This window comes from Paenibacillus sp. JMULE4 (assembly GCF_013337105.1).
GTDB classification, from domain to species: domain Bacteria; phylum Bacillota; class Bacilli; order Paenibacillales; family NBRC-103111; genus Paenibacillus_G; species Paenibacillus_G naphthalenovorans.
This window is the reverse complement of the sequence record NZ_SGWF01000001.1, coordinates 57,672-115,342: the sequence shown is the minus strand read 5'-3', so window position 1 is coordinate 115,342 and position 57,671 is coordinate 57,672. Positions and strand designations below refer to the sequence as shown.

Genomic DNA, 57,671 nt, shown 5'->3' with positions numbered 1-57,671 from the left:
GATAGTGTCAGCTCTTTAAACGCCTGAATCGGGATCGGCGGAATCTCCCGCCAATCCCTAACCGTTAACGGGGATTTACGCCGGGCCTGGCAATATTTCTTGTACGCTGCATTGTGTTGAAACTGATAGCGAAACAGCTTTAAAGCCGCTTCCTGAAACGAAGCCTCCGATTCAGCCTCCGTCACATCGCCTGCCGAAAAGCGTCCGATATACCCCAGAATATGTTGTACGATTTCTCTCGATTCCGCCTTCAATTTGGATTCCCCCTCCCTATAACACCACTCCCATTATTGTAAAGCCCGATACCGCTCACACCTGCGGCGATTACTTCTTCGGAACCAGGTCATTGGTCACGATGTCGCTGAGCTTCAAGTCATTTTGGATCAAACCCAGCTTCTTATATACGTCGGCGCCTTCCTGCAGAATAGACGCATCCAGCCATCCAAGTCCGTTTTTGTCCGTATCTTCGGATACCGTCGATTCATTGCGCAGCTTGATGATTTCTCCGTTGCGCTGCTTATCTTTTCCGTCGATCGCTTTCGTCAAAGCCAGTTCAGCCGCCGCGTCAGGATTCTGAATCATCCATTCGGCGCTTTTCTTATAGACCTCAAGAAAGCTCCTCAGCATTTCTTTCTTCTGCTGGAAGGTCTCTTCGGTCACAACGAACACGTCGCTCGGTACATTCAGGTAGTCCTTCACGTTGATGACATTCACATCTCCGAGTCCTTTCAGCATCGCATCGGCCAGACCGGTATCGGTGGCTGCCGTTGCGTCTACCTGCCCTTGGATCAGAGGAGCGAAATTGGATACTCCGGTTTCCACGATCGTGACATCCTTCTCCGTCAGGCCCGCCTGATGGAGAACAACCAGCAGGTTATGGCGGGTGCCGCTGGATAAACTGTATACGCCGATTTTTTTCCCTTTGAGATCCTTAGGTTCCCGGATGTTCTTATCCTTTAAAGAAACGATATTAAATACATTTTGAGGATAAATGTTATAAATGACGCGCAGCTTCTCGCCTTTATCCAAAGCAAAGTACAAGGAACCCGGGTCTGTAAACGCAATGTCGGCCTGCTTGGACAGGATGTTCTTAATCGCATCTCCGCCTCCGGCGCCCGGAACAAACGTAAAGTCAATGCCCTTTTCCTTAAACCAGCCTTGCTCCTCCGCATAATAAAGATTCGTTTGTTCGGTGATCGGCTTGCTCCAGCTGGCCATGATCACCTTTTGCGTCTGCGCCGGCGTCCCGGCGGCCGGTTGAGCCGAACCGGTTTCATTCGACGATGGGGTCCCGCATGCCGATAACAGCAGGCTCCCCGCCAACATCAGGATCGCTGCGATAGTATATTTTTTCATTTGTCTTTCTCCCTTTTATACGGTTTTAACTTGACCCTCTCCAGAACAATAATGATCTGATATAAAATCATTCCGAGCACGGTGAGCAGCAGCAGTACAGCGAACATCAGAGGCGTGTCCATCATCCCCTGGGAGGCTATGATCAAAGCCCCGAGGCCCTGGTTTCCCCCGATAAATTCGCCGACCACCGCCCCGACTACAGCCAGCACCACAGCGACGCGAAGCCCTGAGAACATACCGGGCAATCCCGCCGGCAGCTTGAGCCGGATCAACGTCTGCCACCGGGAGGCTCCCAGCACCCGGAACAAGTCCCGCTTCAACGGATCTACGTAGTGAATAGCGGTAACGGTGCTTTCCAGCAGAGGAAAAAAGGAAATTAGCGCCGTGATGACGACTTTGGGGGTGGTCCCGAATCCGAACCAGATCATAAACAGCGGCGCCAGCGCCAGCTTGGGCACCGCTTGACTGGCCACGATATAAGGGGATAAAAGCCGTCTTAGCCACGCCCATTCACCCATCGCGATCCCGCAAAGAACCCCGAACAAGCCGCCCAGCAGCAAGCCGAGCACAATTTCCAGCAGCGTTTGGCCGATATGCTTCGTAAAATATCCCGTGACCAGGCCCGTCCACAAGGTATCGGCTATGACAGACGGGGCAGGCAGTACCAACTCCGAGACCCCGCTGGAGCGGACAAATCCCTCCCACGCGGCGATCATCAGCACCAAAAGCCCGACCGGCAGGACAGCATTCCGAATCACTTCCGCTCCCCTCCTTCCATCGCCTGTCTCACCGCCAGACACACCCGGTTAAATTCGCCGTCATAGCGCATCTCATAATGGCGTAAATCGGGTAATGGCACGGAGTACTCCCCGGCAATGCCTCCTCCATGAAGAACAATGACGCGATCCGATAAATACACGGCTTCCGTAATGTCATGGGTGATAAAAAGGACCGTCATCTTCCTGCTCCTGCACAGCTGGAGAAGGTCCTCCTGCAAAGACTCCCTTGTCAAAGCGTCCAATGCGGCGAAAGGCTCGTCCATCAGCAGCAAGGACGGGTTTCGCATCAAAGCCCGGGCAATGCCCACACGGCTTTGCTGACCGCCGGACAGCTCGGCGGGATACTTATCGGCATGCTGAGCCAGGCCCATGCGTTCCAAAAAGGCGTCCGCGGCCTCCCGGTCGGCTCGGGTCGGCTTGCGGACCAAAGACACCGGCAGCAGGACATTATCCCTTACCGTCTGCCACTCCAGTAAAGTAGGCGCTTGAAAGACAACGCCAACTTGGGTTTGCGGCTCCGTGACCGGCTTGTCCGCGATCCGGACCGTCCCTTCGTCAGGCGCGAGCAGGCCCGCCGCCATCTTTAACAAGGTCGTCTTGCCGCAGCCGCTTCTGCCGACCAGGGAAACGAACTCCCCTTCCTGCACCTGCAGATGCAGGCCATGAATGACCTGCTGCTCTCCGTTATAGTTGTGACTAACGCCTTGAAACTCCAGGTAGACCACCTTGATCCCCCCTGCTTTCTACTAACAAAAACACACCTTGCCCATAGCAAAGTGTGTCTCTCACCTCTCCCTACGCTGGCATGACCCAACAGGTTCAAATGGTTAACGGCGGACTAGCCGTACTCTCAGCCCGATTCCTCGGACCCCCACGCTTTATCCAATTATATTCATGATACGCTATATGTGAACCGGCGGTCAAGAAAGAGCCTGCTTTCCTATCAAGGATCACAGGCTCTTTCCTATTCTTATTGCAGATCTTTAGGTGCCAGCTCAATGGCATCCCGTATGGCGGCCAGCATGCTCCGCTCGTCGGCAATATTTTTACCGGCGATATCAAAGGCGGTTCCATGATCTACAGAGGTGCGAATGATCCCGCCCTTTAATCCGACCGTGATATTGACTCCCTCTTCCAATCCCAATACCTTGATCGGACCATGGCCTTGGTCATGGTAGCAGGCGACCACGATATCGAAATCCCCGCGGACCGCACGGAAAAATAACGTATCCGCCGGGTACGGCCCCGTGACGTTGATGCCCTCTGCCTTGGCTTTCTCAATGCCCGGAATCAGCTTCTCTTCTTCTTCCCCGTTTCCGAACAATCCATTCTCGCCGGCATGAGGATTAATCCCGCATACCGCAATGCTCGGCCGGATCTTCCCCGCACGGGTAAGCGTCTCATGAGCCAGCTTGATGACCGTATACGTTCTTTCCGGATTAATCATCTCGATCGCTTTAATCAATCCCACATGGGTGGTGAGATGAATGACTTTCAAATTCGGAGAGGACAGCAGCATGGAGTAGTCCTCCGTGCCGGTTAATTCAGCCAGAATTTCGGTATGTCCCGGATACAGATGTCCTCCCTTATGAAGGGCTTCTTTATTCAGCGGCGCGGTACAGATGGCATGAATTTCCTTTGCTTGCGCGAGTTCCACGGCCTTTTTAATGAATTGGAAGGCTGCGTTGCCCGCCTCGCTCGATACTTGCCCGAACGGCAGGTCTTCAAGCAACAGATCCAGATCGACGCAGTCTATCGTGCCATGCTGAAACAGGGCCTCGCTAAGCTGACTGATTTTATGAATCTTCACATCGGCCTGCACGATATTTCTGGCGCGTTCCAGAATTTTATAATCGCCTATGACAACCGGCTTGCACTGCTCGTATACCTGAGCCGATTGCAGCGCTTTCACGATAATTTCCGGACCGATACCGGACGCATCACCCATCGTTATGCCAATTACTGGTTTCATACGATTTATTCCCCCTTGAGCTTTTGTATGGAGTTAAGCAGCGATAAATCCGTTCCGAACGCCCCCGCTTTGGTGATGGCATACATGGGCCTGGACCCGATCGTTCGGCCGAGCGGAATACCGGTTTCCACTTCGGCTATGAGATGAAATCCGGTCACACCAAGCTGCATACAAACTTGCTTTGCCGTATCCCCTCCGGTTAACACCAAGCCTTTTACTTCGCAGGCTTCGGTGAGACGGGAAGTGACCGTTCCCAGCGCGGCGGATATCGAATTGCTCACTGCACTTTCGTCCATTCCGTTCTTTTTTCCCAGCCGCTGGGCCTCTTCAATATCTTCAGGCCTTCCGGAGGAAAATAAAGCAATATCCACCTGATCCTCGAGCGCCCGCTTGGCTTGCTCATATACTCTTTGCATTTCCGCCTCACGGGACGCCTCATCAGCGACAAGTAAAGAGGAACGCATTTCAATACCTTTAATATGAGGCTGCTCAAGGACAATATCCAGCTGTTTCCGGGTCGTTGAACTTACACTGCCGGCCACAAGCAGCACCGGCTTTGGATCCCGCGGGATATCCAGCTCAATCCGCTTCGGCTGCAGCCCGTAGACCTCCGGCAAATAATTAGCCAGCCCTGCAGAGCCTACCCAGCAAACGGAGTGGCCGCTTCGGGACATCAGTTGAACAATAAGCCGCAAATCTTCTTCCCGTTCGGCGTCAAATACGATATACCGGATCTGATCCTCCCGACATTGCTTTAGCTTGGCCTGCACCTGTTCAAAGCCGGATCGCAGCTCCTCATAAGTGACCAGAGCCACCGGCCGCTCCGATTGACCCTGCACAATGCTCGGGATATAGGAATCACGGACAGGGGTTTTCGGGTCCCTTGCGATTTCCGTCTCGCCCAAGGGCCTTCCATAAAGGTAGTGAATACCTTTGACGGTCGTTCTGCCATTCCTCGGATACGCCGGTGCAATGACGACAAAATCCGGATGAAAAACGTCGTATAAAGCATCGATCTCCGTGCCCAGATTTCCTCTCAGGGTAGAATCCACTTTTTGTAAATTACATCAAAGCTGCCCGATTTAAGCACCTGCGACGCTTTTTTTACTTTGTCATACGCCTGGCTTTGAGGCAGCCATCGGCTATCCGTATCAATGACAACCGCGTCCTGATCGAAGGCCGTTTCATCCAGCTCGAACAATACCGACGTATTCAAACCGTATCTGGCCAACTGCACTCCGCTATCATTGGCTCCTGTCAGATCATCGGCAATCATCGCTAATTTCAACACATTCACCTCTTTTAAACACGGACTGTTTAAAATTTATACACATTCCTGTAAAATCGCTTTTATTTTCTAACTCTTACTATTCTAAATCATAATAGTTAATGCATAGTAAATCAATATAAACTTTTGATTTTATAAAAAAACGGGCAAAAGTGTTTAAAATTAAAACACTCTTACCCGTTTTTTGTCTCCTTCAGCTTTCTCCATAAGGTAGCTCTCGTGATGCCTAACCGTTTGGCCGCTCTGGATTGGTTCATCTTTTCCTCCGCAAGCACGCGTTGAATAATCTCCTGCTCGATTTCCTCCAGCGTTTGATGAATATCGATTTCCACCGTGCCGCTGCGGGACGCGCTTTTTCCGGTATCTGATGGAATCAGGGACAGCACATCATTTTCAATATAATGCCCTTTCGAAATTCTCACGAAGGAATCGACCATTTGTTCAAGCTCTTCGAGGTTTCCTTTCCAAGCATATTCAGACATCCTTTCCAGCACATCGTTGCGGATGCCGACGATTTGTTTTCCGTACTTTTCATTGCATTTTCCAATAAAATAACGGATATACTCATCCAGATCTTCCATCCTTTCGCGCAGGGACGGAATATAAACAGGGTGTTTTGAAATCAGCTCATACAGCTCTTGGCCTACGGCCCCTTTGTCCAACATGACCTCGGGTGATTCCTTAAAGGACATGATAACCTTGTTGGGCTGCCGCTCCAGCCATCGGCTAATGGCGGCTTGACTGAGCTCATCGAACTTTTCCAACCCTTTGAGATAAACCGTTCCGTTTTCAATCCCGGACAGCGCATCTGTTAATCTGGAAAGCGCACCGGGGGTGCCCTCCTTGACAGTCAATTCAATAAACCAATCGTTCTTGGGTTCCAGTGATCCGTGAATGGCCCCGGCTATATATTTTTTGCCCGTCCCCTCTTCTCCGTACAACGTAATCAGATGCTCGGCGGCGGCTTTCTTCGCTTGCTCGATGGCCTTCTTGCCTTCCCTGGCCGACCCTAGAATCTGGGTAAACGAATGGACGGGAGGCTGCGCATACTTGATTTCCAGTTCGTCCTCTGCATCCCGGAGTGATTTTATTCTTACATAATAAAGACGCCGATGCCTGTCCTCTTCAAAAATCCCCAAGGTCCACTGCAGCTGCCGTCCTCCAATGTTTACGTAGGAGATCGCTTTTTTATTTTCATTGACGGTCTGCACCATGGACATCCAATCCGGAAACAATTCTACTAAAGAGGGATTGGCCGTTTCCCCGGGTTCTCCGAACAGCTGCATGAAACGGCGAAAGCCGGGATTGGAAAAGCTGATCCTCCCCTGCTCGTCTGCCATCGCAATCCCTTCTTCCAGCTCATGGAGCAGCGCTTCGTAAGCCCGGTATTTCTTATTCGCCTGTAGCAGCACCTGATATACTTGTTTGGCATGATGAAAGGCCTCGATGACAGACTCTCTTCCCGATGTAATCAAGACGCCCTGCAATCCGTGCTTCTTCGCCAGCCGTATGGTGACGGTATCTCCTACGATCACTTGAACGCCCTTTTTTTTGGCTTGCCGGATAATCCCCTCCACCTGCAATTCTTCATGGATCACTGTATAAGGAATATCAATCCCCATCAAGTGGGAGACGGCAATCACGTCATCGCAAATATTCGGAAAAGCCACCATTTCGAGCTTCCCCTTATAGTCTTTGACCAAGGTTAGCGTACGAAGGAGATCGAAGCCCGACAAGGGAATTTCAACCACGGGCTGGGGCACATGGTCCCGAAGAAGATTCGCCGTTCCTCCCCGGCTGATAATGATGTCGAATTTCTCGTTTTCCAGATGCTTATATATGGCCAAGGCTTCTTCAAGGTCGCCTTCTTTTACCGTAATATCCAAATCCGTCTGTTCCGACGCAAGGCTTAAAGCTAATTCTTTCAATCCTCGATAGGGGGCCAGCAGTAAAATCTTGATCTTCATAGCAAACCAGATCCTCCAACCCGCTTGATTTTCATACCATAACGCCATGCCTTAAACCAGTAAAGCACTGTAAGCCCCTCCCTTTGTTCGGGTACCTAAAGTGCTTCAGCCGTTTAAAGTGTATCATTTTCCGCAGGAAAATTCACCATTGTATTTTTTTTGCGCAGCTCCGGTTTTTGGGCATGAACAAGCCATACCCCGGCAAGAATACAGACGATTCCGCCCAGGGTTGCAGGGTTGAGACTTTCGTTCAGCACAAGATAGCCTGATAAAACTCCGATAACCGGAACCATCAGCAGCAAGATCGACGCTTTGCTCGCTTCCAGTGTAGACAAAATACGAAACCAAAGTATAAACGCAAGCGCCGACGCGATCACTCCCGCAAAAACAATATAAATGACAGGCATGATCCCCCAGCGGCTTTCGCCATGCTCAAAGCACAAGGAATACAGGTAAAGCCCGACGGCCCCCACAGCCATCTGCCATGTCGTAAACTGCATATTATCGCAATGAACCAGCTTCCGCTTCATAATGACCGTGGATACCGCCCATGCCATCCCCGACGACAAGGCCAGAAGAAAAGCGCCAAATCCCCCTCCCCAATGCACATCGAGGGCCAAAAACAATCCGGCTATGCCCAGGAGCACTCCCGCCATTTTGGAGAGGGTCAACCGTTCTCCCGGGATCCAAAAATGAGCCATCACCGTTAGCCAAAGCGGCATGCTGTACGTCAGAACGGAGGTTAATCCCGCGCTCATCTCATTCAAAGAAAGTTGTATCGCTATATTGAAGTAAGTCGTATGGAGGAGACCGCAAGCGATAATCCATTTCCAATCCTTTTTATCCGGCAGCGGAACCCTTTTATAAACATAAAAGGCCAGGAGCACTGCCGCGCCCAGCCCAAACCTGTAGCCTGCAAACAACACCGGGGGAAAAACCGAATTCGCCTGCTTCATAATAACCCAGTTAAATCCCCATATTAAACATAAGATGACAATCGTAAAATTCATTCCGGCACCTCTTGATGTAAACAGATATCCAGTTCAAATCGCCTTTTTATCCACCGCACCGGAAGATTTCATAACGGCGAACTTCCGGTGGTGCAGGCCATAATAAATGGCCCCCGTACAAGCAACGATAAGGCCTGCGATGAAATACATCGTATGATAGCTTGTACTGGCTGCTATGATGCCCAGCAGATAAGCGCCCAGGCCGTAACCGGTATCAAACAGCACAAAGTAGGTCCCCGTGGCCACGCCTCGCCGATGGTCCGGCGATGATTGAACCGCTATGGTTTGGAAGCTCGGGATAAGCGCGCCGAATCCGAGCCCGATGATGCCGCCTGTAACCAAAAACACAAACGGTGTTTGAGCCAGGCTTAACCCGATCATGCCTAGCGTAAACAGCAGTAACCCCGGGTAAACCAGCACGTGCGCGCCTAATCGATCGAATATTTTTCCTGTAAACGGACGGGATAAAACAATTATCGCAGCAAAAATGATAAAGAAATAGCTTGCCAAAGGCCCCATTCCCAGATCCTTGGCATAAACGGAGATAAAAGTGGTAATCGCTCCGTAGGAAAAAGCCAACGTACTTCCGGCCAAAGAAATGGGCAGCGCCCTCGGTTCGAACCATTTCCTCCAGCCTGTGGCTCGCTCTGCCGTCTTCCGCCCCTCCTGTTCCGGGACCCGGACAACGAACCCGAAGATACACGACAATAAGGCGAGAATGACACAAAAAACAAATAAAATAAACGCATTGTAGCGCTCTATAATCGTTAGCCCCAGGAAGGGCCCGATGACCATCGCCAGGCTCATAAACAAGCTAAAATAGCCGATCCCCTCCCCTTTACGGCGGTCGGGAACCAATCCAACGGCAATCGCCCCCGTCGCCGTCGCAGCGATTCCGAATCCAATGCCGTGTATAAACCGCAAGGCAAGCAGCGCATAGTAATTATCGATGATCGTATATACAGCCGTACAACCCATAAAAAGCAGAAGCGACAGCATGACGATTTTGCGCTTATTCAACTCGTCGGTCCATTTGCCCGCCAAAGGCCGGAAAATCACCGCCGCAATGACAAAAACCGTCATCACAAGCCCGATTTGCTCCTGTCCCCCCTTTAATGAATCCGTGACAAAGATCGGAAGCGTAACCGCCAAAATGTAAAAAGTCATAAATAAAAAAAGCTGCTGAGGCATACAGCAACAAAATCACGATTCCATAAGTCTCTTTCCCTGTTCAAAGCGTTTCCTCCAACTCGTTAATGGTTCTGTTCGCATTCTTGGTAATTTGGATCAACGCCGCCCTAAGCCGTTCAACATCTTCCTCCGACAGTCCGTCCAGAACGGAGCTGACTACCCGACTTTCAATAGGCAGCAGCACTTGATTTAACGATCTCCCCTTGTCTGTAATGAACGTTAAAAAGGATCTCCGGTCGACGGCGTTCGGCCTTCTTTCGACGAGGCCCTTGCGCTCCAGCTGGTCCAGTATTCGCGTGATGTTGGTCTGGTCCTTTTCCGCTCTATGGGCCAAGTCCTTTTGAGTGATTCCATCCCGCTCCGACAACCGGTTTAATACCGTCCACTGCTCCGTGGTGATGTCGTACGGCTGATAATGAAGCGAAAGCAGCTGACTTAATCTGCGGCCGGCATGATTGATGATAAAGCCTAACGAATGATCAATATTATTCAAGGACAGACCCCCATTTATTTGCTATAGCAATTATAGTTCCGACATGTAATTCTGTCAATGACACCTGTGCACAACTGAACCCCGCCTCCTTTTATGAACATTGACATATCGAGAACTCGCGATATAATAGGTGTCATGAACCCAATAATAGTGTTTAAAGCTTTATCGAACGAAACGCGCCTGCAAATACTCCATTGGCTAAAGGAACCGGAGAAGCACTTTCCCTCGCAAGAAGGCGGTGATAGTAAAAAAATCGGGGTTTGTGTCGGTCATATTCAAGAAAAGGCCGGATTATCGCAATCGACGGTTTCCCAATATCTGCTGATGCTTCAGAGAGCCGGTCTGTTGGAAGCGACACGTCACGGCCAATGGACATATTACAGAAGAAACGAACGGGCTTTTCAAGCGTTGGCCGGTTATATTCAGGAACAATTATAGATAAAATACCTATTATACATGGCTGGGTTTCTTACAGAAATTCTCCATGTATATATTCGGTTTCCATATCTAAAAATATAAATATATGAATAACTATCTATTGATGTGAGGAAATATACTGTAAGAATTTACTATACATCTGGAATTCATCGTTACGATGCTACATTTCCGGACGGAAGGGGAACCCGCCATGGTTAAAGGCAGTTCTACAGCTAAACAAATTCATGAAATTCCTGTTTCCATTTTGGATCTTGCCCCTATCGTCGTTGGCGGCACAGCGGCAGAATCCTTTAAAAATACACTCGACCTTGCGCGTCATGCCGAAAAGTGGGGTTACCACCGGTACTGGCTTGCGGAACATCACAACATGACAGGGATCGCCAGCTCGGCTACATCGGTCGTTATCGGGCATGTAGCTGCAGGTACGGAGAAAATCCGCGTGGGCTCCGGAGGAATCATGTTGTCTAATCACGCCCCGTTAGTCATTGCCGAACAGTTCGGGACGCTGGAATCCTTATACCCGGGACGCATTGATCTTGGATTGGGGAGAGCCCCTGGTTCAGATCAGCTTGCAGCGCGTGCACTGCGGCGGGGACTGGGAAGCGACGGTCACGATTTTCCCGAGCAGCTGAGCGAGCTTCGCAGTTACCTGAACCCCTCGCTGGGCAATCGCCCGATGGGTGTGCGAGCCGTTCCCGGCGAAGGACTGAATATCCCGATCTGGCTGCTCGGCTCCAGCGGTTTCAGCGCACAGTTAGCTGGACAGCTTGGTCTGCCTTTCGCCTTTGCCAGCCATTTTGCGCCGGATTACATCCTGCAGGCCCTGGAACTCTACCGCAGCCATTTCCGTCCTTCGGAAGCGTTGGAAGAGCCTTACGCCATGATCGGCGTTAACGTCTTCGCCGCTGATTCGGTGGAAGAGGCCCAGAGACTGGCGACCTCCCAGCAGCAGCAATTTCTCAATCTCATCCGCGGCCGCCCGGGCCAATTAAATCCGCCGGTGGAAAGCATGGAGCCGTTGTGGACCGCTCAAGAAAAAGCGATCGTTCAAAGTCAGCTGAGCTATACCGTTGCCGGGAATAAAGATACGGTGCGGGAGCAGTTGAACCGTTATCTTAAACTCACACAGGCCGATGAATTGATTGTGACGGGCCAGATTTATGATCACCAGGCCCGTTTGCGGTCCTATGAAATCCTCGCCGAGGTCATGAACGGAAACTAACAAACACATCATGGCTGTGAATATGGGACGTCAGCCAAAAAGAGAGGCAGCGCCGAGCTCCTCTCTTTTTGGTATGGAAATTATTCCTTTGTCTGAAGTTCAACTGCTCCAAGCGCCCCAGCAGGAACGTCTCCGTCCCTTTCATCCGATTCAACATAATGCTTCAAGGCCATGAGTTTATTTTCCCAGAACCGTTCATAGTAAGCCAGCCAACGCTTCAACTCGAGCAGGGGATCCGGATCAAGCCGGTATCGGGTCTCCCGTCCGACCTTCCTCTCTTTGACGAGTCCCACATCGGCCAGAACGCGCAGATGCTTGGACACCGCCGTCCGGCTCATCGGAAAGTATCCGCTGATGACTGTCACAGGCATCTCCCGATCGACAAGCAGTTGGAGCAGCTTACGCCGGGTCGGATCGGCGATCGCCTGAAAAACGTCATGCTTCGGTGCCGGTGCCGTCATCTTAACCCTCGACGTACTGGCCGAGCTTTTGAAGAAGGCCGATCCAGCCATGACCCATCCGTTCGCGAACCATCGCATGAGCTTGTCCGAATTCGGTAACCTTGTCCGCATCCCAGCCGGAATGAATCAGTGTAACTTCGGTTTGACCGTCTTTTTCGATTAATTCGAACGTAAGAAGCCAATCTTTGCCCCATTCAAAAGACAGACGGTGAGGCGGATCGATTTCGGTCACTTTACAAGGGGATTTTCCGAACGGCCCCGCTTCCAAATGAAACTCATGTCCGACTACAGGTTGAAAATCATTAGGCATAAACCAGGCGGCAAGGCCCTCCGATGTGGCGACGGCATCCCACACTTTTTGAATCGGAGCATTCAACAGCTGCGTCTGCCGGATGTCCGGCAGTGTATTCGGGCTTTTATTTTCCATCATCTTACCTCCAGGATCGATCGCCGATTTTCCATTCGGCCGTTTTCTAAAGAATACGAAACCTTTCGGTTTCATATGTTATATTTTATTACACATTTGGCTTCACGGCAATGCTTAGGTATTTGTCACATCCTTGCCCCCGTCGCCATATTATTTTGTATATTGGATTTTCACCCAAACATAAGGATATGGAGGGATATACTTGAGCAATCTTATAGTAATGGGAATTGATCATGGAAACGGGTATTTTAAGGGATACAGCAAGGATGTGAACGGGCTGGTTCTTCCGAGCGGCTTTCTGACGAAAGAGAGCGTGAGAAGAGAGGATTCCACAGGCGTAGGCGATATCCAATATAACGAGTTTGAGTCAAGCTTGTATGAAGGTGAGCAATATATGTGGGGGCAGGAGGTGAACGCAACCAAAGGTAAATTCCTGTCCACCTATACCAGCGAAGACCGGTATGCCCAAAAATATTACAAGTTGCTGAGTCAATTCGGCTTAGCCAGCTTGATCAATGAAGAAGGGTCATTCGACGTCTTTCTGGTTACCGGATGTCCTTCAAGAGAAAAAGGCACGAGGCGGGAACAGGAGATTGCCCGTGTATTCAAGGGCAAACACAATATCCTGATGAACGGCCAACAGAAGATCATTCATGTGAAGGAATGCAAGATTCTGCCTCAGCCGCTTGGAAGTATACTGGACTTATACATTGACGAAGAAGGACTGATTGACAGAAAAGAAATCGCAACCTCTTATATCGGCATTGTAGACATCGGTTCCGGTACGACGGATATTGACGGAATCGATTCCTTAAGGGCGATCCCCGAAGACCGGCATACCATCCCCGTAGGCGTTCATGAAATTTATCAACGTCTCGCCGATTACATCAATGCCCAAAGCCCTGATGCCTTCGCCACGCCAAAAAGTGTTGAGATGCAGTTCGACCGCTCCATCTACCAGGCTTCCAAACGCCTGACGATTCCTATTCAGGACATGAAAGAAAAAATTGTCCGTGAAACCGCTGAATACATCATCAATGAGCTTCAAATCCGTTGGAGAAACCGAAGCAAATTTGACATGGTGATTTTAACAGGCGGTGGTGTAAAGGTACTGCATCCTTGGTTTAAAGATTTTATTAAAGACATCACCGTAATTGAGGATTATCAATTATCCAATGCCCGGGGGTTCTGGAAATTCGGATTATTGCTTTCCAAAACTAATGAAGACGCGGTGGAAAGCCAGAATCGGCAGGCCGTCCTAATCAGGAGCTGATCAACGTGGCCAAGGCTGGATCTATTGTTTTTCATTTGAATTCCAGTGACCTTGAAAGCAAGGGCAAAGCTGATCGTTTAATGACCTTTTATAGACAACTGCTGAAAAACCGTCGTCTGACGCGATTTTGCAAAGAGGCTTTTATTGAAAAGGCCGAGCGCCAACTGAACGGGCAGGAGGAGCAATATACCTTGCTCAATTACTATATCAAGTCAAAAGGGATAGACTACATCCTGGATGCGGTGCAGGAAAAGGAAAAACGGCCATCGCCTGCTGCGGATGAGACGGAGATGAATAAAGCCGTCAATCACATCATTCAAGCCGTCCTAAAGGGGATTCAAACCGAGCTGCGCCGCCCAGCGCCTCCTATACCCGTAAATGCCCAAAACCCGGACCCCCTCTCTAAACCCAAGCCCGATTTGTTCAAGTTAAAGGCTTTACTGTAAAATAAAAAACTTGCCGCTGCCGACAGTACGATTCTGGTTACTGTTTGCCAGCGGCAAGTTTTATTTTCAGTGTTGAAACCTTGTAGGAGTTGGGCTACAATGAGTGTACTAAAATGCAACACATCGATCCGGAGGTCCTCCTATGAACAAAATCTTAGTAATAGCACCTTATCAAGGATTAAAGGAATTGTTTCTGGAAGTCAATGAGGACCTGCATAAAAATATTCACGTTGAAATGGGCGATTTATACAAAGGCCTGGCCATCGCCAAGGAGTACGAGAATAAGGGATTTGACGTGATTATCAGCAGAGGGGCTACAGCCCTGCTGCTCCAGGAGCATTGTCAGCTTCCCGTAGTAGATGTGAAAATTTCAGGCTATGATATTTTGCGGACGCTCACGCTGATCAAGGGGTATCCCGAAAAAATCGGGGTCATGAGCTATCACAATACGATTCAAGGTGCGGACGAGGTTGGAAAGCTGCTCGAAATGGATCTTACCTTCTTTCCGATCAGTACGGAAACGGAAATTGAAGACCAGATCCGATCGGCCATAGAGCAAAACATCCAAGTCATTATAGGGGACCAGATATCTACTTATACCGCATCCCAATTCGGTCTGAAGGCCATCTTGATCACCTCCGGAAGAGAATCGGTGGAAGAGGCGCTCAAAGAAGCGGAGAAGGTCGCTTACTATACGGCCAAAGAGAGGACTCTCCGCCAATTATACGAATCGATTATACGGGACTATCCTGACGGAATTCTGGTGACAGATAAACGAGGCAAGGTTCAGGTGCTGAACGATAAAGCGGAAAAGCTGCTTGATCTTACGAAAGAGCAAGCGACGGCACAAAAGCTGAAGTCGATTCATCCTGCACTAGGCGCCCCCTGTGATGCGACAAACGGACCCGGTACCAAGGAAATTATCGAGGTGAACGGGGAAACCGTCATTTTGAACAAAGGGCCTTTAGCCGTTCAGGGGAACCCGCCAAGCGAGCTGACGATTCTGCAGACGGTAAGCGATATCCAGGAAACGGAGAGCCTGGTTCGTCAAAAGCAATCGCTCAAAAGCTCGCGGGCTACCAAGCATTTCAATCACCTCGTTGCCAGTTCCCCGGCTATGAAAGAGGTGATCCGCACGGCCAAGCGATTTTGCAAATCAGACACACCTCTTTTGATTTACGGTGAACCGGGAACAGGCAAGCACAGTCTGGCTCAAGCAATTCATAATGAAAGCGGTCGCAAAAACCAGCCGTTTTTATTTATCAATTGCGAAGCCTTCAATGAAAAAAACATGGAGCTTGAACTCCTGGGCGATCACGAAGAGCAGACGCCGGGGATTTTTGAGCTTGCGCATGGCGGAACGGTATTTATGGATGCCATCGGAAAATTATCGCTCCCACTGCAGGCCAAGCTGATTAACGTTTTGCTGGAAAAGAAGGTGGCCCGTCAAAACGGCGGCAAAACGATCCCTATTGATGTCCGTATCATTGCCGCCCACTCCGAGTCCCTGCATGAGCTGGTGGAAGTACGCCGTTTCCGTGAGGATTTATACCATCTTTTGAATGGAGGAACGATTGTTATCCCTCCTTTAAGGGAACGGAGAGAAGATATCCGGGAATTGGTGCGCTGGTTTATCGTATCGGCCAATCCGAAATTCGGAAAACAAATTGTAGGTTGCCGGGAAGAGGTTTTGGACAGATTAACCCATGCTTCATGGCCGGGCAACGTGTTGGAATTAAAGCATATGGTGGAAAGAATGTGTGTATTTACATCCGGCCCTTTCATCGAACTGAAAGAAGTGCTGCCTTTTTTAGAGGAAATGGATATGAACGCAAACCACCATCCACATGTTCAAGGGATTGATATTGCGGGCAAAACATTAGATCAATTGGAGAAGGAAATCATTTCCAGGGTTCTGAAGGAGGAGGATTATAACCAAACGGCGGTAGCCAAACGGCTCGGTATTAATCGTTCGACATTGTGGCGTAAAATCAAGGAAATTGAAAAAGCCGATGGATAAGGGACAAGCATTGATAGCATATTAAGCAAAGTTTTACCATGTCACTTGAAACCGTCAGGTGAAATATCACCTTAAACGGAAGGGTGACTTTTTTGTTTTTGGATCATGTTGCTTTATTGCACAAATGGGTAATGAATCCTGTATTTGGTTTAATAACGGCTGGATGGATTCAAATAATATTGGATAATAATTCCTTGAAATTGTTTTATTTTGAAAAAATAATGATGCAAAATATAAAATCGTTTTATTTTACATCACTTTTTTTGAAATTTAGGTATTGTAATATTCAACAATTTCGTGTATTTTATTATTGAAAACGATTTCTTCATAACATTGTATCAGGGGGTATATCATGAAAAAACTAATATCTGTTTTGACACTTGCTTCTGTCCTCACCTTAACGGCATGCGGCGGAGGCGGACAATCGCAAGGCTCCACAGAAGGAGGAGCGAAAAAGGTTTCTCTGAAAATCGGACATACGCTGGCGGATACGTCCCATTATCAAAAAGGGATGGAAAAGTTTAAAGAGCTGGTTGAGCAAAAATCCAACGGCGAGCTTACGCTTCAGATCTTCCCTAACGGATCGCTTGGCGGCGAGCGCGATATGATCGAAGGCTTGAATGTGGGCAGCCTCGATATGGTATTGACTTCGACGGCTCCGATGAACGGTTTCGTTCCGGAAATTAGCGTTGTAGATTTGCCGTTCTTGTTCCGCGACGCCGATCATGCACATAAAGTATTCGACGGGGAAATTGGACAAGATCTGCGTAAGAAAGTGGAAGAGAAACTGCCGAGCGTAACGACACTGGCCTGGTGGGAAAACGGATTCCGTAATGTAACAAATAAAAACGCTGCCATTAACAAGCCTGAAGATCTGAAAGGCATCAAAATCCGGATCCAGGAAAATCCGATCCACAGCGATACCTTTAAGGCCTTTGGCGCCCAACCGACTCCAATGTCCTTTACCGAGCTGTTTACCGCGCTTCAGCAAGGTGTAATCGATGCGCAGGAAAATCCGGTACCGGTTATTTACACCTCCCGTTTCAATGAAGTTCAAAAGCACCTGACCATGACGCGCCATTTCTACTCTCCGTCGCTTTTGATGGTTTCCAAAAACACATTTAACAGCCTGACTCCAGAGCAGCAGAAAGCGCTTAGCGAAGCCGCTGTGGAAGCAGGAAACTACGAGCGTCAAGTAGTACAAGACATGGAGAAGCAATACCTCACAGAGTTGGCTCAAAAAGGTATGACGATTAACGAAAAGCCGGACATTCAGCCTTTTGTAGATGCCGTGAAGCCGGTATATGACAAGTATCAGCCGCAGTTCGGTGATTTAATCAAAAAAATTCAGGATGTAAAATAAGCTATCAAGAGAGCCACCGCGGCGGATGAGATTCTCATCCGCCATTCACCATCCCACAGATAAGGACAGGATGTGAACGTATGACTACGATCATTAAATATATAGACGGATTGAATAAGCTGTTGCGCTACCTGTGCGCGCTGCTGTTGGCCGTGATGTCGGTTGCTGTCGTATTCCAGGTCGTCATTCGCTTTGCAGGTAAATATATTGATGTTGAAATGCCCGACTGGTCGGAGGAGCTGGCGCGTTACTGCATGATCTGGCTTGTGTTTTTGGGTACGGCCTTGGCGGTTCGTTACAGCGCATTAATCGGCGTGGAGGCCATTGTTGAACGCTTGAATCCGACCTTGAAGCGGATTGTCCGCGTTCTGGTTACAGTGATTACCATGATTTTCTTTTTTATTCTCGTCTATTACGGATTCGAGATGCTGGGTCATGTTTCGGCGCAAGAATCCCCAAGCCTGCGTATCCCGATGTCGATTCCTTATGCGGCACTTCCCGTTAGCGGTATATTCATGCTCTTAAACGCAATCGCTGTATTGTTGGAAACCATTGTGGGAAAAGACGGACAACAAAAAGAAGTATTTTCGGGGAGTGAATAACGTATGGCGCTGACTATGCTTGTTTCTTTATTGATTTTACTGCTGCTCAGCGTGCCTGTAGCACTGTCATTAGGACTTGCTTCTACGATCGCTGTTCTTAGCGACGGCAACATGCCTTTGCTTGTTCTGGTTCAGCGGATGTTTGCGGCATTGGACGTTTTTCCGCTAATGGCTATCCCTTTCTTTATTTTAGCCGGCTCTCTTATGGAAACCGGCGGAATCTCACGTCGATTGGTCAACCTGGCTAACTCCCTCGTTGGGGGCATGACGGGCGGTCTGGCGGTTGTAACCGTCGTAACGGCCATGTTCTTCTCCGCCATTTCCGGTTCCAGTGCGGCTACGACTGCAGCCATCGGGTCGATTCTGATTCCGGCCATGGTGCAGCGCGGCTATGATATCCGGTTTGCTTCCGCTACTCAAGCGGTATCCGGTGAATTAGGGGTTATCATTCCTCCTTCTATTCCAATGATTCTGTTTGGTATTTCCGCAGGTGTATCCATTGGCGATTTGTTCTTGGCCGGTTTTATACCCGGGATTATGATTTCGTTCTCCCTGATCCTCACCTGCTGGTTTATTGCCAAGCGTAAAGGCTATAAAGGAAAATCGGGAATCACCATGGCGATGAAAGTCCAAGCCTTCAAAGAAGCTTTGCTCGCACTTCTTATGCCTGTCATCATTCTCGGGGGAATTTACGGCGGATTGTTTACACCGACGGAAGCGTCCGTTGTCGCCGTTGCCTATGCGTTTATCGTAGGAGTATTTATTTATAAGGAAGTTAAATGGAAGGATCTTGTGAATATCTTCGCCAAGTCGTCCATTACGACTGCGATCATCATGGTCATCATTGCCAATGCCGGTATGTTCGGATGGATCTTGACCCGTGAACAAATTCCACAGCAAATCGGAGAGTTCTTCACTTCCATCTCCAGCAGCCCGATCGTTTTCTTGTTCTTGATCAACTTATTGCTCTGGTTTGTGGGTATGTTCTTTGAAACTTCCGCAGCGATCATTATTCTGGCTCCGCTGTTAACGCCTGTAGCGGTTGCGCTCGGCATCGATCCTGTTCACTTCGGTATGATCATGATCGTCAACCTGGCTATGGGTATGGTTACACCACCTGTCGGCGTGAATCTGTTTGTCGCTTGTCAAATTGCAGGTATACGATTGGAACAAATTATGAGACCGTTGGTTCCTTTCTTGTTCGTGCTTGTCGTGGATATATTAATCATTACTTATGTTCCAAAAATTTCACTACTCTTGCCTCAACTATTTAAATAAGCGCAAAGTCTGGTTATTTTGGGTAGAGAGATAGAATACACTATTCGGATTAGAAAGGTGCTGTCTAAACCATGCTGTTTCCAAAATGGGTGAAGATTAAGCAGCGATTTACCGGACCTGTTGTAACCGACATTGATGCGACCATCGCGCAGGAATTCGCAAAGGTCGGCCTGGCTGAAAAAATCAAGCCGGACCAACGCATTGCGATTACCGTGGGAAGTCGGGGAATTGCCAATATCTCGACCATCGTGAAAGCGGCGGTTCAAGAGCTGAAGAAGATCGGTGCAATCCCCTTCATTATTCCAACGATGGGAAGTCACGGCGGCGCAACAGCGGAAGGCCAAGTCGAAGTGCTGGAGAGCTTAGGAGTCACCGAGGACTTCTGCGGCGCGCCTATTCTGTCTTCCATGGAAGTGGTCCAGGTAGGTGAAACTCCCCAAGGGATGCCGGTCTTTGTAGATAAATATGCTGTAGAAGCTGACGGCGTCCTGCTCATGGGAAGAATCAAGGTGCATACCGATTTCAAATCACCGATCGGCATTGAGAGCGGTCTGATGAAAATGGCTGCGATTGGTATGGGCAAGCACAAGCAAGCGCTGCTGATTCACAGCTATGGCGTGCATGGCATTCGCGACATCATGCCAGAAGTCGCCAAGGTGATGCTCCAAAAAGTGAATATTGTGTGCGGCGTGGGCATTGTAGAAAATGCCTTTGAACAAACCGCTATCATTGAAGCGATCCCGACGCCGCTTATCCCGCAGCGTGAATCAGAGCTGCTTCGGCAATCCGCCGCTTTAATGCCTAAGCTTCCTGTTGAGGATATCGATGTTCTTATTGTTGATGAAATTGGAAAAAACTACAGCGGAACCGGAATGGATACGAACATTATCGGACGTATCCGGATTTTGGGCGTTCCTGAGCCCAGCAGTCCGCGTATCAAATATATTATCGCGAGCGATGTCAGCGAGGAGTCGCATGGCAATGCGCTGGGCATCGGGCTTGCGGATGTAACGACCAAACGATTGTTTGATCAAATTGATTTTCAAAAGATGAACGAGAATGTCATCACCAGCACATTTTTGACCCGGGCGGCCGTGCCGATTGTGCTCGACAACGACCGTGAGGCATTGAAGACTGCACTCCGCTCCAATTGGGGCGTAGAACCGGAGCGGGCCAGAATTGTCCGCATTCCAAATACGCTTCATTTGGAATATCTATACGTTTCGGAACCGCTTTTGCCGGAAATTCTCAATCAGCCTCACATTGAGGTGCTCGGGGAACCGGAAGAGATGAGCTTCGATTCGACAGGTTATTTTCCAAAAACAGATTTTACTCATGCCTGAGGAGGAGAGAGAACATGGAAACTTACGGTCATTACATTAACGGAACATGGATCCATGATGAGAACAACTTTACGGTTTACGACAAGTACACGGGAGAAGCGATAGCCACCGTAGGGAATGCATCGAAAGAAACCGTAAATAAAGCTGTTGAATCTGCACTCGAAACGTTCCGTTCCCGTAAACTGAGCCCTACCCAACGTTACGATATCTTGATGAAAGCCGCCGGCATCATTCAAGACCGCAAGGAAGAATTGGCGCTTGTGATGGTGCGCGAGGTAGGAAAAGTGCTGAAAGACGCGCTTGCCGAAATCGACAGAGGCACCCAAACGCTCATCGCATCGGCGGAAGAAGCCAAGCGCATTGCCGGTACAGGCATTCCTTTGGGACAGCCCGGCAATGACCAAAAAATGGCTTTCAGCATTCGGGTTCCGGTAGGCGTGGTCTGTGCGATTACTCCTTTTAATTTTCCGTTCAATTTGACTGTCCATAAAGTAGGGCCGGCCATTGCAGCCGGAAATACCATTGTATTAAAGCCGGCGGAGATGACGCCCATCATCGCTTGCAAATTGGCTGAAATTTTGACGGAAGCCGGACTTCCCGCAGGTTTCTTAAATGTGGTCAACGGCCTAGGCTCGGAAATGGGCCAATATTTGTTGGAAGATGAGCGCATCGCAATGTACACCTTTACGGGCAGCCCGGGTGTCGGACGTCATATCAAGAGCGCGACAGGCATCCGCAAAGTGACGTTGGAGCTTGGCAACAATTCTCCCAACATCGTGCATCGGGACGCCCCTGATCTGCAAAGAGCGGCGGAGCTCTGCGTCACACGCGGCTATTCCAATGCCGGTCAGGCATGTATTTCGGTTCAGCGCGTCTATGTTCACCAAGACGTATTTAACGAGTTTGTAGACAAAGCCATCCAAGTTGCCCAAAAGCTGAAGGTCGGCGATCCGAAAGACCCTTCAACCGATATCGGCCCGATGATTGCCGAGAGAGAAGCGATTCGTGCTGAATCCTGGATTAAAGAAGCGGTGGCGCAAGGCGCCAAGATCGCTTTCGGAGGTACACGGGAGGGAGCTGTTTTACAGCCTACCATCTTAACGAACACCACCCCTGACATGAAAGTGATGTGCCAAGAGGTATTCGCGCCTGTCATCAGTATTGTGCCTTACGAGGACATTGACGATGCATTCCGTCAGGTCAATGATTCCCGCTTCGGACTTCAGGCCGGGTTCTTCACCAATGATCTTCAATTGGCCATGCGTGCCGCTCATGAACTGGAGTTCGGCGGCGTAATCATCAATGACGTTTCCACTTATCGTGCGGATGTTATGCCTTATGGCGGTGTCAAGGACAGCGGAACCGGAAAAGAAGGCCCTCATCATGCGGTTCAAGAAATGACGGATGAGAAGATTGTCGTTATTCATATGCAATAAGCAGCCGGAATGATTATTATATCTTAATAGATAATGGGGTATGAACATGAGAAACGTCTGGGAGTATTTCTCAACGGGACAAATCGTATTTGGTAATGGTGCCATCCGTGAATTGGACAGAGTGTTGAAGCGTCTTAAAGCAAACCGCGTTCTGCTGGTTACCGACCCGGGAATCAAGCAAGCGGGCATTGCCGATAAAGTCATTTCTATTTTGCAAGACGCCGGTTATACGATCGTCGTGTATGACAAAGCTGTACCAGAACCTCCGGTAAGCTCGGTATTAGAGTGTTTCGCATTCGCCAAGGATCAATTGAATCCCGATGCCGTTATCGCTCTTGGCGGAGGCAGCAGCATTGATCTGGCGAAAGTGGTGGCCTTATTGATGGCTCACGGCGGACATCCGCTGGATTACGTTGGAGAGAATCTGGTTCCGGGGCCGATTGCTCCTTTAGTTGCCATACCAACGACAGCAGGAACGGGCTCCGAGGTCACATCCGTTGCGGTACTTACCGATACGGACAACAATCTTAAGGTAGGCGTTTCCGACAATTACCTTCGCCCGGCTGTCGCCTTGCTGGATCCCGAATTAACGCTTGGGCTTCCCCCATACGTAACGGCATGTGCCGGAATCGATGCCTTATCGCATGCCATTGAGGCTTATACAGCCAAAAACCATAAGTATATTCAAGCGGAAGGCAGCATCTTGTTCCAAGGCTCCATTCCGATCAGTGATGCGCTGGCCATGGAAGCCATTCGCCTCATTGCCGGCAATTTAACCGTCGCCGTACAGCAGGGCAGCAACGTAGAAGCCAGATCGAATATGCTTCTTGGCAGCCTGCTCGCAGGCTTGGCTTTCTCGAATGCCGGGACAGCTGCAGCCCATGCGCTGGCTTATCCGATCGGCGGTCTGGTCAAATCGCCTCACGGCGAAGTGACGGGGCTCCTTCTGCCATATGTCATGGATTTCAACGGCGATGTTGAACCTGAAAAAATGGCCAATATCGCAAGAGCGTTTCATGTGAATGTGGACGGATTAACGGACCGGGAGATCGCGGAAAAAGCATCCTCTGCGGTATTGGACACCTTGCGCGCAATCGGTCTGCCTACAAAGCTGTCCCAGATCGGTATCCGCGAGGAAGACATTCCGCATATTGCTCAAACCGCTTTAACCATCGCGCGTCTTGTCCGAAACAATCCAAGGGTTCCTACACAAAAAGGATTTGAGGAGCTTCTTCGCAAAGCTTTATAATTAAGCCTGGAATGAAAATAGGCTTTACTTAAATGATTGGGGAACAGTATACCTGTTCCCCTTTTCTTGTTCATATATAGTTATTTTAAGGAAATCAGCCCTACCGAATACAGGAAAATGAGCACAATCAGGATCGGAGACACTACACGCAGCAAGAACATCCATAGCTTATACCAGATACCCGACAGTCCCGCTTCCTCACCTGCACGTTTCCATGCATACCCGGTAAACAATGTAATGATAAGACCGCCCAGCGGCATTAATATATATGAGGTAGTAAAATCGACCAAATTGAAAATCGTTTTGCCTCCAATTTGGAATGGGGCGAGGATTCCCGCAACGGAAAGGGTTGACGGAATACCCACTAAAAAACAGATGATTGATGTATACACCGAAGCTTTTTTACGGCTCAGCTGCCATTTGCGCATAACGTATGCTACGGGCACTTCTAATATAGAGACCGCAGAGGTTAGTGCAGCAATAGCCAGCAGCAGGAAAAATAAGCCCCCAAAGAAAAATCCAAACGGCATTTGCGAAAAAGCCACAGGCAGTGCCATAAAGACCAATCCTACACCTTCGCCGGGCTGAAGCCCATAGGAGAAAACGGTAGGAAAAATAACCAGGCCAGCAATCAACGCGTAAAACAAATCGCCAAATCCAACAGCTAGCGTAGCGGCACCCAAGGATTGCTCTTTCTTGACATAAGACCCGTAAGTGAGCATACAGCCGAATCCGAGTGATAAGGAGAAGAATGCATGCCCCAGTGCCACTAGCGCCGATTCCGCATTAAGTTTTGTAAAATCGGGCTTTAAGAAAAAGCTTACCCCCTCTTCTGCCCCCGGAAGCGTAAGGGATCGAACCATAAGAATAAGCAAAATCAGCAAAAAGCCTGGAATCAAAATCTTATTAAACTTTTCAATTCCACCGGAAATGCCTTTGGCTATAATCCACCCCGTGAGCAGCATAACTACGGCTTGCCAAAACAACGGCATATATCCGCCGGCAAAGGATTCGAATTTCTCTTTATAGTCGACGCCCGATTGAAACAGCAAGCCCGTGAACGATTCTACTGTATAATGCAATGTCCATCCGACTACAACGGCATAATAAGACATGACCAGAAAAGCCGTTATGACAGGGAACAGTCCGAGGATGCCCCAATATTTTTTGCCTGACAGGTTAAACAAGGAAGTGGATGCATTGCCCCTTCCTCCGCGGCCGATCGTCAACTCTGCAAGCAAAATCGGCAGTCCTGCTACAATGAGACAAATGATAAACAATAGGAAAAATGCGGCTCCACCGTATTGTCCTGTAATATAGGGAAACTTCCACATATTCCCCAAACCTACCGAGCTTCCGATTGCCGCCAAAATAAACCCGGTGGAAGTAAACCGTTCGCTTAGCCCTGCCTTAGGAGAAGACTGGGATGCTGGTATCTTTCTCATGATAGTTCTCCTGTTCTCTAGATGTTTACTAAAATACTAAATTAGCATAAAACGAATTCTCATTTCTGTCTACTAGAGAATAATAATTAACAATAATTGACATCACGAGTGCTCATAGAATTCAATAAAAAATGAAAAAAAGTTGATCTAAATTAAACGGATGTGGGAACCTTTCCCCATAGTTACGGACTCAAATAGATGAAAATAACTTCAAGGGGGTGAAAACCTGGATGGAAGAAGACGTAAGGAAAGCTCAGCAAGGTGATCGAGATGCTTTTACGAGATTGATAAAAAATATGGAGGGAAATCTGTATCGCATAGCATCGTCGATATTGAAATCTGATCAGGAAAAATTAGACGCAGCGCAGGAGGCGATCATCAAAGCGTATGTTTCGCTTCCAACATTGAACCATCCTCGCTTCTTTAAAACATGGATGATTCGCATCCTTATTCGGGAATGTATGCGCATCGCCCGATCACGTAAAAAAGTAATCCCCATAGGGGAAATAGTCGAACCTGCAGCCGATCAACGTTTCGAAAACCGTATTGAACTGCAGGAAGCAATCAACAGCTTGGAAGAAGATCATCGGACTGTCATCCTCTTACACTATATGGAAGATTTATCGATTAAGGATATCGCCGAGATTTTGGAACAGAGGGAGGGAACAATAAAATCCAGGCTTAATCGCGCACGAAAAAGATTATCCCAATTCATGAGCGATCACTACAACGAAAGAGGTTTTGTGAATGAACGAATATAATATCGATCAAGCGTTGAGACATATGAGGCAAAAAAGGAAAAACTCCGTCCCCGAGTTTTTCAGTAATGGTATAGAAGAAGTATTAACACGCTTGCCTGAACAAATGAATGAAGCGAAAACAGAGACGAAGAAGAGATTAAAGTGGGGCTGGGTACAAACCACGGCGGCAGCCTCCATTGTTTTCTCCTGCATCATTTATTCCGGATTTGCTTCGCCCGCAATGGCTTCGATCCTAATGAAAATACCAGGTTTACATTTTATATACTCCGCGACCTATGAAGATGTTTCAAAACAGCCTGAAGACCCACATTTGCTTCGAGGTTCGCAGTTTCATTTTGGCAATCATGGTCCGTTTGACGTTATAGATAAAATGGGCCCAAATATCAAGCAATTTACTGCTTACTCCGAAATGGAGCAATATATTGGGATGGAAATACCACGGATTCCTGATCAAGAGGGGAGCATCCGGGTTACAGATTATAATGGAATAGGCTATGAAATCCATGCCTTTAACAGATCGGGGATGCTTTTAGACGTCGTTCCTAATGCGGTTAACCTTCCACAGTTTGAAGGAAGTAGTGTAAATCCTGTTATCAAATCAACGACGGATTTAAACGGACTGGAAGCGGATGTTCTTTCTTATCAATTCAGTACAAAGAATCCGGATGATCGCACCAGCTATATAACTTGGCAGCGAAATGGGTTTACACTTATTTTAGCCGGAACCCAACCCATAAACCAATTGATCGAGGTTGCGCAAAACATAGACAAACAAGCAATGAGGATGAAAGCGGACAAAAAATAAATTTTATTCAAAAACAAAAACTTATATGCAGTACTGTCAATACTTTTGTCAAGAATAATTGTCAGTCATGTTATTGCGACATATATCTTTACTTTCCACTGCTACTTCAATCTCTGCTTTACCATAGATATGTCTAACATGAAACAGGAGCCCCAAAAATGGGCTCCTTGATCATTCTAACACGCAGCATATTAATATTATTAATTCCAGAATAAATATGTCGCCACGATAACCGATACAAGCAACCCTGCCGCAAACATAGCCCACCTTCCGGCCAATTGCTTTTTCTGCGGTCGATGCGTATCCCGGATCATCTGCACTTGATCGTACAGAAACTCAATATGCGATGCAGTCCGCGTATGGACGCTCTTGGCCTTGTCCAACTCATCCAGGATTTCATCCATGACCGCGACATTTTGTGCATGGTAGACGGCCAACGTCAGCACCAGCTTGATTGTTGTCTGTTGGGCTTGTGTCAAATCCCTCATGAGCGATATCATTTCTTTGTTTGTGGAACCGGTAATCGATCCAATGACACGCCCGATCACTCCCTGATTTTCAAGCCGATCCAGCCGGTGCTCAATAGATGAGAGCTGAGAAAGGGATTGTTGAACAATGGACTTTACCTGGTTTTGATCAACCAGCCGCGGGTTTTCTTTAACAACTTCATTAACCTGCTGTTTGCTTGGGAGGCTAACTGCTTTTTCATTCATTTGCGTCACAGGTTATCGTCCTCCTTGCAGACGGTTTCGCATGCTATCCAATCGGGATAGAATGCTGTCTGCCTGTTGACTGTAGTCGATTCGCATCCTATTGTCGTTGTCCCGCTCCAACTTGGTGTAGATGTTGTCGGCCTGCATGCGGTCGGCAATCATATCATCAACGGTGGAGAGAGCCTTTGCCAATGTATATCCGTTCATCTCGGTAAGCTGTGCGACGTAAACCGTACCGTTGTTCAAGAGTTTCACATTAGCATGTACGGCTCTTGTTGTTTCCAACACTCCGCCAAACATACCATCGCCGTATGCTTCATCCAGCAACCGGCGAAGTGTTACACCGACGACGAAACCGACGCCAGCACCGATGATACCGCCCGGAATGAACAACGATAAGCCTGCCAACGCACCTCCGGTTATGGTCCCTTTTAGACCGTCCTTTGCCATTTTCATCTTCATCTCGTCAAATGTGATCTTCCCCGATTTATACTGCAAGTAAGTGACGAGGCCGGATACCGTTACGGAAATAACTGCTCCGATTGCCGCCCCGCTAATCATTTCACCTGCAACCGAACCCGGTGTCATCCCAACGGCAAGCTGCTCGTTCAGGATTTTATTGCTCAACTCATTGGCTGAGTCCAGATTGTCTTGAAGCGTCCCCATCACCTTTGTCGGATTCGGAATGCCTAGTTCATGGGCACGATCAATCAATTCCTGTGGGCCAACAAGGACAGTGGTCGGTTTGTAATGGTCGTTGTTCAGAAAATCCTTCAACGTCTCGTTGATGCTGTCTGCGGAACGAAGCGTCTTGACTTGGTACTCGTTGATGATCTCCCCGGTCAGGCGGTTGTACTCTATTGCATCAATGCCGGGGTTGTTGCTGACGATTCTGCCAGCCGCGTTACGCGGAAAATCAATTTTCGTAAAAATATTGCGGATGTGCCCTTGCATTTCCCGAACGAAATCGACTTCGCCAGCCGCGTCCCCCTGAATGCGGCTTAGGGCATTGGCAGCAGCGTTATTGCTTCCCTGCAACTGCTCTTCAAGCCACTCTTTCAATCCATCGGTTGTCTTAAATGCATCCACATTCGGAAATTTCTCCTGAAGCGTCTGAGTGATTTTTACTTCACGTACAAATGCATCGGTTCCCTCGAACACATTTGGGATTCCGTAACGGGCTACCTCATATGTAGGGATGGTTGTGGCGATATTAATGAAATTAGCGATCTCTTTCTCGGTGAGATTATGATGCAGATGCCGGACGCCGATAGTACTCGTGATTTCGTGATCCATTCGGCATTTCTTGCAGTAGTAGCTGTTGTTCAAACGGTTTCCTCCATGAATCCAGACTAAAAAAGCAGAGGGAGCACGCAGCTCCCTCCTTTGTAATGATGCGGAATTTTACAGGTTGATACGCCGGATCGCATTGCTTTCTTTATCATAGAGGATGACATTGCCGTTATTATCGAAGCTTATCAGATCGATCTTTTTAATGGGCAGGCCATCATTGTAGATAAGGTCATTTCCATCTACAAAGGTAGACATATTTCCATCTGTACTCAATTCGTAGATGGTAGCTCCGCTGGTCAAATAAAATTTGCCCTCGTGAGCCGTGACGCTGTCATATTGGGTATTATCATAATCAACGACTTTATCCACCTTGAGGGGAAATAACTGAACACTATAGAGCTTGCTTCGACCGAAAACAAATACTTTGTTGTCTGTCGCAAATGCCGTGGCAACCGGAGCATAGCCATAATAGTCAGACACATCAATGTCGTTGTATGTTGAACTGCTGGCGAGAAGGTCTGCCTGAGCGGAAAGTTGCCCCTGAAAGATGCTCGATTCATGAGCCCCGGTTATACCATAAATAACAGAGTTGTTATCTGGGAATGCAATGAAGTCATAATAGCGTCCGGACTTTTGCCCATAAGCGGCCATGTTGATGCCGGTTGAAATATCATAGATAACAGCATCGGTTCCATATTTGGATGGCAGGTAAACATTTGATGCCAAATACAGCTTATCGTTTGCATAGTTATAAGCCAGTTTCATTGGCATCAAATTTGTGTAATCGAAGTGAGTCACCTGACTTCCATTCTTGAGATCCCAGTTGAACTCATGGTTAATCGTCTTGTACGTTTCGACCGTTCCATTGGAACTGTTGAATTTGCGAATCTTCTTCTTTTGACTGTCCAAGAAAAAGACGTTGTTATTCTTATCGACAACCATACTGTCGACAACGTTGATTTTCGCCATGCGTACAGGCCCGTCCACATCCCCTTGACCGTTACCGCCAACTAAAGTATCTACACTGAATTTCACCGCCTGTGATGGTTGTTGCGGGTTGCTTGGTGTTGACGGATTTGTTGTTGGCGATGTTGGGTTCGTTGTTTGACCCGGTTGAGTTACCGGCGGTACAGATGGTGTGGTCGTTTGTTCGCCGCCTATGGTTTTGTTGTCATTTCCAAACTGGAAGGCCCGCCAAAGCATTACCGTAGCTTCAGCCCGGGTAACCGTTGCTTGCGGACGGAACGTTTCATCCGGGAACCCGGAAACCAGCCCATTTTCCACTGCGATGGCTACGTAATCCTTAGCAGACTCGGAGATACCGTCATAGTCCTTAAACATAGCTTGGATCGTGCTATGGTCGGGCAAGCGGCTCATATCATATCCTTTGAGCTTCACAAGGGCAACCGTGATATCCTCCCGTAATGCAGGTGACGCAGGATTGAAGATATACTCCCCGCTCGCAGTACGGTATCCGCTCATGTAGTCCTTGACGGCTTCCACAAAAGGAGATGCCCAATTTGTAACCGGAATATCAGAAAACGATGAATAATTCACCTTTTTCGCTTGAATTCCTGAAGCGGTCAGCATGATCTTGGCGAATTCAGCACGTGTGATGGTGTTGTCTGGACGGAACTTTTTGTCAGGATAGCCATCGATCACTTTTCTGTTGACCATTTCAGCTATGTACTTGTACGCCCAATGCGTCGGTGGAAGGTCAGTAAATGACACGGTCGGCGAATTGGCAGGTGCATTTTGCCACTCCTCTCCGTATTCAGGCAGTGCCGCTGACGCCGCGCCGACTGTACCAAACAGTAATACAAAGGTGATAAGCAGAGTTGTCATTTTCTTCATTGCTTTTGTTTCCCCTTTTCTTTGGAGTGTCCTGACCGTTATAGGTAACATGGAGCAATTTGTTCAGTGTCTTTCTGTTTTGTGATACCCCCTATCAAAAAATGTAGAATCTTGGAAGTTGCTATACGAGGACATTATACAACAAGCTGCCCATCTATGTGTAGTTCAATTGTCACTGTCATAGGATAATCGTCCCAATCACACTCTGCTAAGATGAAGTTGAGGTGATACTTAATGGATTTCAAGCAAACGGTAGGTGAACAAATTCGTAGGGTACGTAAACTCAGAGGAATGACGCGAGAACAGTTGGCTGAACAATCAGGCTTATCTTCAGCTATATAAATGACGTGGAAAGAGGCATTCGTAATATATCTCTGGAATTCCGAGTGAGGCTGGGAATGGAAAAGCGGGCAATGGAAGGCAAGTTCAATGGAGGAAGAGTGCTGGGGTACGACAACATGGATAAGGAACTAGTCACAATGAAAATGAGGCCGTCATTGTTCGCAGGCACCAAGAAGAGTCGGGCGGCAGATCACCAAGATTAATCTTCTTTTTCGACTTTACTATCGATGCATTACACAAGGACTCCGCAACACTGCTTAGCCGTCTAGCGGTCGCCCAACAATTAGATTGTATTGCCCCTCTGGAATCCTTCGTATTGGACAGCCTGAATCAAACAATACTGACAGCCTCAGGGACTTGATGAACTCCCTTAATATTTTACCCTTAGCGATGATACGGTTCACCTTACACGCTATAACGGCTAAATCTTCACAGTTTTGCGATCTAAAACAATAAAACCCCCAGACCATTTAATATGGAACTGGGGGTCGCTTTTAAAATATTCAGTACTCCCGAATATTATTATTTTAATTTTATCAAGTAATCTTGATTGACAGCAACTTTGGCGTTCACACGCTGCAATGAGATCGTATAGCTGTCCAGCATAGGTGCGGGGATATAAAGGTCAAGGTATGGCAAACCTATATCGCTGCTTTCAGCCCTCTCCCATCCTTCTATCTTGAACTCCTCACGCAAGGCATCCAAGTTTCTACCAATTTCCTTATTTTTTGCCATTTCGGCGTAATAATCCGGAATATAGAACCTTACGCCATCTAAAATCTTTTGATCAGGGTATTCCTTTTTAATTTTTAGATGGATGTATCCGTTTTTGAACTCCGCTCCCTCAATAACGATAAGTCTTTTTTTAAATTGCACGGTTTTGGGAAAAGTATCATTCTTTGAGAGTTCGAAGGTGCCGCTCGGATCTTTTTCGGTTACCGAAACCGTACCGATATGCAATTGCAATGCCGCCGTATCTTTTTCGAAAAATATTGACGACGAAAACGGCAACTGTTGTTTGCCATCCTCCAGCATCAGGGCGGGACCGGACGGATCGTACTTGTATACATTTCCCTTCTCATCTTTCAGATACGGAGCCATCCCCTCTTCTCTCGGGAAATCCAAAGTCAAGCCATTTTTATCGTAAAGAATCGCATTCATCGTTGTCGGTTGAATGGTCAACTTTTCCAAAATGAGTTCCTTCAGATCGGGGTCGAAGACCGCAATTGGAAGCGATTGATTGGGTTCGTACACTTTATTATGAAGCAGTTTATTTTGATCGACTGGAACAGCAATCATTCCCATTTGCTCGATATCCGCACGTTTAATCTCTCGGTTTAAAATAAGCTTCCTCACTTCAAATTGAAGCTCTTTTTCCTTTGCCAGAAACTCTCGCGCCGCATTTTCCGGTAGCTGAAATTTATAAGAAACTTGAAGGACCGGTCCTTTGCTTTCATCCGTTGTTTCGGCAATCGTGGTGCCCGTAGTTGAACCACCACCTCGTAAATTGATCGGAGCGACTTCAATATGAACGTTGCTTCTGCCATCCCTTACGTCATATTCGTTTGTGCGAATGAATGCCTTAAACAATAGTTCCTCGTCGGTTAAATAGATATCACTTATCGTTACGGTGGTCCCGCCAAATTGCGCGGTTTTCGCCTCAATAGGCGTGTACCCGTTTTCAATAGCTACTTGAACTCCATCTTGACCTCTTAAGTGATTGAGCCAATCAACAGCAATATCAAATCCGGGGACTTCTTTCATATAAGCGGCAAATGCGGGGGACATGGATACACCCACAGAAAATGTACCGGTTAAGATGGCAATAGCCGCCGCAGACTTCGACAAAATCGAAAAAAGATTGAGCTTGTGCCGCCCGTTGGGTCTACTTTTGATCACAGAAGTTTCCCGCTCCCTCTCATAAATATCGGGGACTTCTTTTGCGAAACGATATAGGGAATTCGGAACGGCAACTTTGGATAAGGACTGTTGCAACTCTGATTTGAACTGCAATTCATTTTTCATAGTTGAGCCACCTTTGTATTTAAGTCCGGAAACGATACTAATTTGCTAAGTCGGATTCTCGCACGATGAAGCCGGGTTTTGACAGTTCCCTCATTAACATGCAACACATTCGCAATCTCATCGATTTTCATTTCTTGAAAATAATAAAGGACAATGACCGTTCGCTGCTGTATATCCAAGTGTATTTGTCAACTGAAAATCCGGCCACATAATCATTTAATTTCCGGCCACGCGGCATAAAAATAAAAGCTACGCCAACTGCTGTTTTTGCAACCACTCCTTTGTTTCTTTCATGCGATATGAATTTCCGTTCATGTTGACGATGTAAGACTGATGCGTCAGCCGGTCAATCATCGCAGCGGTCATCACCGGATCTTGAAAAATCTCACCCCATCGTTCAAAGGACAGATTGGTCGTAATGATCGTCGATTTACGTCCAGCCCGAAGTGACAGATGGGTAAACAATAATTCAGACCCTTCTTTATCAAACGAGATGTAACCCATCTCATCAGCTATGACCAGATCATACTTCTCGAAACGGTTCTGGAATGCACGTAGAGTCTGTTCCGACCGGCATTCCCTGATCCGGTTCACGAGCAGGGGGACGGTTGTAAACCATACTTTGTAACCCTCCAGGCAAGCTTTCAGACCTAACCCGATGCTAATGTGCGTTTTTCCAGTCCCTGGGTTTCCGGACAGAATTACGTTGCGCCCTTCTCGGATAAAATCTAGCGTTTTCAACAGTTTTAACTTCTTCTGTGCATCTTCCGGCAAGTCCCCGACAACCAAATCTTCGAGATATTTTTTGTGCGTAAATTCCGCCAACCGTATTCGGTTGTACCGGGACGCTTCCCGACGGGCATCGCATTCCTTTTCGAGAAGTTGCGTCAGAAATTCTTCGTAACTGGCGTCCCGTTGAGTCGCTTCCTGAATTTGCTCTTCCAAATGCTTACGAATCATCGGGAGCCGCAATTCTTTGCTGTATTCCAGAATCATTTCCTTCAACGCCTTGCGCGGCGAGTGGCTCATGCAGCGCCCTCCTTCGTTTCTGTCGGCCTAGTATCAAACAATTCATCGTACATGCGCAAATGCTCAACTGATCGCTCCGCAATCTCTTGGCCGGTTTCCGAATGTGTCGTCCGAACCACCGGCGCCAGATCTCGGTTTTTGGCACATAGCACTTTAATTTTATCCGTGGTTACATGGGCTGGGTGGATCCACTCCAATTCCTGAATAGCTTGCTCGATCTCCGCGAAACTGGCATCATCTCGAATATATTGCAATAGTTGTACAAATTCCTTGTTGCGTCTGGTATAATACCTTTCGTAGATTGTTTTTATCTTTTTGGGAGCCTGTTGCCACGCCGCGCTACCGGCGAATGCACCAGGTTTTTTCTTTAGCGTATCTAAATAATGGTTCAAGTCCAGCCGCCACTCATGGCTGCCGGTACACCGTACATGCTCCGCTACTTTCGTTTCTTGGTGAAAACAAAGCACTCGGGTCGAGTACACCTTGATCATGATCGATTCTCCAACCAGATGATCTGGTACGGAGTAACGATTTTGGTCCACCATAATCGTCGCGTATTTATCCGCCCGCCCGTAAAGTACACGGGCTGCGTCAAACGGGGGCGGGGAAGGCAAAAGGGTGGGGCGTTCTTCTTCCAGTCGTTCCTTCGCCGTCTGGCCGTTATTCTCGGTTTGCGGCTTTTGGTTGCGCTGAGTGCACACCTCCTGTAAATATTGGTTCGCTTCTTCAAGCGATTCAAATTCGTGCCGGAAGGCGAAGGCTTTCCGACGCACGACTTCTACGCTGCGTTCCACATGTCCTTTCTCATTGCCGCTGCGAATATTGCAAAACCGGAATTGAAAGCCGTAATAAAGCGACAGTTGGAGTAATCCTTGTGTCGGCTCCTTATCCGTTCCGACGAACCGTTTCACCGCGACTTTCATGTTGTCATACACCATGGTTCGATACACACCGCCGATATGCTGAAAGAACAGGGCATGTGCTTCTTGGAAGCATTCCGTCGTTTGCTTGGTGAACAGGTATGCAAAACGGTAATTCCCATATGCGGATGTGAAGACTGCCATCTGAAAAGTTTGAAACTTTCCATTAATTTTGAGCTTCACTTCACCCCAATCGAATTCGCAAATGTCCCCAAGCTCATACAGTGCCTTTATGTATGCTTCCTTTGGTTTTCGTTCCAAACTACGAACCGTCCGAAGAACAGTACTATAGCTGATTTGGATACCTTCGGCTTCTAGTGCCTCGAAGATATCTACCGCCTTCTTTTGCTGTTTGCGTTGCCCTTGGCTTCGCTTTACTTCGTTCTCATCCAGATGAGCCTGAATCTTAGCTGTCATTTCGTCGGTCAGTTTTCGTTTGGGTCGAATTCCGACTGTATACTTGGGCGCGGTAGTGAGGGCATCAATCAGTGCTTGGATATCCACCGAGTTGTTCCCCTCAGCTAGTAGCTGTTGTCTCCTTTCCTCATATTGCCTGATGTACTTCCCAACCGTCTCCCGATGGATCCCTGTCAATCTTGCAATCTCCCGGCGCGACCTCCCCTCATGAATATGCATCATTAATATTTGTTGCATCGTGTTCATCGCGATCATTCTCTCCCAGCCCCTACTTGTTGATTTTCTCTCCAAGTAGGTTTATCGGTTGTGGCCGGTTTTTCAATGATTTTGCTGGCCTGTTTTTAAGTTACCATAGACATCCAAGGACATGACCGCTTCCAAAATCTCACTTGATTGCTCTTTTCGAAGTATTTTTTCTACAGGTGATGAGGAAGTGTCGTTTACGATAACCGATTCAATATCCAAACCATCAAATCGGTTTTCCTTTCTTACAAGATCCAATGCCCTGTTTGCTATAACGCGGCTGAACCAGCCATTAAAATGTCGGATTTCCTTGCCTGCCTTGATCGATTGGTACGCTTCGATCATCGCATTTTGTACGGCTTCCTCCGCCAAATGCGGTGAGCGCAAAATGGCCAAAGCGGTATGATAAGCTTTTGGAATTAATGGTTCCACCAGTTTAGCGAAAGCTTCCTTTTTACCGCTTCGAATTTCTTCAAGTAATCGATGTTCACTTTGGGATTCCATAAAGTACCGCCTTTCATTTCTGTTCAACTATTATATAGGCGTCTATAATCGGTTTTTGGTTCTTCATTTTGGTGCTTTTCAAAAATATTTTTTATATAATGCCATAACGCTTCTGCAGTCATATAGGGCTCACCTGCGTTGATTCTTCGTACGAACCGACTGTCGGGCACGTTCATACCTTCCTCAATTGTAAAAAACAACTCGATTCCCACCCTTCCTCCCTCCTCTACGACTGCCGTATTATAAGCACCGAATGGAAAAGCCAAAAGCTTCGGCTGGAAACCCAGTTCTTGCTGCAGCCTTTTTTCCATGAACTTCATATCTGTGGATATCCTATTACGATACTCATTTTCATCCTCTTGTCTCTTTTTCTGCTCCAAATATAACTGAGAGGTTAGAGCCGGTCCAACTTGACCCTGAAGGTCGGTCTGAACATAACGGTGCAGATTATAAGTGTGGCTGTAAATTCCCATGCCTTTCTCTTTGAGTTCACGCATTTGATCCCAAGTTAAGTGGGGCTCCGCATCCGGATTGAACAAATCCGATGAAACGCCTACCACAAAATTGCTTGCAGTAACGCCAAACTCCTGCAAAACGGGAAAGGCTACGTTGTAAAATGATTCATACCCGTCATCAAAGGTGAGCACAACCGCGTTGGCCGGCACTGGCTTTCCGTCTAGCATGAATCGGACAAACGCATCCATTGTAATGATCCGGAATCCTTTCTCTTTCAACATACGCAAGTGCTCTCTAAATTGGTCGATGGTCACGGTAGAATGATTCTGCTTTCCGGGTTCAAAACTTTCCACGACATCATGGTACAACAACACGATGGCTTTATCACGGTAATAGACAGGATGGATGGATTCTTGAACTACCCCAGCCACCGTTTGAGCCAAGAGAAAAAGCCCCAATAAGGCGAAAACGAACCTGTTCACCGATTCTCCCTCTTTTTGTTTGATACGCGCGTTCATTCTATAGGCGTATCACAAAACAAAAAGGTTACAGGAGACCTACGGATACGATAAAGGCATTTTTTTAAAACGGCGAAGGGACTTATGCTTTCTACAAGCAAAGTCTCCCCTCCAGGTACAATTTTGTCTTCGTTTGGTCATCCCACTCCGGTCAATATCCTACTGCGTATATAGTGGTGTAAATAGTGAAAGCGATTGTTGTACGCGACGCTAGAGATGGTGATGTTTCATAAGGGAACCGCCTACTTCGCTTAGGCCCTACGCCACCCCCCCCGAACATCCGAATCATCACGCGGCGGAATTGTTGATTTGCCACGCCAAGGTTCGTCATCTGGAATCCCTGTTCGTGTTATTTAAAAGGCCCGTATTAGCCTCTAAACAAGCTAATCGGGCCTCATCTATCTCATATTCCACCTTACCCGCTCCAGCCTCTTTCCGCGCCTCTACGCTCTTCCATACGAAAAATTTAGCCGTCATTTATGGTACGGTTCTTTCCGCATCACTTTAAAAGCCCTGTAAATCTGCTCCACCAGCACAAGACGCATCAGCTGGTGGGGCAGCGTCATGCGCCCGAACGAAAGCTTCAGGTCGGCTCGGGCAAGCACATCGGGAGCGAGGCCAAGCGAACCGCCGATCACGAAAGCGACGCTGCTGCGCCCGTATGTAGCCAGGTCCTGCACGTGCCGCGCGAACTCCTCGCTCGAAAGCAGACGGCCCTCGATAGCGAGCGCCACAACATAAGCGTCGCTCCGCAACTGCGCAAGGATCCGCTCGCCTTCACGCTGTTTGACCTGCGCCTCCTCTGCGGCGCTCATGGACTCCGGCGCCTTCTCGTCGGGCACCTCGACGATCTGCAGCTTGGCATAGGGGCCAAGCCGCTTTACATACTCCGCTATACCCTGCTTCAGGTAAGATTCCTTGAGCTTGCCCACCGCAATCATTTGAATGTTCAACTCCAATCCATCCTCCTCACGATCCAACAAAACAAAAAAAGAAGACCGCTTAACCTAAGCGAGCCTTCCGACATCTCCGGCATAAGCCTCTTTTCATCTATACCACCAAAAACCGCCCCGGCGCGGAACAGCGCTCGCAATGCGCCGGGGGTGTCCAGTCCGTAAAATGGACTTCCTCCAAATCGACAATATCCGGCGCGTCCTCGAATTCATCAACGAACATATCGATCGCCAGCTCCAAATGATCTTTACAAACCACGTACATCGTCAAACCCCTTTTTCTTTTGCCCACAAACCCGAACAGCCGTGAATGCTTCAGACAATTGATCATCTTATGTTTTTCTAGTTTACCTCAATGTATACCGGTCTAACAAGCGGATAACTCTGCTCATGGCTTACCGATTCTGCAGCTCCTCCAGCTTCAGCTTCAAGGTGTTCTTCTTGGCTCCGCGGTAAAAGGTAACATCGAGCTTATCACCCACCTGCTTATAACCGTATATGTATTTGCGCAGAGCCAATGTTCCGTCCACCGGCTTACCGTCAAGCTCTACGATCACGTCTCCGCTTTTGAGTCCCGCATCCTTGGCCGGTCCAGTGACCTCCAGTACGATGACGCCGCGCTTGACATCCGATGGAATCTTCAAGTCCTCGGTCCCGGCGAACAAATGGAGATCCTGGGTGACGACCCCCATATAAGGGCGTTTAATCTTTTGATCTGTAATCAGCGCCTGAATCACTGTCTTCGCCTGATTAATCGGGATTGCGAACCCGAGACCCTCTACGCCCATATCGGCAACCTTCAGCGTATTAATGCCAACGACCTTGCCAGACAGATTGACCAGCGCGCCGCCGCTGTTGCCTTGATTGATCGCCGCGTCGGTCTGGATGACCTCCATCTCCCAATCGAACTCGCCTTCACGGCCAAGAGCTACCGGGATCGTCCGCTTCGGCCAGCTGATAATGCCCTTCGTAACGGTTGGAGCATAGCCAAGACCTAGCGGATTGCCTACCGCGATGGCGGTCTCCCCTGCCCGCAGCGCGTCGGAATCGCCAAACTCCGCCACCTGCTTAATCCCGCTCCCATCGATCTCCAGTACCGCCAAGTCCGTGATCTGATCGCTGCCGACCAAGACTGCCTCCCTTTTCTCACCGGTAATGGTCACGACATCCAGTTTCGTAAAGCCGTCAACCACATGGTTGTTTGTTACGATGCGTACTTTATCCCCAGCCCGTTCGAACATCACGCCGGAGCCGAGCCCCATGGAACTCCCCCGCTCCTTCTCCCCTTCCCGGCGGGTACCCAGGATGCTCACTACGGTAGGAGATACTCTCTCCGCGGCGCTTACAACCGTATCGCTGATTTCCCGGTCATTCTCTTCTCCGACTGCGACATTCCCCGGGACGGGAGCAAAGGCAGCCAACGCTTGCGGCTGCACCGGATCGTCCGACGAGCCGCCGCCGAAAAGCACAAACAGCACGGCCGTAACTGCCGCTCCGACGATAGCCGGGAGCAGCCAGCCAAGCCACCCTTTGGGCAGACGGCCCGCGGAATAACGCAAGGATTCCTTGTATGACACCTTAGTTGAATAGAAATCGTCGTCAAATAAACTCACCGCAGCCGCCCCCTCAATTCCCATACATAGATGTGATGCAGCGAATCCCAGACCTTTTCAGCCATCATCCCAGCCGCATCTTTTGCTTCAACTATTGTACCTTAAAATCTCGAATTCTGAGAATCTAAAAAAATAGGAATGTTTTCCTTCACACTGGACTAGAATAAGAACATGAGTCTTTCATCCCCGAAAATAAGAGAGGTTAAGCCCTATGACCAGCAGCCGTATGTATTCCCATCTCGAAGAAATCGCATGGATCGGTCAATTAGCCGACCTGAAGGAAGAACATTACCGCAACTCCCTTCTGCTCAGCGCCGTCATTGAACTGCTCATGGAGAAAGGGATACTCTCTGCGGAGGAGATTTCCGCCAAAGCACAGGCTTTGGAAATTCAAGATGCCGCAGCGATCCGCCAGATCCAATGTTTTGAAGGATGAAGAGGGTTACTCCTCGCTGAGCCGGTCCCAGGCCGTGGGACGGTCGTGATATGTATCCATCAGCTTAGCCCGGTGATCATCCGGCTCCAGACGCTCTTCTACCATATTATTCACGGTCAGCCTGGCCAAATCCATCATATTGTGGTCCCGGCTCAGATGAGCAAGGTATACCCGCTTCGTCTTCGCCGTCACCACATCCACCAGTCCGCTGCCTGCCGCTTCATTGGATAAATGCCCTACATCGCTTAGAATACGACGTTTAATGTTCCAGGGATAACGGCCCATTCGCAGCATCTCGATATCGTGATTCGCTTCCAGGATCAGCACATCGCTATCTTCAATCTTCTCTTTCACCTTTGAACTCATATAGCCGAGGTCGGTTGCCAGACTTAACTTTTCTTCCCCATGATAAAAGCAGTAGCCCACAGGCTCTGCGGCATCGTGCGAAATGGCGTAAGACTCAATCTGCAGAGAGCCGAATTCGCGAATTTCTCCTGTCTGCATAACGCATTTGTTCGCTTCGGCAATCTCGCCGATCTGTTTGTCGAGAGCTTCCCACGTTTTCTCGTTGGCATAAATCGGCAAATCATACTTGCGCGCGATCGCCCCGAGCCCCTTAATATGATCTGCGTGCTCGTGCGTCACCAGAATGGCATCCAGCTCCTGCGGCGACATTCCCCGCTCCTGCATAAGCTGCTCCACCTTCTTTGCACTTAGCCCCGCATCGATCAACACCTTGCCTTCGTCGGCAGCCACCACCATGGCGTTCCCCGTAGAACCGCTGCCCAGCATACAAAAACGCATTCCCATCCCCATAACTCCCAATCGCTTACTTATTGTTTTGCTGCGGTTCTTCCACCGCACCGTTAAATGCATGAACAAAATAAACATCCCCGTTGGCGAGCGATACCCGCCAGGACGGCACCATATACATCGTTTGCGAATTGTAAACCTGTCCGTGATACCCCAGCCTCACGCCGGTAATGACAGAACCCGACGGCAAATAATTCTCTATCATGCTGCGAAGTGCAATATAGGGTGAAATGACCTTTTGTTCCTTCTGGTCATCTTCGGACTGCACCTCCACATAGCCCTGCCGATAGGCAGTCACCTGCCCGTTTTCCTCGATCAGCTCCAGCTGCACCTCGAACATCGGAAGTGAACGGTACATCTGATGGAATACATAGGTTCCCCCAAGGCTTGTCATTGGATCGAACTGGTACTCTCCGGCATGCGCAATCCCGGTCCGGCCGAGCACATCCTTGAAGGACCCCTTGTTGATCAGAGGGTCGAATTTGAAGTGCGTTTTAAGCGGAATCGGCTCCTCCGGCGTCAGGTTCTCGTCGAATTTGACCACAATTTCCTTTAGCCTCGGCAGTTCTTTCGGGATGTCCGCGGGCACTTGAATATTTTTGCTTTTCACCAGCCGCTGAAGCTCCTCCGCCGTCGCGCTCTGGTTCGCCTCCAGTTCAAGAATGTCGGCACGGCTGGACCAGAGCTGGATGCCTAACACTATATTGAGCAGCAGAAAGGACATAATCAATATCGTTTTGGCCCGGCTCCAATCCATCCGTTGTTCCCCCTATTCTAGAAACTCATACGTCCCATCGCGAAGCTCGACCGCCCATGCAGGCACCAGCTCCATCGTTTGCTCCCTTATAACGGGCCGGTAACCGGGAAATACCGAGTACACCTGCTTTGTACCGGTAAACTGCGCAAGCTTTTGCTCAAGGGGTTCACCGCCGGCAAGCTGAACTTCTTTGCGGATAACCTCCTTCGTATCGGGGGTTATAATCGAACGTTCATAGCTCGCGACAATCCCTTTTTGCAGCGATATTTTCATAAACCCCATATTTTCGTTGCCCGTATTTATGATCGGATACGATCCATAATATTGGCGAAAAACAAAGGCCTGATGGTTTGAAAGCATCCGCTGAGGCACCTTTTGCACCGCATACGTTCCGTTCCATCCTCCATGCTGGTTAATAAACTGCACCGCCGAAAGCAGATTATCGAGAATATTCAATTTGCTGTCCGCCGGCGCCACAGGATCGGAATAGGTCATCCAGTGCTGTTCATTTTTGAGCTGCAATCCTCTCTTGCCATCGGTGTGGATCTCTGATCCGTCCCGCTCCGTCAAATTCCGTGTTACGCTCGGATCAACGAAAAAGGTTCGCTTCAGCTGATCTGCTGTGAATTGCGTAAAGCCCATTTGATACCCTGTCATCGGCAGCGGCTTTGTCGGTAAATAAAAATCGCCAGCGGCTGCCTTGCGATACGGAATGAAATCAGGGTCGACGGTGACAAAACGCTCGATATCCTTCACCGTAAAATCCGCCCTCGTGACCTCGTACAAGGTGTTCGGCGTATCGGTAAAAAGAATGGTACGAACCTCGTTGGCATCCTTGGCAAAAATCCATATCCGCGTAATCAGGTCACTCTCATTAATCAAGTCCCCTTTAAGCTGCATCACCCGTTGAAGCACATTCATAGGCAGCCCGTCACGGAAGCGGATTTCCACTCCCTGCTGCTTGCTGCCCACTTCCTCCAAATCCAAGCCTAATTGCAGCGCATTCGTCTTACGGAAATCCTCCATAAAACGCTGCTTTACATTCTCCCATACATCGTTATACTGCTGCGTATTGGGATAGAGCACCGTATGCTGCCCATTGCCCAGGTGCAGCACCAATTGATCCGAAAACAGCATCTCCTCGATCGAGGCCTGCGTTCCCAGCATGTCGGTCTTCACGTATTCATCCGGAGGCATCAGCGGATCAAACTTCGGATAACTGTAAGCAAGGAAGTAGCTTTGCACCAGACTTGCCAGAACCAATAGGGTCAGTACCGCCGTCTTCAACTGCTCTATCATCCGGTCGCCTCCTCCTGTTGATACGGAAGTGTGAACGTAATCCGCGTCCCCTGGCCGAGTTCAGAGTCCAAATGAATCGTTCCGCCGTGGGCTTTCACTATTTCTCGGGCAATCGACAAGCCGAGACCCGTCCCCCCCATACTGCGCGATCGTGCCTTATCTACCCGGTAAAACCGCTCAAAAATCCGGCTCAAATCTTTCCGGGGGATCCCGATGCCGTTATCCTGTATAGAGATTTCCAGCACCGACTGTACCGGTCTTGTAGCTTGAATCCGGATATGCCCGCCGTCCGGTGTATATTTAATCGCATTCGACACGAGGTTATCCAGCACCTGGTCTATACGGTCCCGATCGAGCATAATCTCACCCACACCCTGCTCCACTTCCAAATCAACAGAAATCGACCGCTGCTCCAGCTGAAAAGAAAACCGATCCGTCATTTCCTCCAGCATCTCAGCCACATCCGTCGTTTCCTTACTGATGATCGCCTGTTTCGAATCGAGCCGGGACAGCTGCAGCAGGTCCGTTACGAGCCGAATCATCCGCTCGGTCTCATTACGCGCCACGCCTACGAATTTGGCCGCCAGCTGCGGCTCCTCGATGGCGCCGTCCTCCAAGGCCTCCAGATAGCTTTTGATCGTCGTCAGCGGCGTTCTTAGCTCATGAGACACATTGGCCACAAACTCCCTGCGCGACTGCTCCAGCTTCTCCTGTTCGGTGACATCCTGCAGGACGGCTATCGTTCCGGCCGCGCCTTTTCCTTTACTGTAAATGGTGGTGAACGTCACGCGCACAAACACCGGCTCTTCCTCCGGTTCGTGAACCAATTGCAGCATCATCAACCGGTTTCCGTTTTCTTCCTTCATCTGGGCCGTCTCCGGGGTTAGATTCAGCAGCTCTCCCAAATGCATCCCCAACGTCGTATCCTCGTTCACCTTCAATATTTGTTTGGCCCTGCGGTTGATCACAATCACGCGCCCATGGTCATCGGTTGCAATCAGTCCATCATTCATATTGGACAAAATCGAGGCCAGCTTCTCTTTTTCCTCTTCGTTCAGCAGCAAGGCCTCCCGAAGCCGTTTCACCATAATATTAAACGTCGTTCCGAGCTGGCCGATCTCGTCTTGACCCATGACCCGAATCTGCTCATCAAAGTCAAACCGGCCTTCCGCCACCGCCGTAGCCTGTCTCGTAATCGCCTTAATCGGATTGGTAATCGTCGCCGACAGGATGACTCCAAGCAGCGCCGTCAGCGCAAGCGCGATGAGCGTACCCGATATGAAGAAACGGTTGATCCGGTTCATCGTATCGTATACCTCTTCCATCGAAGCAATGATATACACCGCTCCGAGCACCCTTACCCCCGAGCCGATCGGTTTGGCGATGACCACCTTGCGGACCCCGTCAAAATCCGTAAACATGCGCTGGTTGTCCTTAATGCCCTGCAGCGCCCGGGTGACCTCGGTTTGCGTATTTTTATTGCCTATCACCGATTGATTGCTGGCTAACGAGGTAGTAAGGACTACACCGCCCGCATCAATCACCTGGATTTCCGCATTGCTGATCACAAACAACCGGTTGACGAACTCGTTTAAATCCGCGTACGACCTCTTCAAGGCTTCCGTGTTTTTGTTATCTTGGCTTTCGCTCAAATACGTCTCCGCATATTGCGCAAGCAGCTGCGCCTGCTTATTGCGGTTATCCATAAATTCGTTTTTGAGCGAGCTTTCCAGCGTACGGATAAAATACACGCCGATGAGCTGCATCGCGATCAAAATCAGCAAAACGTAAATAATAATCAGCTTGGCTTGAATCGATTGAAAAAAGCGGATGCGATTTTTCTGCATCAGGACCGCCCCCGCCTAGTAGCTGCCGGCGATTGTTTTCGGATTGCGCATCATGTAGCCAAGCCCCCGCCGGGTGATAATATATTCCGGACGGCTCGGATCGTCCTCCAGCTTCTCTCTGAGCCGGCGGATCGTCACGTCAACCGTACGTACATCCCCGAAATACTCAAAGCCCCACACGGCCTGCAGCAGGTGCTCGCGCGTCATGACCTTGCCGCTGTTCTTGGCCATGTACTGCACAAGTTCGAACTCCCGATGAGTAAGATCGAGCGGTACACCGTCCTTATAAACGACATACATGTCGGTATCGATGAACAAGCTGAGGATTCGGAAGCCCTGCCGTGGTTGCTCTTCCTCCGGAGACTGGGACACAGGTACGGACGATACCTTGGTCTGTCTGCGCAGGTGTGCTTTCACCCGGGCAAGCAGCTCGCGCGTTCCAAAAGGCTTGGTCACATAATCGTCTGCGCCAAGCTCAAGACCCAACACCTTATCAATCTCATTGTCCTTGGCTGTCAGCATGATGATCGGGGTATTCAGCTTCGCCCGTACCTCCCGGCACACATCCATACCGTCCTTCACCGGCAGCATCAAATCCAGCAGGATCAAATCCGGTTCTTCGGTGTAAGCCAGATCCACCGCCGTTCCGCCGTCGTAAGCGCAGATGACCTCATGGCCCTCTTTTTCCAAATTAAACTTCAGTATATCCGCAATCGGTTGTTCGTCGTCTACAACGAGTATTTTCGCCATTCGTTCCTTCACCGCCTGTCAAAGACTAACAGCTGTTCATGGAAGCTATTCTACTATTTTACCACAACTTGAAGCAAAAAGAGACATGGCGCGCAAGGCCTGCCGCCCTGCTTTCTCCATGTCCCTTGATCTATGTGCCGCTTGCATCCTTAGCGGTTTAAATATTTAAGCGGATTTTGCGGCGATTGATTGAGCAGAATTTCAAAATGCAGATGCACCCCTGTAGAGTCCCCGGTACTGCCCATCGTTCCAATCTTTTCGCCTTTCTCCACAATTTTGCCGCTGCTTGTCTCAATCTTGCTTAGATGCGCATACACCGTACGATACCCGTTCATATGATTAATGATGATCATATTGCCGTAACCGTCTTTCACACCTGCAAACTCAACCTTGCCGTTATCGGAGGCGAGAATACTGCGGTTGCCCGTCAGGTCAATCCCCTTATGAAAAGCGCCCCAGCGTTTCCCGAACGTACTGGTAATCGTAGCCGAAACGACCGGCCACGCAAACTTGCCCGTGCCTTCCCCTAATACAACCTTGGTGCCTCTTTTCACGACGGCCTTCACCGGCTGCTGGACGATTTCCTCGCTTAATACGCTTTCTTCTTCCATCAGTCCGTTGACCTTCGTCAGTTGAAGGGTCACTTTCTTCATGCCGTTCTTTCCTTCCGAAAGCACCTTCGTCTCTCCGAGCCGCATGCTGTCGTCCTGCTTGTATTCCGTCTCGTGTTGAATCTCCTGATTTTCCACAACCTTCTCTACTGTCCGCACGGACAGTGTCGGGTTCATCACGGTAAGATCCAGCTGCTCTCCGACTTTGATCATATCATTATAAATCCAGGGGTTGTTCTGGTATATCACTTGCTTTGGAATATTCAGCTTCTTGGCGATACACGATACGCAGTCGCCGTCTACAACCGTATATTTTGTAGGCCGCGCGTTGCCCGTCGCCAGCTTATTCAGAAGCTCGTCTGGCTTCATGAGCTGGTCAGGCTTAATTTCCAATTGTTTCATCTCTACATCCTGAACGAAATCCGCTTTCTGCAATTCCGTTGTTACCGGAGCGTCGCCGGCAGATGAGGCGGACAATATGCCGACCTTCCCCGGTTCTTTTTTCTGCTGCAGAGAGGCAATGACATTAGCTTTTAGCTGCTCCAGCACTTGCTTGGCCGTCGCTTCGTCTTTTACAATACCTACGGGCTTGCCGTCCACCAACAATTGAACGCCTACAGGATAAGCCGAAAAATAACGTTCCAATTGCTTAAGAACAGCTTCATCCTCTGCCGGTGTTCCAAAAACCCTCTCGGGAGTAAATTCGAGTCTGGGTTCCTTTACGACCATCTGGATGTCCGCATCGCTCTTGGTCAGCTGCTCCCGCTTCTTCTGCTTGAATTGTTCGACCTTCGCCGGATCGGATATGGTTCCGATCGAGTCCCCATTCGCATACACATGATAATAATCCTTCATATTCGCCTGCACGTATTGGTTTCCGCTCCAGATGACGGCAGCGATTAAACTTAATACGGCTGCGGACTTAATAACCAATCTTTTATGTTTAATAATACGGTTTTTTAATGGGATAGGAGTGGTTGTTCCTTGTTCCTTTGTCACCGGTTCGACCCTTAAGCTCTCAGCCAAGCCCTCGGATCCATTCTCAGCCTTCTGGCGTTGAAGCTTTTTTACCAGACCCTTGAATTGATCCATCATCTTGAAAACTGTCATCTTCTTCTCCTTTTAAGCTGTTTTTTGCCGCATTGGATAGGCATCCGTGCTACATAACACGGAACTACTGCTTTCTTGAGACCCTAGCACATAAAAACACCTAAAATCAGGGACAACAACCAAAGTGCCCAAACTCCTTTATAAATTTACCATACCCCGTCTATTTATTTCAACCAAACCCCATGTGAACCCTTATTTTCAGAAAAAATTCTGACAGGAGTGTGAAGTAAAACAATGGAAAATATCATTGCGGCTTTCCGCAATCCACACGATATGGAAAAAGCCGCAGAGGCACTTTTAAAGCAAGGCGTCATTAATCTCAAGCTCGAACCGGGTGCTTTACACCCGAAAGGCGAGCAGCCTGATATCACTCTCCTTGGGAGAATCGGTACGTCGATCTCTGAAACCGCAGCCAAGCTGCAGGTTATCGTGGAATCGTCACGGAGGCGGCAAGCCGAGGATACCATCAGCAAATATGGCGGCGTTTGCTGGTTCTAACGAAGACGAAAAAACTGACCTTCAACGATCATGAGGTCAGTCTTTTGCCATGCCCTATTTTCAGATGCCGCATCAGAAGCCCAAAAACCGGGCTCAGGGCGCTCCAATTAAAGATTGCAGCTGTTGATACTCCTCCGGCTTTAAATGCCTCTGAAGCAGCTCTTCCAGTTCCTTCAGCTCTGCCGCGGTGATTCCGTCTTCCAGAATAACGGAAATCCTCTGCATCTCCTCTTGCGGTACCCGGGGGACCAGCAGAGAAAAAATTTTCGCTTTGTTTGCTTCGGACAATTGATCCTTCTTCTTGGCAAACTCTTCACTTGAGACAACAATTCTTCTTTCCTCTTCCGGCAGCTCCGTCTGACCGGATTGACGGCTCCATACAGCTACCGCGTCCTCCGGAACCGGATAAGGGTCAGCCGTGTCTTTGCTTGCCTCGCCATCATGGTCTGCCCCTCCGCTTTTTTTCGACCCGGTTTCGGAAGAAGTCGAGCCTGGATCGGCAGAAACGGCCAGATCCCTGGGCTGCTGCGGGGTAGCCGCCTCGTTCGTCCCGAACCCCAACTGCGCGGTAAAACGGTTCACAAACCGGTTCCACTCGATCTTTTGATTTCCCGGACGTTGAATCTGATATTGGTCCAACAATACATCCACATAGGCATTCACGGCGAGAAAGGTCACCACCACGCAGCATAAAGAAGTGACCGCTGCGCTGACTCCTAGCTTCAGCAACCAGCTCATCCATTTCATTACTCTTCCCATCTCCCATCAGCCTGTTGTTCATAGTTCCAGTATTGACCTTTTTCTGGGAAATCAATCGGGCTGTCCGCACATATGCAAAAAAACCCCGCTCTCCGTCATCAGGAGAACAGGGCCATGTTTTTATAAGATCGGATTCCAATTAGAAAATGGGCTTCACCAGGTTGGTTTGCTCACGATTGCGTCCAACGGAGAAAATTGCAATGGGGATGCCGGTCAGCTCAGACACCCGCTCGACATACCGTCTTGCGTTCTCCGGCAAATCCTCGAGCTTGCGGACATCGGACAGATCCTCGTTCCAGCCCGGGAGTTCCTCATACACGGCTTCGCATTCAGCCAACACCTTCAGGCTGGCCGGATAATGCTCGATGATTTCACCGCGGTATCTGTAAGCCGTGCAAATCTTCACCTTGTCCAGACCGGACAGCACATCGAGCGAATTTAAGGATAAGCCCGTAATTCCGCTCACCCGGCGGGCATGGCGAACAACGACGCTATCGAACCAACCGACGCGGCGCGGTCTTCCGGTAACCGTACCATATTCATTGCCGCGTTCGCGAATCCAATCACCGGTTGCATTTATCTGTTCGGTCGGGAAAGGACCGTCTCCAACGCGTGTAGTGTAAGATTTGGCTACGCCGATAATGTGCTGAATTTTGGACGGACCCACTCCGGATCCGATGCAGACGCCGCCCGCAGAAGGATTCGAAGAGGTGACATATGGATATGTTCCTTGGTCGATATCCAGCATGACACCCTGCGCGCCTTCAAAAAGCACCTTTTTGCCTTCGTCGATCAGATCGTTCAGAACTACCGACGTATCGGTAACATAAGGACGGATTTTCTCCGCATAACCGAGATATTCCTGAATGATCGAATCGGCATCAAGACCTTTAGATCCGTACACCTGTTCGATCAGTTCGTTTTTCTCCTTCACCATTTGGCGGACCTTCCGGGTAAACTCCTCCGCATCCATCAAATCGGCAATGCGGATCCCGTTGCGTGCTGCTTTATCCATGTAACAAGGGCCGATCCCCTTACGTGTCGTCCCGATTTTGTTCTCGCCTTTGCGTTCTTCCTCTAAACCGTCTAACAAAAGGTGGTAAGGCATAATCAAATGGGCACGGTCGCTGATGCGCAGATTGTCCGTCGTAAAGCCGTTATCATGAATATATTGAATTTCCTCGAGCAGCGCGCCTGGATTGATAACCATACCGTTGCCGATGACACATATTTTATCTGCATAAAAAATGCCCGATGGAATCATCGTAAGCTTATACTTTTTATCATTAATAAGAATCGTATGTCCCGCGTTATTGCCCCCCTGATAACGGGCGACAACCTCGGCAGACTCTGCAAGAAAGTCGGTAATCTTCCCTTTCCCTTCGTCTCCCCATTGGGTTCCGACAACTACTACCGTTGACATATTCACTTACCCCCGTGAGGTGGAAACCACCTGTTATTTGCCCTAAAGGCACAATACACCATTGATTAGTTTAGCAGTACCGCTCTGCAAAGTCAACAAAAACGAACAATGAACATAGTCTATTGCCCATTGTTCGGAATTTATTCATATGTAGCAGGTCTACAGCGGCATTCCAATCGGTATGCCTCTGTAGTCCGCATATTCTTTTCCTTTTCTTTAAAACAAAAATGTTCCCCGTGCAACAAGCCAGGCCGGCGCAAATCTTACCGGGCCATCGCCGGCTCCTGATGGGTTCGATCAAGATTTACGAATTTATTGTAATTTTTCAGAAAGGCAAGCTCCACCGTCCCGACCGGTCCGTTACGCTGCTTTGCAATAATAATCTCAATAATATTTTTCTTCTCCGACTCTTTATCGTAGTAGTCGTCACGGTACAGGAATGCCACAATATCGGCGTCCTGCTCGATCGATCCCGATTCCCGGAGGTCCGACATCATCGGCCGCTTATCCTGCCGCTGCTCCACCCCCCGGCTCAACTGCGAAAGCGCGATGACCGGAACGTCCAGTTCACGCGCAATCTGCTTCAGCGTACGGGAAATTTCCGAGACCTCCTGCTGGCGGTTATCGCCTTTGCCGCGCCCGTGAATGAGCTGGAGATAGTCGATCAAGATCATGCCAAGACCCTTCTCCTTTTTCAGGCGGCGGCACTTTGCCCGAATATCGGCTACGGTAACGGACGGGGAGTCGTCAATATAGATGTTGGCCTCCGACAGCGATCCGATGGCCATTGTCAGCTTCTCCCAATCGTCCGGCTCCAGGAAGCCCGTCCGCATTCGTCCGGCATCCACATTCGCCTCCGCACAAATCATCCGCTGCACGAGCTGAGCCGCGCCCATCTCCAAACTAAAAATGGCGACCGTCTCTTTTTCCCGCACCCCGACATTCTGCGCTATATTCAAAGCAAACGCCGTCTTTCCTACGGAAGGACGGGCCGCAACGATAATCAGGTCTGACCGTTGAAAACCTGAGGTCATCTTGTCCAAGTCGGTAAATCCGGAGCGGATCCCGGTTGTCCCCCCCTTTTGATTGAAGAGGAACTCTACCTTGTCGAAGACCTCCATCAGCACATCCTTGATCGCAATGAAGCCGGAGCCGGAGCGGGCCTGTGAAATCTCCATGATGCGCTGCTCCGCATCGCTGAGCAGCGTCCCCACTTCGTCTTCCCCGGAGTACCCGTTCGTAACAATCTGCGTAGCCGCCCGGATTAAACGACGCAGCATCGACTTTTCTTCTACAATCTGCGCATAATAATCGACGTTGGCTGCCGTAGGCACCGCATTGGCGAGCTCCGACAGATAGCTGATGCCGCCGACCTCCTCCAGCTGCTTCTTATCCTGCAGCCGGGCGGTCAGCGTAATCAGATCGACAGGCTCATTGGCCTCGGCAATCTCGATCATGGCCTCATAAATCCGCTGGTGTGCCCCGCGGTAGAAATCGTCGCTTGTCACCCGCTCCATCGCCGTAACCAGCGCGTCTCCATCAAGCAAAATAGCGCCGAGCACCGCCTGCTCGGCTTCTATATTTTGTGGAGGGATACGATCCATAAATAAACTCTCGTTCACCTGATCTCCTCCTGATATTCAAGCTTCTCATCATGGATAACAAGGGAAATAACGGACATTCACGTCCGTTATCCATTCCTTTGCCGAATCAGGCTTTTTTCCTATTCTTCCACTACGTGCACTTTCAGCTTCGCGCTTACTTCCGGATGCAGCTTGACGACAACCTCTGTCACGCCCAGCGTGCGGATCGGTTCGTCCATAACGATCTTCCGCTTATCCAGCTTGATCCCTTGCTTGTCCAGCGCTTCGGCCACCTGCTTATTCGAAACGGCGCCGAACAACCGGCCGTCCGCACCGGATTTTGCCTTCAACTGCACCGTCAGCTCTTCCAATTTCCGGGCCAGCTCCTGCGCATCAGCCTTCTCCTGCGCTTTCCTGCGTTCCTCGGCTTTCTTCTGCTGCTCCAGCACCTTCATGGATCCCTCGGTAGCCGGAGCGGCCAAGTTTTGTTTAAACAAGAAATTATTGGCATAGCCCTCGGAAACCTCTTTAACTTCCCCTTTTTTTCCTTGGCCCTTCACATCTTTCAACAATATGACTTTCATTCAAACAGCCCCTCCTCTGCGTGTATCTCGCTTAACACTTGCTTGAGCCGCTGTGTGGCTTCCGCCACTGTGCCTTCAATCTGGGTTGCCGCATTCGTCAAATGACCGCCGCCGCCCATCCGTTCCATAACCAACTGGACGTTCATCTGTCCGAGCGACCTTGCGCTGATCCCGATCAGACCGTCCGGGCGTTCGCTGATCACAAACGAGGCCATAATACCCGTCATAGTTAACAATGTATCAGCAACTTGGGCGATGAGCAACTGTGAATATTTACGTCCCGGCTCATTCACCGCAAGCGCAATATGGTCGAAGATGACGACCGCGTTCTTGATGACCTCGGCTTTCTGAATGAAGTATTCCAAATCTTCCTTCAACAGCTGCTGTATCAACAAGGAATCGGCCCCGTTGCGCCGTAAGAAGGACGCCGCCTCGAACGTCCGTGCCCCCGTGCGGAGACTGAAGCTTTTCGTATCGACGACAATCCCGGCGAGCAGCGCCGTCGCATCAAGTATGCCCATGGTAAGCCGCTCATGAAAATATTGGAGCAGCTCTGTCACCAGTTCGCATGTGGAAGACGCATAGGGCTCCATATAAACCAGTGTAGCGTCTTGAATAAAATCCTCGCTCCTGCGGTGATGGTCTACGACTACCTTCCGCTGCGTCATCTGCAGCAGCCGCGGCTCCGGCGTCATCACCGCCCGGTGCGTATCTACAACAACGGCCAAAGACCGTGAGTTCGTAATCTGCAGCGCCTGCTCCGGAGTAATAAACCAGCGGTTCAGCGTCTCATCCTCGTAGATCATCTCCATCAGCTTCTGGATCGAAGGATTCACTCCCTCCAGCACAATGTAGCCTTCTTTATTGCTGACATGCGCCATCTTCAACACGCCGATGGCCGCCCCAATCGCGTCCATATCCGGGTATTTGTGTCCCATGATGATGACCTTGTCGCAATCCTTGATCAAATCCCGAAGCGCATGGGAAATTACCCGAGCCCTGACACGTGTCCGCTTTTCGAGCGCATTGGAGCGTCCTCCGTAGAACGACAACCGCTCGCCTACCTTCACAGCCGCCTGGTCGCCGCCCCGACCGAGAGCCATATCCAAGCTTGTTTGGGCCCAATGCCCAAGCTCGGTTATGGACGAAGTGCCGGAAGCAATGCCGATGCTTAACGTCAGCGGCAGCTTATGCTCGATCGTGATATCCCGAACGTCGTCCAGAATCTCGAACCGGGATTGCTCCAGCGCCTTCAACCCTTTTTGATCCATCAGGACTAAATACCGGTCTGACGCAGTACGGCGGAGATAAACGTTATGTTTTTGCGCCCATTCCGTAATTTCACCGGTCACTTTAGCCATCATGATGCTGCGTGTCTGGTCGTCAAGACCCTGCGTCGCTTCATCCAGGTTATCCAGCATCACGATGCCAAGAGCCAGCTTTTCCTCGTCATAGCGGAGCTGAAGCGATTTGAGCTGTGTAATATCGGTCAAATAGAGCAGCCGTTCTTCCGGATTGATCTGCACTTCGTAGATGTTATTGTTCATGGCCATTTCGAGTTTTAATTCTTTTTCCTTGCGATTCTTAAGTGCCGGAAACAGCTCAAGCAAGGATTTCCCGATCAGTGAATCTTCACCCAGCATGTGAGCCACGAAAGGATTGTGCCACTCAATGATTTTTTCCTCATTATAAAGCACAATGCCAAACGGCAGCCCATGGATAACCTCGCTTCCTGCCCGCTTGACCCGATGCGATAACGTGGCCACATAGCGGTTTAAGTCCTTACGGAACGCTTGCTCCGCCTTCAGTGTGTAATACCCGAGAACGCAGCACAAAATCAAGGCTATGAGAGCAATGACCCATTGGTATATAAAAAGAATTAGGGTCAACGCGGCCAGCAAGGCAAAAATCCATACGATATGCATCCCATGCCATCGCTTCAACAGGAACTTCGGCATTTCATTCGCTCCTAATCCCTATAAAGTTACTTACGAGTCATAATACGATCACGGATCGGAAACGCCACATCGAATACTCCAAGCAAACTGAACAAAAAAGATACCGGCGGAAAAAGCAGCAGCAGCAGAATTCCAACAATCGGTAAGGTCTTGTTCCAATGCATCACATGCGCCACATAGAACAAGAAGGATATCGCCTGAATGGAAAACAGGAACGTCAGCAGCGGAAGTAGGTTCAAGAGCACGGTGTAAGACATCGATTTCGTATCGCTTACGAACATTTCCATGATCAGCGCGATCAAATAAAACCAGACAAACGATTTCGGAAGCATCCAATCCTTGATCGGCTTAAAGGCAGGAATGGATTCTCCCGAGCGTACAAGCACCCTGCGGGCCAGAGCATGGGACACCACCACGTAAAAAAGTGAAAACCCGATCATGTACAGCGGCAGCATCAGCACCATCATATGGATCAGCGTATCCGGATCGACTCCCATCATATTCTGCAGTTCCACAGGAAGCGTCTTCACACTATCCATCATAAACTGCTTTAGTTTGCCGACCGGATTGAGACCAAACAGCTGTGTCACAACAAGGGTAAGCAGCAGCTGCGCAAGGAGCGTCACCGTACCTGCCGTAAGGACGGTTCGTGCCGGGGCGCTTTTTTTATACAAGTTGCCCATCTGAATGACCGGGGGCAGAAAGAAAAGCGATATCGACACAAGCAGTGCTCCAAGAGAACCGGCCAAAAGCAGCGATGTAATTAAATATACAACAGCCAAGCAGATGGTGTAATGCGCCAAGAACTGCTTATTACCTAACTTCACATACATGACCAGCACAGGCACCATCAATAGTGCAGCCGTAATCAAACTTAACGGAGGTAAAAAAATCGTTAAGAGCAAAAAAATATAAGCGAATCCCCATCCGAACATTCGCTTTTTCTGTGGTTCTTCCAAGCCTTTCACCTCTTACGCAAATGTTCTTCCAAAGCGGAAATGTCTCCGTACCATTCTTCCAATTGATGACCTTCCTCACGGTGCTTCTTCATTTTGTCCAGAATAACCTCATCCAAATTGCGTAGAGAGATGCCAAGTCGGCGGCCGAGAATATAACAATAGGCAATGAGACTGGCCAGACCGTCAACGATTCTGTGATGACTGCCTTCCCATATGCCTTTAAGCAGGTGTGCCATTTGATCCACAAGCTCAGTTTTCAGCCATTCGATAATTTTGGCCCGTTTGGCCAAATCAACGTCTCTATCGATATTAGACAAGCTGATTCTCTCCTTACCCTGAAGCTTTAGTTAATTATACCACACTTTTAGACCCGTTGTTCGGACTGCCAAAGCTTAAAACAATAATCAATAATTTCCCTTCTGCGGATAATGCCTATAAACACTTCATTATCGTCTATGACAGGAACATAGTTCTGGTTCGTGACCAGCGTAATCAAATCTACCATCTGCTGGTCGATCCGGACCGGTTTTATTACCATATGCTGAGGTACTTCCTTCAACTGCACTTTGTGTGCGTTCTCAAATCCGATCTCAGGGGAACGCTTGAGCTTCCATAATAAATCCCCTTCGGTAATGGTTCCGACATATTTTCCATTCTCATCAATCAGAGGAACGGCCGAATACCGGTGATACTCCATTCGCTCGAGTGCTTGACGTATGGTGGAATGAGGAGATAAATAAATAACGTCATCCTTGGGCACCAAAAAAAATGCGATGTTCAACGCTGCTCCCTTCCTTTCTCTATCTAAAAGGTCCTGCGATTCTCACCTTTCCATCATATCATGATATGCCCCGGGAAGAAAAATAATCACCGCTTGCAGGAACCATCCTCATGGACTTTTACTTCACGGTTTTTTCGTTTGCACATCCAAATAAAAAGACAACCGGGTTACCCCGATTGTCTTATTTAGATAACATTACTCTGTCGTGTACGGCAGCAGAGCAATTTGACGCGCACGCTTGATTGCGATCGTCAGTGCACGCTGATACTTGGCGGAAGTACCGGTTACACGGCGAGGAAGAATCTTGCCGCGCTCGCTGATAAACTTCTTGAGCGTTTCAATATCTTTATAATCAATGTGCTTGATTTTGTTTACGGTGAAGTAACAAACTTTACGGCGCTTGCCGCCTTTTTTGCCACGGCCGCTGAACTTTCTTTCGCCGCGTTCGCCGCGGTCTTCAGAGCGTTCTCTTTTTTCGAATGCCATGTTTCTCCATCCTTTCTACGTGGGTTTTCCTACCGTTCCAAGCCTCTTAAAATGGCAATATTGAAGAACGCACACTGTGTAATTCCCCAATACCCCTTGTCCTAATTGATTTTTTATTGATTACACATACGTCCCTGTGTAATTCGTGAGTTCACTTTTCTTAAAATACCACAAATGAGTCTAAAAATCAAATGTTTTAAACTGACCTCGTTCCGCCTCGATAATTGTACTTATACAACCTCTTCGGTGTATATACTAATGGTGGGGTACAGTCCCCTCCTTGTATATAGAGCAAATAGGCTACCGCAATCAGTAGTTCCAGTAGTCTATTTGTCTCCCCCACAACCAAACATGCAGAATTAAAATGTTCCCAGACGAAAGATGCATATGTAAATTTTTGGATATTTCCAGTTTTGAATGGGAATTCTCTACTGAGTCTCCAAAGACTTTACATGGAGTGGCGGGCATGATAGGCTAGCCAGCCATGCGAAACCCATGTGGTTTCGCCCTTTCGCAAAAAATCATGCCTGCAGAGGCTCCATGTCAAGTCGGCACTGAATTCTCAATAGGATTGCAACCGTCATGCAAAACTGCGATTAGCCAAATTTTTGCACTAAGCCATCGTTGTCCCTGTCATTTTTCATACTCTAAGGATTTAGCTGTTTATGATTATTCACTTCGTCAATACTGCCAATTTCAACATATATACGCGAACGTTCCGTAGACGGTTTCCTGTTCTTCATCTCGCCTTCGGCGATACTTTATTTCGGAGCACAGCAGCTCATACGTCGCAAGGACGCCATTAAGGTCGCCGTATCGCGTTTCGTAGTGCTGGAACATGTCGTGAAAAAGGCGCAGCCCGGCCGGAAGGGGAGGCTACCGAGGCGCTGGCGCCGACCACTTTTATCGCATGGAGAGATCGCGCACCGTTGAGTACCGTTCGATGCGGACGTTTTGGCAGCGCTGCGGGTTCTTAAACCCGTCTGCGGCCAGCATTGCGTTCCACTCCTTAGCTGTATGCAGCGGCAGGCCGTGGCGCTGCGGCTCCAGGCCCTGCGCGCGGTAAGCGAGCTCGAATGCGGTATGCAGCTCTCGAAACGTCTCCGCTCCGAACGTAGTGAATGCCAGCATTCCGCCTGGACGCAGCAGCCGCTTGAGCTCGCATAGTGTCTCCTGCGGGTGGGCAAGCCATTGGAAACAGGCGAATGCGAAGCATTATTGTCGCGGTATATGAATTAAATGCTGATGAAGTGTTTGTGGTCGGACATCACGATTGCGGGATGAGCTATGTTGATCCTAGCGAAGCCATAAAAAAAATGAAGGAGAAAGGCATATCTACTGAAACTATCGACACCGTCGAAAAGGCGGGAATTAATTTGCAACAATGGTTATACGGTTTTGATAGTGTTGAGGATTCAGTAAAAGCCAGCGTGCAGACGGTCAAGAATCACCCTCTGCTACCAAAAAACGTTCCAGTTCATGGCCTCGTAAACAACCCAGAAACAGAAAAGT

55 protein-coding genes and 3 pseudogenes (2 of these 58 cut by a window edge) are annotated in these 57,671 nt (G+C 48.9%); 16 read left to right on the top strand and 42 right to left on the bottom strand.

Annotation, left to right across the window (positions count from 1 at the left end):
• The 11 genes and pseudogenes from EXW96_RS00605 to EXW96_RS00555 form a co-directional block, all read right to left on the bottom strand.
• Window positions 1-254: the beginning of a LuxE/PaaK family acyltransferase gene (locus tag EXW96_RS00605; protein WP_062410243.1), read on the bottom strand. Its footprint begins 886 nt before the window's first position; the window shows 254 of its 1,140 coding nt (coding positions 1-254); the start codon lies at window positions 252-254; its stop codon lies beyond the left edge, outside the window.
• Window positions 255-324: 70 nt separating this feature from the next.
• Entirely contained in the window at window positions 325-1,356 is a 1,032-nt protein-coding gene (locus tag EXW96_RS00600; protein ID WP_062410242.1) for an ABC transporter substrate-binding protein, read from the bottom strand.
• On the bottom strand, window positions 1,353-2,114 hold the full coding sequence (locus EXW96_RS00595; protein ID WP_054816989.1) for an ABC transporter permease: 762 nt from the start codon (window positions 2,112-2,114) through the stop codon (window positions 1,353-1,355). Before EXW96_RS00595 ends, EXW96_RS00600 begins: the two co-directional genes overlap by 4 nt.
• The gene (locus EXW96_RS00590) at window positions 2,111-2,860 is read right to left on the bottom strand and encodes an ABC transporter ATP-binding protein (RefSeq protein WP_235594189.1); all 750 of its coding nucleotides are present in this window, start codon (window positions 2,858-2,860) and stop codon (window positions 2,111-2,113) included. Before EXW96_RS00590 ends, EXW96_RS00595 begins: the two co-directional genes overlap by 4 nt.
• A gap of 245 nt (window positions 2,861-3,105) precedes the next feature.
• Complete coding sequence (gene pdxA / locus EXW96_RS00585) at window positions 3,106-4,107, bottom strand: 4-hydroxythreonine-4-phosphate dehydrogenase PdxA (RefSeq protein WP_054816988.1); 1,002 nt, start codon at window positions 4,105-4,107, stop codon at window positions 3,106-3,108.
• A 5-nt stretch (window positions 4,108-4,112) separates the two neighbouring features.
• Window positions 4,113-4,781, bottom strand: a complete 669-nt coding sequence (locus EXW96_RS27070) for a nucleotide-binding domain containing protein (protein ID WP_254611155.1) — start codon at window positions 4,779-4,781, stop codon at window positions 4,113-4,115.
• Window positions 4,782-5,383, bottom strand: a pseudogene (locus EXW96_RS27065) (four-carbon acid sugar kinase family protein); the annotation flags it as partial.
• Window positions 5,384-5,568: 185 nt separating this feature from the next.
• Window positions 5,569-7,362, bottom strand: coding sequence for a sigma-54-dependent Fis family transcriptional regulator (locus EXW96_RS00570; RefSeq protein ID WP_174349584.1), 1,794 nt, complete (start codon window positions 7,360-7,362; stop codon window positions 5,569-5,571).
• Between the two features lie 113 nt (window positions 7,363-7,475).
• Complete coding sequence (locus EXW96_RS00565; protein WP_174349583.1) at window positions 7,476-8,372, bottom strand: DMT family transporter; 897 nt, start codon at window positions 8,370-8,372, stop codon at window positions 7,476-7,478.
• A 33-nt stretch (window positions 8,373-8,405) separates the two neighbouring features.
• Window positions 8,406-9,607 (bottom strand): annotated as a pseudogene (locus EXW96_RS00560) (MFS transporter).
• Entirely contained in the window at window positions 9,604-10,056 is a 453-nt protein-coding gene (locus tag EXW96_RS00555; protein WP_217437203.1) for a MarR family winged helix-turn-helix transcriptional regulator, read from the bottom strand. Before EXW96_RS00555 ends, EXW96_RS00560 begins: the two are co-directional and overlap by 4 nt.
• Window positions 10,057-10,191: 135 nt before the next feature.
• On the opposite strand from EXW96_RS00555, the gene EXW96_RS00550 reads away from it, so the two are divergent.
• Together EXW96_RS00550 and EXW96_RS00545 are read left to right on the top strand one after the other, a co-directional pair.
• Window positions 10,192-10,494 carry an ArsR/SmtB family transcription factor gene (locus EXW96_RS00550; RefSeq protein WP_074729511.1) on the top strand — a complete coding sequence of 101 codons (303 nt, stop codon included), beginning with the start codon at window positions 10,192-10,194 and terminating at the stop codon, window positions 10,492-10,494.
• 190 nt (window positions 10,495-10,684) lie between these two features.
• A complete protein-coding gene (locus EXW96_RS00545; protein WP_054816982.1) occupies window positions 10,685-11,716 on the top strand; it encodes an LLM class flavin-dependent oxidoreductase in 1,032 nt (343 codons plus the stop codon).
• Window positions 11,717-11,796: 80 nt separating this feature from the next.
• On the opposite strand, the gene EXW96_RS00540 is transcribed toward EXW96_RS00545, so the two are convergent.
• Together EXW96_RS00540 and EXW96_RS00535 are read right to left on the bottom strand one after the other, a co-directional pair.
• Window positions 11,797-12,177 carry an ArsR/SmtB family transcription factor gene (locus EXW96_RS00540; protein ID WP_137671013.1) on the bottom strand — a complete coding sequence of 127 codons (381 nt, stop codon included), beginning with the start codon at window positions 12,175-12,177 and terminating at the stop codon, window positions 11,797-11,799.
• A 1-nt stretch (window position 12,178) separates the two neighbouring features.
• Entirely contained in the window at window positions 12,179-12,604 is a 426-nt protein-coding gene (locus EXW96_RS00535) for an SRPBCC family protein (RefSeq protein WP_054816980.1), read from the bottom strand.
• Between the two features lie 202 nt (window positions 12,605-12,806).
• Here EXW96_RS00535 and EXW96_RS00530 point away from each other — a divergent pair, with 202 nt between their 5' ends.
• The 9 genes from EXW96_RS00530 (at window position 12,807) to EXW96_RS00490 (ending at window position 23,614) form a co-directional block, all read left to right on the top strand.
• Window positions 12,807-13,877, top strand: a complete 1,071-nt coding sequence (locus EXW96_RS00530; RefSeq protein WP_174349582.1) for a ParM/StbA family protein — start codon at window positions 12,807-12,809, stop codon at window positions 13,875-13,877.
• A 5-nt stretch (window positions 13,878-13,882) separates the two neighbouring features.
• A complete protein-coding gene (locus EXW96_RS00525; protein WP_062410234.1) occupies window positions 13,883-14,323 on the top strand; it encodes a hypothetical protein in 441 nt (146 codons plus the stop codon).
• A gap of 142 nt (window positions 14,324-14,465) precedes the next feature.
• Window positions 14,466-16,343, top strand: coding sequence for a PrpR N-terminal domain-containing protein (locus EXW96_RS00520; RefSeq protein WP_174349581.1), 1,878 nt, complete (start codon window positions 14,466-14,468; stop codon window positions 16,341-16,343).
• A gap of 352 nt (window positions 16,344-16,695) precedes the next feature.
• Window positions 16,696-17,706, top strand: a complete 1,011-nt coding sequence (locus EXW96_RS00515; protein ID WP_054816975.1) for a TRAP transporter substrate-binding protein — start codon at window positions 16,696-16,698, stop codon at window positions 17,704-17,706.
• Window positions 17,707-17,786: 80 nt separating this feature from the next.
• Complete coding sequence (locus EXW96_RS00510; protein WP_054816974.1) at window positions 17,787-18,308, top strand: TRAP transporter small permease; 522 nt, start codon at window positions 17,787-17,789, stop codon at window positions 18,306-18,308.
• 3 nt (window positions 18,309-18,311) lie between these two features.
• Window positions 18,312-19,586 carry a TRAP transporter large permease gene (locus EXW96_RS00505; RefSeq protein ID WP_054816973.1) on the top strand — a complete coding sequence of 425 codons (1,275 nt, stop codon included), beginning with the start codon at window positions 18,312-18,314 and terminating at the stop codon, window positions 19,584-19,586.
• A gap of 71 nt (window positions 19,587-19,657) precedes the next feature.
• Window positions 19,658-20,929 carry a nickel pincer cofactor-dependent isomerase, group 22 gene (locus EXW96_RS00500; RefSeq protein ID WP_054816972.1) on the top strand — a complete coding sequence of 424 codons (1,272 nt, stop codon included), beginning with the start codon at window positions 19,658-19,660 and terminating at the stop codon, window positions 20,927-20,929.
• A gap of 14 nt (window positions 20,930-20,943) precedes the next feature.
• Window positions 20,944-22,365, top strand: coding sequence for an aldehyde dehydrogenase family protein (locus tag EXW96_RS00495; RefSeq protein WP_062410227.1), 1,422 nt, complete (start codon window positions 20,944-20,946; stop codon window positions 22,363-22,365).
• A 46-nt stretch (window positions 22,366-22,411) separates the two neighbouring features.
• Window positions 22,412-23,614, top strand: coding sequence for a hydroxyacid-oxoacid transhydrogenase (locus EXW96_RS00490; RefSeq protein WP_062410226.1), 1,203 nt, complete (start codon window positions 22,412-22,414; stop codon window positions 23,612-23,614).
• Window positions 23,615-23,694: 80 nt separating this feature from the next.
• Here EXW96_RS00490 and EXW96_RS00485 read toward each other — a convergent pair whose 3' ends face one another.
• Entirely contained in the window at window positions 23,695-25,059 is a 1,365-nt protein-coding gene (locus EXW96_RS00485) for a sodium-dependent transporter (RefSeq protein WP_062410225.1), read from the bottom strand.
• Window positions 25,060-25,289: 230 nt separating this feature from the next.
• On the opposite strand from EXW96_RS00485, the gene EXW96_RS00480 reads away from it, so the two are divergent.
• Together EXW96_RS00480 and EXW96_RS00475 are read left to right on the top strand one after the other, a co-directional pair.
• On the top strand, window positions 25,290-25,820 hold the full coding sequence (locus EXW96_RS00480) for a sigma-70 family RNA polymerase sigma factor (protein WP_074729520.1): 531 nt from the start codon (window positions 25,290-25,292) through the stop codon (window positions 25,818-25,820).
• Window positions 25,807-26,625, top strand: a complete 819-nt coding sequence (locus EXW96_RS00475; RefSeq protein WP_174349580.1) for a DUF4179 domain-containing protein — start codon at window positions 25,807-25,809, stop codon at window positions 26,623-26,625. The genes EXW96_RS00480 and EXW96_RS00475 overlap by 14 nt, the downstream gene beginning before the upstream one ends.
• Before the next feature lie 200 nt (window positions 26,626-26,825).
• On the opposite strand, the gene EXW96_RS00470 is transcribed toward EXW96_RS00475, so the two are convergent.
• The 12 genes from EXW96_RS00470 to EXW96_RS00415 form a co-directional block, all read right to left on the bottom strand.
• The gene (locus EXW96_RS00470) at window positions 26,826-27,347 is read right to left on the bottom strand and encodes a hypothetical protein (RefSeq protein WP_174349579.1); all 522 of its coding nucleotides are present in this window, start codon (window positions 27,345-27,347) and stop codon (window positions 26,826-26,828) included.
• Window positions 27,348-27,350: 3 nt separating this feature from the next.
• Window positions 27,351-28,667, bottom strand: a complete 1,317-nt coding sequence (locus EXW96_RS00465) for a hypothetical protein (protein ID WP_054816968.1) — start codon at window positions 28,665-28,667, stop codon at window positions 27,351-27,353.
• A gap of 75 nt (window positions 28,668-28,742) precedes the next feature.
• Window positions 28,743-30,485 (bottom strand): S-layer homology domain-containing protein, encoded by a 1,743-nt coding sequence (locus EXW96_RS00460; RefSeq protein ID WP_174349578.1) that lies wholly within the window; start codon window positions 30,483-30,485, stop codon window positions 28,743-28,745.
• An 864-nt stretch (window positions 30,486-31,349) separates the two neighbouring features.
• Complete coding sequence (locus tag EXW96_RS00455; protein ID WP_174349577.1) at window positions 31,350-32,852, bottom strand: DUF4179 domain-containing protein; 1,503 nt, start codon at window positions 32,850-32,852, stop codon at window positions 31,350-31,352.
• A complete protein-coding gene (locus tag EXW96_RS28365; RefSeq protein ID WP_174349576.1) occupies window positions 32,849-33,031 on the bottom strand; it encodes an RNA polymerase sigma factor in 183 nt (60 codons plus the stop codon). The genes EXW96_RS00455 and EXW96_RS28365 overlap by 4 nt, the downstream gene beginning before the upstream one ends.
• 70 nt (window positions 33,032-33,101) lie before the next feature.
• Window positions 33,102-33,881 carry an IS21-like element helper ATPase IstB gene (gene istB, locus EXW96_RS00445; protein ID WP_174349575.1) on the bottom strand — a complete coding sequence of 260 codons (780 nt, stop codon included), beginning with the start codon at window positions 33,879-33,881 and terminating at the stop codon, window positions 33,102-33,104.
• The gene (istA, locus tag EXW96_RS00440) at window positions 33,878-35,473 is read right to left on the bottom strand and encodes an IS21 family transposase (RefSeq protein WP_155615814.1); all 1,596 of its coding nucleotides are present in this window, start codon (window positions 35,471-35,473) and stop codon (window positions 33,878-33,880) included. The genes istB and istA overlap by 4 nt, the downstream gene beginning before the upstream one ends.
• A gap of 63 nt (window positions 35,474-35,536) precedes the next feature.
• Entirely contained in the window at window positions 35,537-35,965 is a 429-nt protein-coding gene (locus EXW96_RS00435) for an RNA polymerase sigma factor (protein ID WP_174349574.1), read from the bottom strand.
• Between the two features lie 23 nt (window positions 35,966-35,988).
• Window positions 35,989-36,903: a polysaccharide deacetylase family protein gene (locus EXW96_RS00430; RefSeq protein ID WP_309224972.1), complete on the bottom strand. Its 915-nt coding sequence runs from the start codon at window positions 36,901-36,903 to the stop codon at window positions 35,989-35,991.
• 509 nt (window positions 36,904-37,412) lie between these two features.
• Window positions 37,413-37,892, bottom strand: a complete 480-nt coding sequence (rlmH, locus tag EXW96_RS00425) for a 23S rRNA (pseudouridine(1915)-N(3))-methyltransferase RlmH (protein WP_074729546.1) — start codon at window positions 37,890-37,892, stop codon at window positions 37,413-37,415.
• Window positions 37,893-37,989: 97 nt separating this feature from the next.
• On the bottom strand, window positions 37,990-38,157 hold the full coding sequence (locus EXW96_RS00420; protein ID WP_074729547.1) for a CxxH/CxxC protein: 168 nt from the start codon (window positions 38,155-38,157) through the stop codon (window positions 37,990-37,992).
• Window positions 38,158-38,287: 130 nt separating this feature from the next.
• Entirely contained in the window at window positions 38,288-39,505 is a 1,218-nt protein-coding gene (locus EXW96_RS00415; protein WP_309224971.1) for a S1C family serine protease, read from the bottom strand.
• Between the two features lie 211 nt (window positions 39,506-39,716).
• On the opposite strand from EXW96_RS00415, the gene EXW96_RS00410 reads away from it, so the two are divergent.
• Window positions 39,717-39,941, top strand: a complete 225-nt coding sequence (locus tag EXW96_RS00410; protein WP_254611150.1) for a hypothetical protein — start codon at window positions 39,717-39,719, stop codon at window positions 39,939-39,941.
• A gap of 6 nt (window positions 39,942-39,947) precedes the next feature.
• Here the strand turns inward: EXW96_RS00410 and EXW96_RS00405 are convergent, their stop codons facing one another.
• From EXW96_RS00405 to EXW96_RS00380, 6 genes are all read right to left on the bottom strand, one after another.
• Window positions 39,948-40,751, bottom strand: a complete 804-nt coding sequence (locus EXW96_RS00405; RefSeq protein WP_054817051.1) for an MBL fold metallo-hydrolase — start codon at window positions 40,749-40,751, stop codon at window positions 39,948-39,950.
• A gap of 19 nt (window positions 40,752-40,770) precedes the next feature.
• On the bottom strand, window positions 40,771-41,511 hold the full coding sequence (gene yycI / locus EXW96_RS00400) for a two-component system regulatory protein YycI (RefSeq protein ID WP_054816960.1): 741 nt from the start codon (window positions 41,509-41,511) through the stop codon (window positions 40,771-40,773).
• A 12-nt stretch (window positions 41,512-41,523) separates the two neighbouring features.
• On the bottom strand, window positions 41,524-42,810 hold the full coding sequence (locus EXW96_RS00395; protein WP_074729529.1) for a YycH family regulatory protein: 1,287 nt from the start codon (window positions 42,808-42,810) through the stop codon (window positions 41,524-41,526).
• Window positions 42,807-44,657, bottom strand: a complete 1,851-nt coding sequence (walK, locus tag EXW96_RS00390) for a cell wall metabolism sensor histidine kinase WalK (RefSeq protein ID WP_054816958.1) — start codon at window positions 44,655-44,657, stop codon at window positions 42,807-42,809. The genes EXW96_RS00395 and walK overlap by 4 nt, the downstream gene beginning before the upstream one ends.
• Window positions 44,658-44,672: 15 nt before the next feature.
• Entirely contained in the window at window positions 44,673-45,407 is a 735-nt protein-coding gene (yycF, locus tag EXW96_RS00385) for a response regulator YycF (protein ID WP_054816957.1), read from the bottom strand.
• 149 nt (window positions 45,408-45,556) lie between these two features.
• Entirely contained in the window at window positions 45,557-47,128 is a 1,572-nt protein-coding gene (locus EXW96_RS00380) for a M23 family metallopeptidase (protein WP_074729530.1), read from the bottom strand.
• Window positions 47,129-47,362: 234 nt separating this feature from the next.
• On the opposite strand from EXW96_RS00380, the gene EXW96_RS00375 reads away from it, so the two are divergent.
• Window positions 47,363-47,626, top strand: coding sequence for a hypothetical protein (locus tag EXW96_RS00375; RefSeq protein ID WP_174349571.1), 264 nt, complete (start codon window positions 47,363-47,365; stop codon window positions 47,624-47,626).
• Window positions 47,627-47,719: 93 nt separating this feature from the next.
• Here EXW96_RS00375 and EXW96_RS00370 read toward each other — a convergent pair whose 3' ends face one another.
• The 10 genes from EXW96_RS00370 to EXW96_RS00325 all read right to left on the bottom strand — a co-directional run bounded on the left by EXW96_RS00370 (window position 47,720) and on the right by EXW96_RS00325 (window position 57,290).
• Window positions 47,720-48,373, bottom strand: coding sequence for a hypothetical protein (locus EXW96_RS00370; RefSeq protein ID WP_174349570.1), 654 nt, complete (start codon window positions 48,371-48,373; stop codon window positions 47,720-47,722).
• Between the two features lie 151 nt (window positions 48,374-48,524).
• Window positions 48,525-49,808 (bottom strand): adenylosuccinate synthase, encoded by a 1,284-nt coding sequence (locus EXW96_RS00365; protein ID WP_054816954.1) that lies wholly within the window; start codon window positions 49,806-49,808, stop codon window positions 48,525-48,527.
• Between the two features lie 263 nt (window positions 49,809-50,071).
• Entirely contained in the window at window positions 50,072-51,412 is a 1,341-nt protein-coding gene (gene dnaB / locus EXW96_RS00360) for a replicative DNA helicase (protein ID WP_082661032.1), read from the bottom strand.
• A 119-nt stretch (window positions 51,413-51,531) separates the two neighbouring features.
• Window positions 51,532-51,975: a 50S ribosomal protein L9 gene (rplI, locus tag EXW96_RS00355; RefSeq protein ID WP_062410213.1), complete on the bottom strand. Its 444-nt coding sequence runs from the start codon at window positions 51,973-51,975 to the stop codon at window positions 51,532-51,534.
• Window positions 51,972-53,933 carry a DHH family phosphoesterase gene (locus tag EXW96_RS00350; RefSeq protein WP_074729531.1) on the bottom strand — a complete coding sequence of 654 codons (1,962 nt, stop codon included), beginning with the start codon at window positions 53,931-53,933 and terminating at the stop codon, window positions 51,972-51,974. The genes rplI and EXW96_RS00350 overlap by 4 nt, the downstream gene beginning before the upstream one ends.
• A gap of 26 nt (window positions 53,934-53,959) precedes the next feature.
• Window positions 53,960-54,901, bottom strand: coding sequence for a DUF2232 domain-containing protein (locus EXW96_RS00345; RefSeq protein WP_375162516.1), 942 nt, complete (start codon window positions 54,899-54,901; stop codon window positions 53,960-53,962).
• Window positions 54,898-55,209, bottom strand: coding sequence for a MazG-like family protein (locus EXW96_RS00340; RefSeq protein WP_062410210.1), 312 nt, complete (start codon window positions 55,207-55,209; stop codon window positions 54,898-54,900). Before EXW96_RS00340 ends, EXW96_RS00345 begins: the two co-directional genes overlap by 4 nt.
• A 47-nt stretch (window positions 55,210-55,256) precedes the next feature.
• A complete protein-coding gene (locus EXW96_RS00335) occupies window positions 55,257-55,673 on the bottom strand; it encodes a CBS domain-containing protein (protein WP_054816953.1) in 417 nt (138 codons plus the stop codon).
• Between the two features lie 195 nt (window positions 55,674-55,868).
• Window positions 55,869-56,159: a 30S ribosomal protein S18 gene (gene rpsR, locus EXW96_RS00330; protein WP_062410209.1), complete on the bottom strand. Its 291-nt coding sequence runs from the start codon at window positions 56,157-56,159 to the stop codon at window positions 55,869-55,871.
• A 903-nt stretch (window positions 56,160-57,062) separates the two neighbouring features.
• The gene (locus tag EXW96_RS00325) at window positions 57,063-57,290 is read right to left on the bottom strand and encodes a methyltransferase domain-containing protein (protein WP_057142217.1); all 228 of its coding nucleotides are present in this window, start codon (window positions 57,288-57,290) and stop codon (window positions 57,063-57,065) included.
• Between the two features lie 74 nt (window positions 57,291-57,364).
• Between EXW96_RS00325 and EXW96_RS00320 the strand changes: the two are divergent.
• A pseudogene (locus EXW96_RS00320) lies at window positions 57,365-57,671 on the top strand (beta-class carbonic anhydrase); its annotated part runs 20 nt beyond the window's last position; the annotation flags it as partial.

Excerpts from the sequence above, each read along its gene's own strand:
- EXW96_RS00370 (WP_174349570.1), bottom strand. The coding sequence starts at position 48,373 with ATGAAATGGATGAGCTGGTTGCTGAAGCTAGGAGTCAGCGCAGCGGTC.
- EXW96_RS00520 (WP_174349581.1), top strand. The coding sequence starts at position 14,466 with ATGAACAAAATCTTAGTAATAGCACCTTATCAAGGATTAAAGGAATTG.
- EXW96_RS00380 (WP_074729530.1), bottom strand. The coding sequence starts at position 47,128 with ATGACAGTTTTCAAGATGATGGATCAATTCAAGGGTCTGGTAAAAAAG.
- EXW96_RS00455 (WP_174349577.1), bottom strand. The coding sequence starts at position 32,852 with ATGAAAAATGAATTGCAGTTCAAATCAGAGTTGCAACAGTCCTTATCC.
- EXW96_RS00375 (WP_174349571.1), top strand. The coding sequence starts at position 47,363 with ATGGAAAATATCATTGCGGCTTTCCGCAATCCACACGATATGGAAAAA.
- EXW96_RS00490 (WP_062410226.1), top strand. The coding sequence starts at position 22,412 with ATGAGAAACGTCTGGGAGTATTTCTCAACGGGACAAATCGTATTTGGT.
- EXW96_RS00545 (WP_054816982.1), top strand. The coding sequence starts at position 10,685 with ATGGTTAAAGGCAGTTCTACAGCTAAACAAATTCATGAAATTCCTGTT.
- rplI (WP_062410213.1), bottom strand. The coding sequence starts at position 51,975 with ATGAAAGTCATATTGTTGAAAGATGTGAAGGGCCAAGGAAAAAAAGGG.
- EXW96_RS00600 (WP_062410242.1), bottom strand. The coding sequence starts at position 1,356 with ATGAAAAAATATACTATCGCAGCGATCCTGATGTTGGCGGGGAGCCTG.
- EXW96_RS00405 (WP_054817051.1), bottom strand. The coding sequence starts at position 40,751 with ATGGGAATGCGTTTTTGTATGCTGGGCAGCGGTTCTACGGGGAACGCC.
- EXW96_RS00480 (WP_074729520.1), top strand. The coding sequence starts at position 25,290 with ATGGAAGAAGACGTAAGGAAAGCTCAGCAAGGTGATCGAGATGCTTTT.
- istA (WP_155615814.1), bottom strand. The coding sequence starts at position 35,473 with ATGATCGCGATGAACACGATGCAACAAATATTAATGATGCATATTCAT.
- EXW96_RS00485 (WP_062410225.1), bottom strand. The coding sequence starts at position 25,059 with ATGAGAAAGATACCAGCATCCCAGTCTTCTCCTAAGGCAGGGCTAAGC.
- EXW96_RS00515 (WP_054816975.1), top strand. The coding sequence starts at position 16,696 with ATGAAAAAACTAATATCTGTTTTGACACTTGCTTCTGTCCTCACCTTA.
- EXW96_RS00500 (WP_054816972.1), top strand. The coding sequence starts at position 19,658 with ATGCTGTTTCCAAAATGGGTGAAGATTAAGCAGCGATTTACCGGACCT.
- EXW96_RS00565 (WP_174349583.1), bottom strand. The coding sequence starts at position 8,372 with ATGAATTTTACGATTGTCATCTTATGTTTAATATGGGGATTTAACTGG.
- yycI (WP_054816960.1), bottom strand. The coding sequence starts at position 41,511 with ATGGATTGGAGCCGGGCCAAAACGATATTGATTATGTCCTTTCTGCTG.
- EXW96_RS00570 (WP_174349584.1), bottom strand. The coding sequence starts at position 7,362 with ATGAAGATCAAGATTTTACTGCTGGCCCCCTATCGAGGATTGAAAGAA.
- EXW96_RS00540 (WP_137671013.1), bottom strand. The coding sequence starts at position 12,177 with ATGACGGCACCGGCACCGAAGCATGACGTTTTTCAGGCGATCGCCGAT.
- EXW96_RS00325 (WP_057142217.1), bottom strand. The coding sequence starts at position 57,290 with ATGCTGGCATTCACTACGTTCGGAGCGGAGACGTTTCGAGAGCTGCAT.
- EXW96_RS00535 (WP_054816980.1), bottom strand. The coding sequence starts at position 12,604 with ATGGAAAATAAAAGCCCGAATACACTGCCGGACATCCGGCAGACGCAG.
- yycF (WP_054816957.1), bottom strand. The coding sequence starts at position 45,407 with ATGGCGAAAATACTCGTTGTAGACGACGAACAACCGATTGCGGATATA.
- EXW96_RS00495 (WP_062410227.1), top strand. The coding sequence starts at position 20,944 with ATGGAAACTTACGGTCATTACATTAACGGAACATGGATCCATGATGAG.
- EXW96_RS00410 (WP_254611150.1), top strand. The coding sequence starts at position 39,717 with ATGACCAGCAGCCGTATGTATTCCCATCTCGAAGAAATCGCATGGATC.
- EXW96_RS00550 (WP_074729511.1), top strand. The coding sequence starts at position 10,192 with ATGAACCCAATAATAGTGTTTAAAGCTTTATCGAACGAAACGCGCCTG.
- rpsR (WP_062410209.1), bottom strand. The coding sequence starts at position 56,159 with ATGGCATTCGAAAAAAGAGAACGCTCTGAAGACCGCGGCGAACGCGGC.
- dnaB (WP_082661032.1), bottom strand. The coding sequence starts at position 51,412 with ATGGATCGTATCCCTCCACAAAATATAGAAGCCGAGCAGGCGGTGCTC.
- EXW96_RS00510 (WP_054816974.1), top strand. The coding sequence starts at position 17,787 with ATGACTACGATCATTAAATATATAGACGGATTGAATAAGCTGTTGCGC.
- EXW96_RS00435 (WP_174349574.1), bottom strand. The coding sequence starts at position 35,965 with ATGGAATCCCAAAGTGAACATCGATTACTTGAAGAAATTCGAAGCGGT.
- walK (WP_054816958.1), bottom strand. The coding sequence starts at position 44,657 with ATGCAGAAAAATCGCATCCGCTTTTTTCAATCGATTCAAGCCAAGCTG.
- EXW96_RS00460 (WP_174349578.1), bottom strand. The coding sequence starts at position 30,485 with ATGAAGAAAATGACAACTCTGCTTATCACCTTTGTATTACTGTTTGGT.
- pdxA (WP_054816988.1), bottom strand. The coding sequence starts at position 4,107 with ATGAAACCAGTAATTGGCATAACGATGGGTGATGCGTCCGGTATCGGT.
- EXW96_RS00395 (WP_074729529.1), bottom strand. The coding sequence starts at position 42,810 with ATGATAGAGCAGTTGAAGACGGCGGTACTGACCCTATTGGTTCTGGCA.
- EXW96_RS00505 (WP_054816973.1), top strand. The coding sequence starts at position 18,312 with ATGGCGCTGACTATGCTTGTTTCTTTATTGATTTTACTGCTGCTCAGC.
- EXW96_RS00420 (WP_074729547.1), bottom strand. The coding sequence starts at position 38,157 with ATGTACGTGGTTTGTAAAGATCATTTGGAGCTGGCGATCGATATGTTC.
- EXW96_RS00475 (WP_174349580.1), top strand. The coding sequence starts at position 25,807 with ATGAACGAATATAATATCGATCAAGCGTTGAGACATATGAGGCAAAAA.
- EXW96_RS00350 (WP_074729531.1), bottom strand. The coding sequence starts at position 53,933 with ATGCCGAAGTTCCTGTTGAAGCGATGGCATGGGATGCATATCGTATGG.
- EXW96_RS27070 (WP_254611155.1), bottom strand. The coding sequence starts at position 4,781 with ATGTCCCGAAGCGGCCACTCCGTTTGCTGGGTAGGCTCTGCAGGGCTG.
- istB (WP_174349575.1), bottom strand. The coding sequence starts at position 33,881 with ATGAGCCACTCGCCGCGCAAGGCGTTGAAGGAAATGATTCTGGAATAC.
- EXW96_RS00365 (WP_054816954.1), bottom strand. The coding sequence starts at position 49,808 with ATGTCAACGGTAGTAGTTGTCGGAACCCAATGGGGAGACGAAGGGAAA.